At 70.5% G+C, this 54,901-nt stretch carries 63 protein-coding genes and 1 tRNA gene (2 of these 64 cut by a window edge); 6 read left to right on the forward strand and 58 right to left on the reverse strand.

The window, feature by feature from the left end; genetic code table 11:
• On the reverse strand, window positions 1-575 hold the 5' portion of the coding sequence (locus LEP48_RS04555) for a bifunctional ADP-dependent NAD(P)H-hydrate dehydratase/NAD(P)H-hydrate epimerase (protein WP_225564394.1). Its footprint begins 1,030 nt before the window's first position; only the first 575 of its 1,605 coding nucleotides appear in the window; it begins with the start codon at window positions 573-575; its stop codon lies beyond the left edge, outside the window.
• A 67-nt stretch (window positions 576-642) separates the two neighbouring features.
• On the opposite strand from LEP48_RS04555, the gene LEP48_RS04560 reads away from it, so the two are divergent.
• Entirely contained in the window at window positions 643-1,692 is a 1,050-nt protein-coding gene (locus LEP48_RS04560) for an LLM class F420-dependent oxidoreductase (RefSeq protein WP_225564395.1), read from the forward strand.
• A 49-nt stretch (window positions 1,693-1,741) separates the two neighbouring features.
• Here LEP48_RS04560 and LEP48_RS04565 read toward each other — a convergent pair whose 3' ends face one another.
• Complete coding sequence (locus LEP48_RS04565) at window positions 1,742-2,092, reverse strand: holo-ACP synthase (protein ID WP_225564396.1); 351 nt, start codon at window positions 2,090-2,092, stop codon at window positions 1,742-1,744.
• A 61-nt stretch (window positions 2,093-2,153) separates the two neighbouring features.
• Here LEP48_RS04565 and LEP48_RS04570 point away from each other — a divergent pair, with 61 nt between their 5' ends.
• Window positions 2,154-2,978, forward strand: coding sequence for an alpha/beta fold hydrolase (locus tag LEP48_RS04570; RefSeq protein WP_225564397.1), 825 nt, complete (start codon window positions 2,154-2,156; stop codon window positions 2,976-2,978).
• Window positions 2,979-2,982: 4 nt separating this feature from the next.
• On the opposite strand, the gene LEP48_RS04575 is transcribed toward LEP48_RS04570, so the two are convergent.
• The gene (locus LEP48_RS04575) at window positions 2,983-3,336 is read right to left on the reverse strand and encodes a nucleoside triphosphate pyrophosphohydrolase family protein (protein ID WP_225564398.1); all 354 of its coding nucleotides are present in this window, start codon (window positions 3,334-3,336) and stop codon (window positions 2,983-2,985) included.
• Window positions 3,337-3,388: 52 nt separating this feature from the next.
• Window positions 3,389-5,254: a glutamine--fructose-6-phosphate transaminase (isomerizing) gene (glmS, locus tag LEP48_RS04580; protein WP_225564399.1), complete on the reverse strand. Its 1,866-nt coding sequence runs from the start codon at window positions 5,252-5,254 to the stop codon at window positions 3,389-3,391.
• A 102-nt stretch (window positions 5,255-5,356) separates the two neighbouring features.
• Here glmS and coaA point away from each other — a divergent pair, with 102 nt between their 5' ends.
• A complete protein-coding gene (gene coaA, locus LEP48_RS04585; protein WP_422723795.1) occupies window positions 5,357-6,430 on the forward strand; it encodes a type I pantothenate kinase in 1,074 nt (357 codons plus the stop codon).
• 8 nt (window positions 6,431-6,438) lie between these two features.
• On the opposite strand, the gene LEP48_RS04590 is transcribed toward coaA, so the two are convergent.
• The 5 genes from LEP48_RS04590 to rplM form a co-directional block, all read right to left on the reverse strand.
• Window positions 6,439-7,158 (reverse strand): DedA family protein, encoded by a 720-nt coding sequence (locus tag LEP48_RS04590; protein ID WP_225564400.1) that lies wholly within the window; start codon window positions 7,156-7,158, stop codon window positions 6,439-6,441.
• Between the two features lie 158 nt (window positions 7,159-7,316).
• Complete coding sequence (locus tag LEP48_RS04595) at window positions 7,317-8,033, reverse strand: peptide deformylase (RefSeq protein WP_308009965.1); 717 nt, start codon at window positions 8,031-8,033, stop codon at window positions 7,317-7,319.
• Window positions 8,030-9,394 carry a phosphoglucosamine mutase gene (gene glmM / locus LEP48_RS04600; RefSeq protein WP_225564497.1) on the reverse strand — a complete coding sequence of 455 codons (1,365 nt, stop codon included), beginning with the start codon at window positions 9,392-9,394 and terminating at the stop codon, window positions 8,030-8,032. Before glmM ends, LEP48_RS04595 begins: the two co-directional genes overlap by 4 nt.
• A 158-nt stretch (window positions 9,395-9,552) precedes the next feature.
• Complete coding sequence (rpsI, locus tag LEP48_RS04605; protein WP_225564401.1) at window positions 9,553-10,041, reverse strand: 30S ribosomal protein S9; 489 nt, start codon at window positions 10,039-10,041, stop codon at window positions 9,553-9,555.
• A gap of 32 nt (window positions 10,042-10,073) precedes the next feature.
• Window positions 10,074-10,523 (reverse strand): 50S ribosomal protein L13, encoded by a 450-nt coding sequence (rplM, locus tag LEP48_RS04610; protein ID WP_225564402.1) that lies wholly within the window; start codon window positions 10,521-10,523, stop codon window positions 10,074-10,076.
• 271 nt (window positions 10,524-10,794) lie between these two features.
• On the opposite strand from rplM, the gene LEP48_RS04615 reads away from it, so the two are divergent.
• On the forward strand, window positions 10,795-11,211 hold the full coding sequence (locus LEP48_RS04615; protein ID WP_225564403.1) for a DUF5709 domain-containing protein: 417 nt from the start codon (window positions 10,795-10,797) through the stop codon (window positions 11,209-11,211).
• Window positions 11,212-11,260: 49 nt separating this feature from the next.
• Here LEP48_RS04615 and truA read toward each other — a convergent pair whose 3' ends face one another.
• Window positions 11,261-12,169: a tRNA pseudouridine(38-40) synthase TruA gene (truA, locus tag LEP48_RS04620; RefSeq protein ID WP_225564404.1), complete on the reverse strand. Its 909-nt coding sequence runs from the start codon at window positions 12,167-12,169 to the stop codon at window positions 11,261-11,263.
• A 28-nt stretch (window positions 12,170-12,197) separates the two neighbouring features.
• Between truA and LEP48_RS04625 the strand changes: the two genes are divergently transcribed.
• Complete coding sequence (locus LEP48_RS04625; protein ID WP_225564405.1) at window positions 12,198-12,986, forward strand: ROK family protein; 789 nt, start codon at window positions 12,198-12,200, stop codon at window positions 12,984-12,986.
• A 9-nt stretch (window positions 12,987-12,995) separates the two neighbouring features.
• Here LEP48_RS04625 and LEP48_RS04630 read toward each other — a convergent pair whose 3' ends face one another.
• From LEP48_RS04630 to LEP48_RS04865, 48 genes are all read right to left on the reverse strand, one after another.
• On the reverse strand, window positions 12,996-13,745 hold the full coding sequence (locus tag LEP48_RS04630; RefSeq protein WP_225564406.1) for an alpha/beta fold hydrolase: 750 nt from the start codon (window positions 13,743-13,745) through the stop codon (window positions 12,996-12,998).
• Between the two features lie 92 nt (window positions 13,746-13,837).
• Entirely contained in the window at window positions 13,838-14,341 is a 504-nt protein-coding gene (gene rplQ, locus LEP48_RS04635) for a 50S ribosomal protein L17 (RefSeq protein WP_225564407.1), read from the reverse strand.
• Window positions 14,342-14,418: 77 nt separating this feature from the next.
• The gene (locus tag LEP48_RS04640; protein WP_225564408.1) at window positions 14,419-15,435 is read right to left on the reverse strand and encodes a DNA-directed RNA polymerase subunit alpha; all 1,017 of its coding nucleotides are present in this window, start codon (window positions 15,433-15,435) and stop codon (window positions 14,419-14,421) included.
• A 286-nt stretch (window positions 15,436-15,721) separates the two neighbouring features.
• A complete protein-coding gene (gene rpsK, locus LEP48_RS04645; protein ID WP_225564409.1) occupies window positions 15,722-16,126 on the reverse strand; it encodes a 30S ribosomal protein S11 in 405 nt (134 codons plus the stop codon).
• Window positions 16,127-16,197: 71 nt separating this feature from the next.
• On the reverse strand, window positions 16,198-16,572 hold the full coding sequence (rpsM, locus tag LEP48_RS04650; protein WP_225564410.1) for a 30S ribosomal protein S13: 375 nt from the start codon (window positions 16,570-16,572) through the stop codon (window positions 16,198-16,200).
• A gap of 195 nt (window positions 16,573-16,767) precedes the next feature.
• Window positions 16,768-16,881 carry a 50S ribosomal protein L36 gene (gene rpmJ, locus LEP48_RS04655; protein ID WP_009740505.1) on the reverse strand — a complete coding sequence of 38 codons (114 nt, stop codon included), beginning with the start codon at window positions 16,879-16,881 and terminating at the stop codon, window positions 16,768-16,770.
• Window positions 16,882-16,952: 71 nt separating this feature from the next.
• Complete coding sequence (gene infA, locus LEP48_RS04660; protein ID WP_012867920.1) at window positions 16,953-17,174, reverse strand: translation initiation factor IF-1; 222 nt, start codon at window positions 17,172-17,174, stop codon at window positions 16,953-16,955.
• 266 nt (window positions 17,175-17,440) lie between these two features.
• On the reverse strand, window positions 17,441-18,331 hold the full coding sequence (gene map / locus LEP48_RS04665) for a type I methionyl aminopeptidase (protein ID WP_225564411.1): 891 nt from the start codon (window positions 18,329-18,331) through the stop codon (window positions 17,441-17,443).
• Window position 18,332: 1 nt separating this feature from the next.
• Window positions 18,333-18,890: an adenylate kinase gene (locus tag LEP48_RS04670; RefSeq protein WP_225564498.1), complete on the reverse strand. Its 558-nt coding sequence runs from the start codon at window positions 18,888-18,890 to the stop codon at window positions 18,333-18,335.
• Window positions 18,891-18,982: 92 nt separating this feature from the next.
• On the reverse strand, window positions 18,983-20,281 hold the full coding sequence (secY, locus tag LEP48_RS04675) for a preprotein translocase subunit SecY (protein WP_225564412.1): 1,299 nt from the start codon (window positions 20,279-20,281) through the stop codon (window positions 18,983-18,985).
• A gap of 295 nt (window positions 20,282-20,576) precedes the next feature.
• A complete protein-coding gene (rplO, locus tag LEP48_RS04680) occupies window positions 20,577-21,044 on the reverse strand; it encodes a 50S ribosomal protein L15 (RefSeq protein WP_225564413.1) in 468 nt (155 codons plus the stop codon).
• Between the two features lie 2 nt (window positions 21,045-21,046).
• Window positions 21,047-21,229, reverse strand: coding sequence for a 50S ribosomal protein L30 (rpmD, locus tag LEP48_RS04685; protein ID WP_106267288.1), 183 nt, complete (start codon window positions 21,227-21,229; stop codon window positions 21,047-21,049).
• Complete coding sequence (gene rpsE / locus LEP48_RS04690; RefSeq protein WP_225564414.1) at window positions 21,229-21,900, reverse strand: 30S ribosomal protein S5; 672 nt, start codon at window positions 21,898-21,900, stop codon at window positions 21,229-21,231. The genes rpmD and rpsE overlap by 1 nt, the downstream gene beginning before the upstream one ends.
• Window positions 21,901-21,943: 43 nt before the next feature.
• Window positions 21,944-22,315, reverse strand: coding sequence for a 50S ribosomal protein L18 (rplR, locus tag LEP48_RS04695; RefSeq protein ID WP_225564415.1), 372 nt, complete (start codon window positions 22,313-22,315; stop codon window positions 21,944-21,946).
• On the reverse strand, window positions 22,315-22,851 hold the full coding sequence (gene rplF / locus LEP48_RS04700; protein ID WP_225564416.1) for a 50S ribosomal protein L6: 537 nt from the start codon (window positions 22,849-22,851) through the stop codon (window positions 22,315-22,317). The genes rplR and rplF overlap by 1 nt, the downstream gene beginning before the upstream one ends.
• A 20-nt stretch (window positions 22,852-22,871) precedes the next feature.
• Window positions 22,872-23,270: a 30S ribosomal protein S8 gene (rpsH, locus tag LEP48_RS04705; RefSeq protein ID WP_225564417.1), complete on the reverse strand. Its 399-nt coding sequence runs from the start codon at window positions 23,268-23,270 to the stop codon at window positions 22,872-22,874.
• A 73-nt stretch (window positions 23,271-23,343) separates the two neighbouring features.
• The gene (locus LEP48_RS04710; RefSeq protein WP_069386379.1) at window positions 23,344-23,529 is read right to left on the reverse strand and encodes a type Z 30S ribosomal protein S14; all 186 of its coding nucleotides are present in this window, start codon (window positions 23,527-23,529) and stop codon (window positions 23,344-23,346) included.
• A 1-nt stretch (window position 23,530) separates the two neighbouring features.
• Window positions 23,531-24,103 (reverse strand): 50S ribosomal protein L5, encoded by a 573-nt coding sequence (rplE, locus tag LEP48_RS04715; RefSeq protein WP_225564418.1) that lies wholly within the window; start codon window positions 24,101-24,103, stop codon window positions 23,531-23,533.
• Window positions 24,103-24,444 (reverse strand): 50S ribosomal protein L24, encoded by a 342-nt coding sequence (gene rplX, locus LEP48_RS04720; protein ID WP_225564419.1) that lies wholly within the window; start codon window positions 24,442-24,444, stop codon window positions 24,103-24,105. The genes rplE and rplX overlap by 1 nt, the downstream gene beginning before the upstream one ends.
• Window positions 24,445-24,446: 2 nt before the next feature.
• Window positions 24,447-24,815 (reverse strand): 50S ribosomal protein L14, encoded by a 369-nt coding sequence (gene rplN, locus LEP48_RS04725; protein WP_013837848.1) that lies wholly within the window; start codon window positions 24,813-24,815, stop codon window positions 24,447-24,449.
• Between the two features lie 148 nt (window positions 24,816-24,963).
• Window positions 24,964-25,257, reverse strand: a complete 294-nt coding sequence (gene rpsQ / locus LEP48_RS04730; RefSeq protein WP_225564420.1) for a 30S ribosomal protein S17 — start codon at window positions 25,255-25,257, stop codon at window positions 24,964-24,966.
• A 7-nt stretch (window positions 25,258-25,264) separates the two neighbouring features.
• Window positions 25,265-25,504, reverse strand: coding sequence for a 50S ribosomal protein L29 (rpmC, locus tag LEP48_RS04735; RefSeq protein ID WP_166845655.1), 240 nt, complete (start codon window positions 25,502-25,504; stop codon window positions 25,265-25,267).
• Complete coding sequence (gene rplP, locus LEP48_RS04740) at window positions 25,504-25,923, reverse strand: 50S ribosomal protein L16 (RefSeq protein WP_225564421.1); 420 nt, start codon at window positions 25,921-25,923, stop codon at window positions 25,504-25,506. Before rplP ends, rpmC begins: the two co-directional genes overlap by 1 nt.
• Before the next feature lie 3 nt (window positions 25,924-25,926).
• Complete coding sequence (gene rpsC, locus LEP48_RS04745; protein WP_225564422.1) at window positions 25,927-26,760, reverse strand: 30S ribosomal protein S3; 834 nt, start codon at window positions 26,758-26,760, stop codon at window positions 25,927-25,929.
• Window positions 26,760-27,128, reverse strand: coding sequence for a 50S ribosomal protein L22 (gene rplV, locus LEP48_RS04750; protein ID WP_225564423.1), 369 nt, complete (start codon window positions 27,126-27,128; stop codon window positions 26,760-26,762). The genes rpsC and rplV overlap by 1 nt, the downstream gene beginning before the upstream one ends.
• A gap of 58 nt (window positions 27,129-27,186) precedes the next feature.
• On the reverse strand, window positions 27,187-27,468 hold the full coding sequence (gene rpsS, locus LEP48_RS04755) for a 30S ribosomal protein S19 (RefSeq protein ID WP_188524504.1): 282 nt from the start codon (window positions 27,466-27,468) through the stop codon (window positions 27,187-27,189).
• Window positions 27,469-27,482: 14 nt separating this feature from the next.
• A complete protein-coding gene (gene rplB / locus LEP48_RS04760; RefSeq protein ID WP_225564424.1) occupies window positions 27,483-28,319 on the reverse strand; it encodes a 50S ribosomal protein L2 in 837 nt (278 codons plus the stop codon).
• A gap of 31 nt (window positions 28,320-28,350) precedes the next feature.
• Window positions 28,351-28,653: a 50S ribosomal protein L23 gene (gene rplW / locus LEP48_RS04765; protein WP_225564425.1), complete on the reverse strand. Its 303-nt coding sequence runs from the start codon at window positions 28,651-28,653 to the stop codon at window positions 28,351-28,353.
• Window positions 28,650-29,351, reverse strand: a complete 702-nt coding sequence (rplD, locus tag LEP48_RS04770; protein ID WP_225564426.1) for a 50S ribosomal protein L4 — start codon at window positions 29,349-29,351, stop codon at window positions 28,650-28,652. The genes rplW and rplD overlap by 4 nt, the downstream gene beginning before the upstream one ends.
• A gap of 5 nt (window positions 29,352-29,356) precedes the next feature.
• A complete protein-coding gene (gene rplC / locus LEP48_RS04775; RefSeq protein ID WP_225564427.1) occupies window positions 29,357-30,010 on the reverse strand; it encodes a 50S ribosomal protein L3 in 654 nt (217 codons plus the stop codon).
• Window positions 30,011-30,024: 14 nt separating this feature from the next.
• Window positions 30,025-30,333, reverse strand: coding sequence for a 30S ribosomal protein S10 (gene rpsJ, locus LEP48_RS04780; protein ID WP_013837837.1), 309 nt, complete (start codon window positions 30,331-30,333; stop codon window positions 30,025-30,027).
• Window positions 30,334-30,822: 489 nt separating this feature from the next.
• Window positions 30,823-32,019 (reverse strand): elongation factor Tu, encoded by a 1,197-nt coding sequence (gene tuf, locus LEP48_RS04785; protein WP_225564428.1) that lies wholly within the window; start codon window positions 32,017-32,019, stop codon window positions 30,823-30,825.
• A gap of 127 nt (window positions 32,020-32,146) precedes the next feature.
• On the reverse strand, window positions 32,147-34,249 hold the full coding sequence (gene fusA, locus LEP48_RS04790; protein WP_225564429.1) for an elongation factor G: 2,103 nt from the start codon (window positions 34,247-34,249) through the stop codon (window positions 32,147-32,149).
• Between the two features lie 113 nt (window positions 34,250-34,362).
• Window positions 34,363-34,833 carry a 30S ribosomal protein S7 gene (gene rpsG / locus LEP48_RS04795; RefSeq protein WP_225564430.1) on the reverse strand — a complete coding sequence of 157 codons (471 nt, stop codon included), beginning with the start codon at window positions 34,831-34,833 and terminating at the stop codon, window positions 34,363-34,365.
• Window positions 34,833-35,207 carry a 30S ribosomal protein S12 gene (gene rpsL / locus LEP48_RS04800; protein ID WP_225564431.1) on the reverse strand — a complete coding sequence of 125 codons (375 nt, stop codon included), beginning with the start codon at window positions 35,205-35,207 and terminating at the stop codon, window positions 34,833-34,835. Before rpsL ends, rpsG begins: the two co-directional genes overlap by 1 nt.
• 448 nt (window positions 35,208-35,655) lie before the next feature.
• Window positions 35,656-39,537, reverse strand: a complete 3,882-nt coding sequence (locus tag LEP48_RS04805; protein ID WP_225564432.1) for a DNA-directed RNA polymerase subunit beta' — start codon at window positions 39,535-39,537, stop codon at window positions 35,656-35,658.
• A 48-nt stretch (window positions 39,538-39,585) separates the two neighbouring features.
• Window positions 39,586-43,098: a DNA-directed RNA polymerase subunit beta gene (gene rpoB, locus LEP48_RS04810; RefSeq protein ID WP_225564433.1), complete on the reverse strand. Its 3,513-nt coding sequence runs from the start codon at window positions 43,096-43,098 to the stop codon at window positions 39,586-39,588.
• 531 nt (window positions 43,099-43,629) lie between these two features.
• Window positions 43,630-44,019, reverse strand: coding sequence for a 50S ribosomal protein L7/L12 (gene rplL / locus LEP48_RS04815; RefSeq protein ID WP_225564434.1), 390 nt, complete (start codon window positions 44,017-44,019; stop codon window positions 43,630-43,632).
• Between the two features lie 123 nt (window positions 44,020-44,142).
• The gene (gene rplJ / locus LEP48_RS04820) at window positions 44,143-44,673 is read right to left on the reverse strand and encodes a 50S ribosomal protein L10 (protein WP_225564435.1); all 531 of its coding nucleotides are present in this window, start codon (window positions 44,671-44,673) and stop codon (window positions 44,143-44,145) included.
• Between the two features lie 502 nt (window positions 44,674-45,175).
• Window positions 45,176-47,755: a CHAT domain-containing protein gene (locus LEP48_RS18700; protein WP_225564436.1), complete on the reverse strand. Its 2,580-nt coding sequence runs from the start codon at window positions 47,753-47,755 to the stop codon at window positions 45,176-45,178.
• A gap of 50 nt (window positions 47,756-47,805) precedes the next feature.
• On the reverse strand, window positions 47,806-49,746 hold the full coding sequence (locus LEP48_RS18705) for a S8/S53 family peptidase (protein ID WP_225564437.1): 1,941 nt from the start codon (window positions 49,744-49,746) through the stop codon (window positions 47,806-47,808).
• Window positions 49,743-50,249 carry a carboxypeptidase-like regulatory domain-containing protein gene (locus LEP48_RS04835; protein WP_225564438.1) on the reverse strand — a complete coding sequence of 169 codons (507 nt, stop codon included), beginning with the start codon at window positions 50,247-50,249 and terminating at the stop codon, window positions 49,743-49,745. Before LEP48_RS04835 ends, LEP48_RS18705 begins: the two co-directional genes overlap by 4 nt.
• The gene (locus tag LEP48_RS04840; RefSeq protein ID WP_225564439.1) at window positions 50,246-50,881 is read right to left on the reverse strand and encodes an RNA polymerase sigma factor; all 636 of its coding nucleotides are present in this window, start codon (window positions 50,879-50,881) and stop codon (window positions 50,246-50,248) included. Before LEP48_RS04840 ends, LEP48_RS04835 begins: the two co-directional genes overlap by 4 nt.
• A gap of 308 nt (window positions 50,882-51,189) precedes the next feature.
• Window positions 51,190-51,900 carry a 50S ribosomal protein L1 gene (gene rplA, locus LEP48_RS04845; RefSeq protein ID WP_225564440.1) on the reverse strand — a complete coding sequence of 237 codons (711 nt, stop codon included), beginning with the start codon at window positions 51,898-51,900 and terminating at the stop codon, window positions 51,190-51,192.
• 116 nt (window positions 51,901-52,016) lie between these two features.
• Window positions 52,017-52,448, reverse strand: a complete 432-nt coding sequence (gene rplK, locus LEP48_RS04850) for a 50S ribosomal protein L11 (protein WP_225564441.1) — start codon at window positions 52,446-52,448, stop codon at window positions 52,017-52,019.
• A gap of 99 nt (window positions 52,449-52,547) precedes the next feature.
• Window positions 52,548-53,372, reverse strand: coding sequence for a transcription termination/antitermination protein NusG (nusG, locus tag LEP48_RS04855; RefSeq protein ID WP_225564442.1), 825 nt, complete (start codon window positions 53,370-53,372; stop codon window positions 52,548-52,550).
• A 68-nt stretch (window positions 53,373-53,440) separates the two neighbouring features.
• Window positions 53,441-53,695, reverse strand: coding sequence for a preprotein translocase subunit SecE (secE, locus tag LEP48_RS04860; RefSeq protein ID WP_225564443.1), 255 nt, complete (start codon window positions 53,693-53,695; stop codon window positions 53,441-53,443).
• 133 nt (window positions 53,696-53,828) lie between these two features.
• Window positions 53,829-53,904: transfer RNA gene (locus LEP48_RS04865), tRNA-Trp, on the reverse strand.
• Window positions 53,905-54,139: 235 nt separating this feature from the next.
• Between LEP48_RS04865 and LEP48_RS04870 the strand changes: the two genes are divergently transcribed.
• Window positions 54,140-54,901, forward strand: partial view of an ABC transporter ATP-binding protein gene (locus LEP48_RS04870; RefSeq protein ID WP_225564444.1) — the 5' portion only. 207 nt of this gene lie beyond the right edge of the window; only the first 762 of its 969 coding nucleotides appear in the window; the start codon lies at window positions 54,140-54,142; the stop codon falls past the right edge of the window.

Genomic DNA, 54,901 nt, shown 5'->3' on the forward strand with positions numbered 1-54,901 from the left:
TCGTCCACGCCGGTCCCGGACGGGATGTCGACCGCCACCACCCACGCCCCTTGCGCCCTGAGCGGGCGATCGTCCCCCTCGGGGGTCCCTGACAGGGCCGAGAGCCCGCTCACGACGTCGGCGGGGAGGTCGCGGAGGGGGCCGCGGGCGCCGATGCCCACCAGGCCGTCGAGCACCACGTCGGACGCCGCGACGTCCTGCACCACGGCCTGCACCACGGCCTGCACCACGGACGCCGGCTGCTGGGGCGAGGCGCACAGGTCGACGACGCGGCCGCCGGCCCGGACCAGCGCCGCCAGGCCACCGGCGTGGCTCCGCCCCGACGTGAGCACCGCCGTCACTGCCGCCCCTCGGCGGGCGAGGACCGCGCCGGCGTGCAGCGCGTCGCCGCCGTTGTTCCCCGCGCCCACGAGCAGTGCGACTCGCGCGCCGCGGACAGAGGTCCTTCGCGCACGCAGGTCGCGCACCACCTGCGTGGCGAGCGTGAACGACGCCCGCTCCATGAGCGGCACGCGGGCGGCGAGCAGCGGCTCCTCGGCGGCGCGGACGTCGGCGGCGGACCAGGCACGGATCATGGGGGCATCCTGCCGTGCGCCGTCGAGCCCCGCAGCGTCGCCGCAGGTCGGGGAATAGGCTCGGACCATGCGATTCGGACTCTTCATCCCTCAGGGCTGGCGCCACGACCTCACCGACGTCCCGCCCGAGAAGCAGTGGGAGACGATGCTGTCCCTGCTGCACTACGCCGACAACGCCGCCGCCGGCGAGCCGGTCCCGGGCGGCCCGTGGGCCTGGGACAGCGCCTGGGTCTTCGACCACTTCCACACCGTCCCCGTGCCGAGCACGCAGGCCACGCACGAGGCCTGGTCGCTCATGGCCGCGTTCGCCGCCAGCTCGCAGCGCGTGAAGCTCGGCCAGATGTGCACGTGCATGTCGTACCGGAACCCGGCCTACCTCGCGAAGGTCGCCTCGACGGTCGACGCGATCTCGGGCGGGCGCGTGCAGATGGGCATCGGCGCCGGCTGGTACGAGCACGAGTGGCGCGCGTACGGCTACGGCTTCCCGCGCGCCGGGGAGCGCCTCCGGGCCCTCGACGAGGGCGTGCAGATCATGACCCGGATGTGGCGCACGGGGTCGTCCGGAAGGTTCGACGGCGAGACCTACCAGGTCGACGGCGCCCTGTGCTACCCGCAGCCGCTGCAGACGCTGCCCGTGGGCGACGGCGGCGCCGAGGTCCCGAGCATCCCGCTGTGGATCGCCGGCGGCGGGGAGAAGAAGACCCTGCGGATCGCGGCGCGGTTCGCGCAGCACACGAACTTCGACGGTTCCCCCGAGGGCTTCAGCCACAAGTCGTCCGTGCTGGAGCAGCACTGCCGCGACGTCGGCCGCGACTTCGGCGAGATCACCCGCTCGGCCGACTACAACGTCGTCATCGGCGAGAACCAGGCGGAGGTGGACGACAAGCTGGCGTGGATCTCCTCGCACTACCGCAGGTACGCGGGCGAGCGCGGCGAGGACACGATCAACACCTGGCGGACGGGGCCGCTCGTCGGCACCACGGAGCAGGTCGTCGAGGCGCTCACCGACCTCAAGGCCCGCGGCATGACGTACGCCATTGTGAACTTCGCGAACGCCGTCGGTGACCGGGACCAGATCGAGCTCTTCCAGCGTCAGGTCGTCCCGGCGCTCCAGTAGCGTCCCGGCCGGCGGCGACGCCGGCCAGCGACCCGGGCGCCGCCCGGCGTCAGCCCTCCGCCACCACCATGGCCGAGGCGATGCCGGCGTCGTGCGAGATCGACAGGTGCCACGTCCGCACGCCGAGCGCGTCGGCGCGGGCGAGCACGGTGCCGCGCAGCTCGACCTCGGGCGGGCCGCCCACCGTCCGGTGCACGGTCGCGTCGTGCCAGTGCATGTTGCCGGGCGCGCCGAGCGCCTTGGCGATGGCCTCCTTGGCCGCGAACCGTGCGGCCAGGGAGGACGCCGGCAGGTCGCGCTCGACGTCGGTGAACAGCTTCTCCCGCAGCCGGGGCGTGCGCTCGAGGGTCGCCGTGAACCGGTCCACGTCGACGACGTCGATGCCCACCCCGATGATCATGGCCCCCAGCCTAGATCCCGGCCGGGGCGACGTGTCGGTGCCGCCCTCTAGTCTCCCGCGCATGTTCGTCGACGCCGCAGGCTCCCCCGTCCACCACGTCGAGCGGGGTGCTGCGCCCGGTCCCGACGTCCCCACCGTCGTGCTGCTGCACGGATTTCCGGTGGACCACCGGCTGATGCTCACGGCGTTCGAGAACGCCTTCGCGTCGCGGCCGGGGTGGCGGCGCGTCTATCTCGACCTGCCGGGCATGGGCGCGAGCCCTGCCTCCGGGGTGTCGAGCACCGACGACGTGCTCGCGGTCGTGCAGGCCGCCGTCGACGCCCTGGTGCCGGGGCCGTACGTGCTGGTGGGCGAGTCCTTCGGCGGGTACCTCGCCCGCGGCCTGCTGGCCGCCCACCCCGAGCGGGTGCAGGGGCTCGGCCTGCTCTGCCCGATGATCGTGCCCGAGCCGGCGGACCGGGACGTCCCCGCGCACCGGGTGCTGGTCCGCGACGCGGGGCTGCTCCGGGAGGTGGGCGCGGCCGCCCTGGACGCCGACGACGTCGCGGTCGTGCAGACGCCTGCGACGTGGCGCCGTACCGAGGCCGAGGTGGCGCCCGGGCTCGCCGCCGCCGACGTCGATGCCGTGGCCCGCGTCCGGGCCCGCTACGCCGGGACGTTCCCGCTCGAGCCCCGGGCGTTCGAGCGGCCCACGCTCTTCCTGGTCGGCCGGCAGGACTCCTCCACCGGGTACCGCGACGCCTGGCGGCTCCTCGAGGACTATCCCCGCGCCACGTTCGCCGTCCTCGACCGTGCCGGGCACAACCTGCAGATCGAACAGCCCGCGCTGTTCGACGCCCTCGTGGGCGAGTGGCTCGACCGCGTCGAGGAGTCCCTCGCCGGGTAGGCGGTCAGGGGGCGGGACGTGCCCGCACCCCGGCCTCGTCCTGCGGCTCCACCAGGTGGCGCCACCGGAACCACTTGCGCTCGATCTCCGCCTCCAGGTCGACGTCGAAGCGCCGGGCGACCAGCAGCAGCTGGGCGAGCACGTCGGCCAGCTCCGCGCGGAACGCGGCGTCCACCGCCCCCTCGCCCTCGCCGCGGTCCCGCGACCGCCCGGAGCGGGCGAGGTACGCCTGCGTCAGCTCCCCGACCTCCTCGTGCAGCTTGAGCACGAGCCAGTCGTCGGTGCGCTCGACGCCGTAGCGCCGCTCGTAGACCCGGGAGATGACCTCGACCTCGTCCGTCAGTGCCGCCAGCTCCATGGCGGCACCCTACGCGCCGCGACTACTCGACGGTGGACTACTCGACGGTGGACTACTCGACGGTGACCGACTTCGCGAGGTTGCGCGGCTGGTCGACGTCGAGCCCCTTCGCACCGGCGAGCGCCATGGCGAAGATCTGCAGCGGCACGACGGCGAGCAGCGGCTGGAGCAGGCTCGGCGACTGCGGGATCCAGAAGATCTCGTCGGCGTACCTGCGCACCTCGTCGTCGCCGTCCTCCGCGATGACGAGGGTCCGGGCACCGCGCGCCCGGATCTCCTGGATGTTGGACACGATCTTCGAGTGGAGCTGGTCGCGACCGTGCGGCGACGGCACCACGACGAACACCGGCTGCCCGGCGTCGATCAGCGCGATCGGTCCGTGCTTGAGCTCGCCGGCGGCGAAGCCCTCGGCATGGATGTAGGCGAGCTCCTTGAGCTTGAGCGCTCCCTCGAGCGCGACCGGGAAGCCCACGTGGCGGCCGAGGAACAGCACCTTGTCGGCGTCCGCCATCGACCGGGCCGTGGCGCGCACGTACTCGCTGCGCTCGATGACGGTGCGCACCTTGCGGGGCATGTCCCGCAGCTCGTCCAGCAGGGTCGCGATCTCGTCGGGGTACTTGTTGCCCCGCAGCTGCGCCAGGTAGAGGCCCAGCAGGTACGCGGCGGTGATCTGGGACAGGAACGCCTTCGTGGAGGCGACGGCGATCTCCGGCCCTGCGTGCGTGTAGAGGACGGCGTCGGACTCGCGCGGGATGGTCGAGCCGTGGGTGTTGACGATCGACAGCACGGTGGCGCCCTGCTCACGGGCGTGCCGCACCGCCATCAGGGTGTCCATGGTCTCGCCCGACTGCGAGATCGCGACGACGAGGGTCCGCGCGTCGACGATCGGGTCGCGGTAGCGGAACTCGTGCGCGAGCTCCACCTCGACGGGGATGCGGCACCAGTGCTCGATCGCGTACTTGGCCACGTGGCCTGCGTAGGCGGCGGTGCCGCAGGCGATCACGATGATCTTGTCGACGGAGCGCAGCACGGACTCGTCGATGCGCAGGTCGTCCAGCACGAGCCGGCCCTGGGCGTCGGAGCGGCCCAGCAGGGTGTCGGCCACGGCCTGCGGCTGGTCGTGGATCTCCTTGTCCATGAAGGAGTCGAAGCCGCCCTTCTCGGCGGCGGCGGCGTCCCAGTCGACCGTGAACCGCTTGCCCTCGGCGGGAGCGCCGTCGAAGTCGCTCACCTCGACGGACGTGGCGGTGATCGTCACGACCTGGTCCTGCGCGAGCTCGAGCGCCTCGTGGGTGGAGGCGACGAAGGCTGCCACGTCGGAGCCGAGGAAGTTCTCGCCGTCGCCGAGCCCGACCACCAGGGGCGAGTCGTGCCGGGCGCCGACCACGGTGCCGGGCGCGTCCGCGTGGACCGCGAGCAGCGTGAAGGTGCCCTCGAGCTGCCGGGCGGTGGCCGCCATGGCGGAGGTGAGGTCGCCCGTGGCCCGGTACTCGCGCGCCAGCAGGTGCGCGGTGACCTCCGTGTCGGTCTCCGAGAGCAGCACCGCGCCGTCCGCGACGAGGCCCGCCCGCAGCGACGCGAAGTTCTCGACGATCCCGTTGTGGATGACGGCGAGGCGGCCGCCGTCGGCGAGGTGCGGGTGGGCGTTGACGTCGGTGGGCCCGCCGTGGGTGGCCCACCGGGTGTGGCCGATCGACGCGGTGGCACCGGGCAGGGGCCGGGCGTCGAGCTCCTCGACGAGGTTGGCCAGCTTGCCGGACTTCTTCGCCACCGCCACGTCGTCACGGCCCGGCGCGACGAGCGCGACGCCCGCCGAGTCGTAGCCGCGGTACTCCAGCCGGCGAAGGCCGTCGAGCGCGACGTCCAGCGGCCGCGACGATGCCTCGGCCGGGCCTACGTATCCCACGATTCCACACATGGGCACCGAGTGTATCCGCGCGCCGACGGCTCGTGAGCCGCGAGATCTCGCGGTTTTGCGAGCCCTCCTGCCTATTTGTCCCGACGGCGGCAGCGCCTCCCGATGTCGGGCCCCGGTCGGGCATCGGGCAGAATCGGGCCCGTGGTACCCCTGCCCCCCGACCCGGAAGCCGGCCCCCCGACCGGTGCACCGGCACGCACCCACACCCCGCAGTCCCTCGGCGACCACCTCACGCGCCTGGCCCCGGCGTCGCCGTACGTGGACCTGGACCGGGCGGCATGGAGCCGGCTGTCGGCGTCGACACCCCTGCCGCTGACGGACGCCGACGTGGAACGCCTGCGCGGGCTGGGCGACCCCATCGACCTCGCCGAGGTCGACGCCGTGTACCGGCCGCTCTCACGCCTGCTCAACCTCTACGTGTCCGCGACCGCGGGCCTGCACCGTGCGACGTCGACGTTCCTGCACGAGGAGCCCCCGCGCACCCCGTACGTCATCGGCGTCGCAGGTTCCGTCGCCGTCGGCAAGTCGACCACGGCGCGCGTGCTGCGCGAGATGCTGGCGCGCTGGCCGGACACCCCGCGGGTCGAGCTCATCACCACGGACGGCTTCCTCTACCCCAACGCCGAGCTGCAGCGCCGCGGGATGATGGACCGCAAAGGATTCCCCGAGTCCTACGACCGGCGGGCGCTCATCCGGTTCCTCTCCCGGGTCAAGGCGGGTCAGTCGGAGGTCCGCGCGCCCGTCTACTCGCACGTCACCTACGACATCGTGCCGGGCGAGGAGGTCGTGGTCCGCCGTCCCGACGTGCTCATCGTCGAAGGGCTCAACGTGCTGCAGCCCGCCCGACCGTCGTCCGTCGACGAGTCCACGGTCGCCGTCAGCGACTTCTTCGATTTCTCCATCTACGTCGACGCTCGCACGCGCAACGTGCGGCAGTGGTACGTGGAGCGGTTCCTCCAGCTCCGCCGGACGGCGTTCAACAGGCCGGAGTCGTACTTCCGGCGCTACGCCGACCTCTCCGACGCCGAGGCGACGGCACGGGCGCTGTCCATCTGGGAATCCATCAACGCCCCGAACCTCGAGCAGAACGTGCTGCCCACCCGCGGGCGGGCCACCCTCGTGCTGACGAAGGGGTCGGACCACAGCGTCCAGCGCGTGCGCCTGCGCAAGCTCTGACGGCGGCCTCAGGCGGCGCGGTGCACCGAGGCGCTGTCCTCAGGCGCGCCGTCCGGGACGTCCTCGTCGGGAACCGACCCGCCCAGCAGCGCCTGGGCCCGCCCGCCCCGGCCCGTGCGCAGCAGCCGCTGCACGACCTGGTCCACGACCAGGCCCAGCAGCACCCCCGTGACCACGCCGACCGCCATCGCGAGCAGCGGGTTGTGGCCCAGCCACGCCCCCGCCGCGAGCCCGATGAGCATGGAGTAGATCGACCAGGTGACGGCGGCGATCGCCGAGTAGAGCATGAACCGTGCCCGCGGGTATCCCACCGCACCGGCGGTCATGTTCACCGCGACCCGGCCGATCGGGATGTAGCGGGCACCGATGATGAACGACGCACCCCGCCGGGACAGCGCCTGCCGAGCCCACTCCACCGCCTTGCGGCCCCGTCGCGACCGCAGGAACCGCACACGCTCCGTGCCGACCGTGCGCCCGATCTGGTAGGCGATCTGGTCCCCCGTCCAGGCGCCGAGCGCGGCGAGCAGCAGGATGCCGGGCAGCCACGGGTTCCCGCTGGCATGAGCGAGGACGGTGAGCGTGATGATCACGGACTCGCTGGGGATCGGCGGGAAGAACCCGTCGATGGTCGCCGACACGTACATGGCCGGGTAGATCCACGCGGACGCGGCCAGCTCGAGGATCGACTCCTCCACCTGGCTCAGCATCGTCGAGAGTGTCTCGAGCACGGTCCCTCGGTTCGTCGGCCGGGTCGTTCCGGCACTCCGATGCCGCCGGACGACGCCACCGGGAACCAGCCTAGGCAGATGCCTGCCCAGCCGTGCATCGGGAGATCCCCCGGTTCCACCCTGACCCCGGAAGATTCACCCCGGGTTCACGAATCGCGTCAGGCGAGGGGAAAGCGCAGCACGCGGGCGGCGTCGGACGGGTCGGTGCTCGCGGCCCAGTACCGCACGAGGTTCTCGTTCGAGGTCAGCGAGCGCACCTGGGCATGGTCGAGGTAGAGCTCGCCGGCCAGGTGGTCCGTCTCGTGCTGGACGATCCGCGCGGGCCACCCGACCAGGACCTCGTCGACCGCCGCCCCCGAGAGGTCCTCGGCACGCAGCCGGACCCGCCGGTGCCGGGCCACGACCGCCGACCACCCCGACACCGACAGGCAGCCCTCGAAGAACGCGGCCCGCTCGGAGCCGCCACCCGGCTCGTCGAGCGGCTCGTACGAGGGGTTGAGCAGCACGCGGAACGGGAGCGCCGCCCGCTCGCGCGGGTCGTCGTCGGCGGCGGCGCCGGCGTCCTCGACGACGGCGACGGCCAGCCCGATCCCCACCTGCGGCGCGGCGAGCCCCACGCCGGGCGCGGCGTGCATGGTCCGCCGCATGGCGTCGACGAGCCGTGGCAGCAGGTCGCCGAGCTGCCCCACGTAGCGGGCGGCGGGCGTGCGCAGCACCGGCGCACCGGCCTGGACGATCGGCAGCACGCCGTCGTTCGCCGCGTCCGCGCGGTCGAGCAGGTCGGCGACGGCGGCCTGCAGCGCCTCGTCGGCGCCGCCGACCGCGGCGTGAGCGCTGCCGCGGTCCGGTGCGCTCGTCGGGTCCGCCGCGCTCACAGCGACAGTCGGTCGCGCACCACGGCGGCGAGCCGGTCGGCGACGCCGTCCGCCTGCGTCTGGGTGGCCGCCTCGACCATGACCCGGACCAAAGGCTCGGTGCCCGAGGGGCGCAGCAGCACCCGGCCCGTGTCGCCCAGGGTGGCTTCGGCCCGCGAGACCGCCTCGAGGACGCCCTCGTCGTGGCTCGCCCGTGCCTTGTCGACGCCCTTGACGTTGACGAGCGTCTGCGGCAGCCGCGGCACGTCCCCCGCCAGGTCCGCGAGCCGGCGACCGGTGGACTTGATCCGCGCGGCCAGGTGCAGGGCCGTGAGCACGCCGTCACCCGTCGTGGCGTAGTCGGACAGGATGATGTGGCCCGACTGCTCCCCCCCGAGCCCGTAACCGTGGGCGCGCATCTCCTCGAGCACGTAGCGGTCACCCACCCCGGTCTGGACCGTCGAGATGCCCGCCTCGCGCATGGCGAGGATGAGGCCGAGGTTGCTCATCACGGTCACCACGAGCGTGTCGCCCGGCAGGCGTCCCTCGTCCTTGAGGCTGCGCGCGAGGATCCCGAGGATCTGGTCGCCGTCGACGAGCACGCCCCCGTGGTCGACGGCGAGGCAGCGGTCGGCGTCGCCGTCGAACGCCACCCCGAAGTCGGCTTCCGCGGCCACGACCACGGCCTGCAGCTGCTCAGGGTGGGTGGATCCGGCCTTCTCGTTGATGTTGAGCCCGTCGGGGCTGGCGTTGATGACGACGACGTCGGCGCCGGCCCGGCGCAGCGCGTCGGGGCCCACCTGGCTGGCTGCACCGTTGGCGGCGTCGACGGCGATCCGCAGGCCCGACAACGGCCGCACGTCGGCGGTGGTGCCGATGGTCGCCACGAGGTGCTCCACGTACTGCTCGGCGGCGGAACCCACGTCGGAGCGGATCCGGCCGACCCCGGCCCCGGTCGGGCGGTCCCACGTCTCACCGAGACGCTGCTCGATGGCGTCCTCGACCATGTCCGGGAGCTTGTAGCCCCCGCGGGCGAAGAACTTGATCCCGTTGTCCGGCATCGCGTTGTGCGACGCGGAGATCATGACGCCGAGGTCGACGTCCAGGGCACCGACGAGGTGGGCCAGCGCCGGGGTGGGCAGCACCCCGAGGTTGATGACGTCGACCCCCGAGCTCGCGAGCCCGGCGCCGACCGCAGCCTCGAGGAACTCGCCAGAGGCACGCGGGTCCCGGCCGACGACGGCGCGGGGGCGGTGCCCGGTGAACTCCCCGGAAGTGCCGAGCACGTGGGCGGCGGCGCTCCCCAGCCCGAGGGCCAGCTCCACGCTCACGTCCCGGTTGGCGAGCCCACGGACTCCGTCGGTGCCGAACAGTCGCACGATATTTCCTCCTCTGGGCGCGCGGCATCCGTGCCTTCGCGCCACCACGGCCACCCGGACGGGCGCCGCCACGATCGTAGCCGGACATGCGGGCGGCCCCGCCGGAGTGTTCCGACGGGGCCGTCCTGACGCTGAACGCTCCTGTCGACAGGAGCGTCGGATCAGCGCTTCGAGTACTGCGGTGCCTTGCGGGCCTTCTTGAGACCGGCCTTCTTGCTCTCGACGGCACGCGGGTCACGGGTGAGGTAACCGGCCTTCTTGAGCGCCGGACGGTTGGCCTCGGTGTCGATCCCGTTGAGCGCGCGCGAGATGCCCAGGCGCAGCGCACCGGCCTGACCCGAGGGGCCACCGCCGCTGATGCGGGCGATCACGTCGAACCGGCCCTCGACCTCGACCAGCTTGAGGGGGGAGTTCACGAGCTGCTGGTGCACCTTGTTCGGGAAGTAGTCCTCGAGGGTGCGACCGTTGATCTTCCACTGCCCGGTGCCGGGGACGAGGCGCACGCGCGCCACGGCCTCCTTACGGCGGCCCACGGCCTGGCCGGGCGCGGTGATGGACTGTCCGCCGTTCGCGACGGGCGCGGCAGTCTCGGTGGTGTAGGTGCTGGGAGTGTTCTCCTCCAGCACGGCGTCTGCGGTGGTCTCGGCCACTGTCAATCCTTCGCTTTGCATCCGGCAGCGGCTCAGGCCTGCTGCGAAACCTGGGTGATCTCGAACGGCTTGGGCTGCTGCGCCGCGTGCGGGTGCTCCGCGCCGCGGTAGACCTTCAGCTTGCCGAGCTGGTCACGCCCGAGCGAGGTCTTGGGGATCATGCCGCGCACGGCCTTCTCCACCGCCCGCTCCGGGTTCTTCTCGAGGAGCTCGCCGTAGGTGACCGAACGGAGACCGCCCGGGTAACCCGAGTGGCGGTAGGCCAGCTTGGTCTCCCGCTTGTTGCCGCTCAGGGCGACCTTGTCCGCGTTGATGACGATGACGAAGTCACCACCGTCGACGTGCGGGGCGAAGGTCGGCTTGTGCTTCCCGCGCAGGAGCGTGGCGACCTGGGTCGCCAGGCGGCCCAGGACGACGTCGGTAGCGTCGACGACGTACCAGTCGCGCTGGACCTCGCCGGGCTTGGGGGTGTAAGTACGCACGGTTGCGTCACCTTTTCGTGTTCGTGGTCGTCGGGCGAGAAGCGGCGCCCGAAGAGTCAGTGCGTTGTGCGCGGGACTCCATGAGTGGCGGCCTGGCCGGGGCGTCGTCGAGGCGAGTGGGAGCGCTGACGACGCGGGACGCCGGAGATATAGCACAACGGCTCGCTAGTCTAGCCGACCTCGTCCCTCAGGGGCAAAGCGACGTCGGTCACCGCCCCGAGCCACCGTCGTCCCAGGTGCGTGGGCCGCGGCCGTGTCGCACCGTGGACCCATGACGGACGAGACACCTGCCACCCGACCGGACACCCTCACCGGCGCCGAGGGCGACGTGAACCAGCTGCCCGACTCCGACACCCTCATGGACCGTGGCGTCGAGGACCAGCTCGACGAAGGCTACTCGCCGCTGGAGCGCCCGCGCGCCAACCACTGGGGCGAGACCGCCTGGGAGGAGTCGGCCGGCGAGCCCCTCGACCGCCGGCTCAGCGAGGAGGAGCCCGACGTCTGGGAGCGCGACCCGCTGTCACGACCCGACACCACCCGGTCCGGGCGGCTCGTCGCCGACGCGGACGCGGACCCCGACGACGCGGGCGGCCGGCGCGAGAACGACGTCTACGGCGAGGACGAGGGCGTCGACGGCGCGGGCGCCAGCGCCGAGGAGGCCGCCGTGCACTGGGTCGACGAGCCCTGAGACGAGCCCTGAGACGACCCCGGAGGGTCCTTGAGGGGCCCTGAAGGGCTCAACCGGCGGGGTCGACCTCGTCCGTGCTGCGCTTGGCGCGGATCCGCTCGGCCCGCGCCGCGAGCTGGTCGTCGTCCGGGTAGGCGACCTCCTCCAGCACGAGCCCGCGCGCGGCGACGACGCTCGCCGCCTCGGCCCGCGAGCGCCCCGCCAGCACGGCGGCGGGCGCGTCGACGTCCCGGCGCCCCTCCCCCACGGCGATCGCCATGCCGACGAGCGACCGCACCATCGAGTGGCAGAACGCGTCGGCCTGGACCGTCGCGACGACGAGCCCGGCGTCCGGTCCGGCGGCGGGCCGCTCCCACGACAGGTGCGTGAGCTCGCGGATCGTGGTGGCTCCCTCCCGCGGGCGGCAGAACGCGGCGAAGTCGTGCAGGCCGACGAGGGGCCGCATCGCGGCGTCCATCGCGTCCACGTCCAGCGGACGCCGGTGCCACAGCACCCAGTCGCGACGCAGGGGGTCGCGCAGCCCGGGCCGGTCCGCGATCCGGTAGGCGTAGCGCCGGTGCAGGGCCGAGAACCGGGCGTCGAACCCGCCCGGAGCCTCGCTCGCCCGGTGCACGACGACGTCGGGCGGCAGCACGCCGGCGAGGCGGTCCGCGAGCGCCGTTCCCGGCGTCCGGTCGGAACGTCCCGGCATGGCGTCCCAGCGGTCGCGGGGGACGTCGACGTGCGCCACCTGACCGCGGGCGTGGACCCCGGCGTCGGTGCGGCCCGCGACCGTGAGCCGAGGTCGGCCCAGGCCGAGCGGACCGGTGCGCAACACCGTGGCGAGAGCGTCCTCGAGCAGGCCCTGGACGGTGCGCAGCCGCGGCTGGGTGGCCCAGCCCGCGAACCCCGTGCCGTCGTAGGCGAGGTCGAGCCGGACCCGCAGGGTGTCGTGCGGCGAGGGTGTCGTCGTGCTCACTGACCCATTGTGGCCGGATGATGGACCGGTGCCCGACCCGACGACGACGCCCTCGACCGCACGGACCCCCCTGACGCTGGCCGTCGACTGCGGCGGCGGGGGCATCAAGGCGAACGTGCTGGACGCCGCCGGGACGGCCCACGCGGCCCCCGTGCGCGTGCCGACGCCCTATCCGCTGCCCCCGTCGCTGCTGGTTGAGACGGTCGCGGGCATCGCCGCGTCCCTGCCGCCCGCGCACCGGGTGACGCTCGGCATGCCGGGCATGATCCGCCACGGGGTGGTCGTGCACACCCCGCACTACGTGACACGGTCCGGCCCGCGCTCCCGGGTGGTGCCCGAGCTGGTCGAGGCCTGGTCCAGCTTCGACGTGCGGCACGCGCTGACCGCCCGCCTCTCGATGCCGGCGCTGGTCCTCAACGACGCGGAGGTGCACGGTGCGGGCGTGATCGCCGGGTCGGGCGTCGAGCTCGTGCTCACGCTGGGGACCGGGCTCGGGTCGGCCCTGTTCGACGGCGGCAGGCTCGCACCGCACCTCGAGTGGTCGCACGCGCCGGTGCGCCGCGGCACCACGTACGACCAGTACGTCGGCGAGCCGGAGCGCCGCCGCCTGGGCGACGGGTTGTGGTCGCGCCGCGTCGTCACGACGATCGACGGGCTGCGCCCCGTCTTCCGGTGGGACCGCCTCTACCTGGGCGGCGGCAACTCACGCAGGGTCACGCCCGCGGCCCTGGCACGGCTCGGGGACGACGTCGTCGTCGTGCCGAACTCCGCGGCCCTGGTGGGCGGGGCCCGCGCCTGGGACCTGCCGCTGGAGTGACGTGCGCCGCTACCCCGCCCGAGAGGGTACTCCTCGCCCGCGCACCGTCGCCGCGGCGGACTCCAGCAGCACACGGTCGAACGCCACGGGGGCGTCGAGGCTCACGAGGTGCCGTGCGTGCGGTACGACGACGAGACGCGCGGGGGCGCCCGAGCGCCGCGCCGCCGCGAGCATCGCGCGCTCGGTGCCCCGGAAGTGGTCGTAGCGGCCGTTGACGATCCACACGGGACTGTCGGCGGCGGCGAGCGCGCCGAACGTGTCCAGGTCGCCGGACGCCTGCAGGATCGCGGCCATCGACGTCAGGGCGTACCCGCCCGCGCCGAGGTCGTCGGCCGCCTCCGCAGCGAGCGCGAGGCGCACGAACCTCTCGTTGAGCCGTGCACCGTGGTCCGGCCAGGTCTCGATCCACCGCGCCAGGCGCAGCCAGGCGGGCCGCAGCGCCGACGACGTCGGGGTGCTGCACGACGCCGCCACGAGGCCGGCGCTCTCCTGCGGCCACCGTGCCCGGTGCTCGACCGCCAGGTAGCCCCCGAGGGAGAGCCCGGCCACCACGGCTCGTCCGCCCACCGCGTGGACCCCGTCCCGGATCGAGCCCAGCGCCCCGTCCAGCGTGAACGGCTCGTCGCGCCGGGCACCGTGCCCGGGCAGGTCGATCGCGACGGCGTCGACGCCGGCCGCCGCCAGCGCCCCGAGCTGATGGCGCCACATCGTCCTCGACGTCCGGGAGCCGTGGACGAGCACCACCGGGTTCGCGCGCATGCCACCACCCTACGAAGACCCCTGCGGCAACGCACGAGCCCCGCACCACCAGAAGGCGGTACGGGGCTCGCGGGCGCTTCAGAGCAGGGAGGTCAGGCCTCCTTGGTCTCCTCGGCGGGGGCCTCGGTGGTCTCCTCGGCGGCGGGCGCCTCGGTGGTCTCCTTGGCCTTCGGCTCCGACTTGGCCGACTTCTCGGTGGCCTTCGTGGCCTCCTTGACGACGGCCTGCTTCGGGCTGACCGGCTCGGTCACGAGCTCGATGACCGCCATGGGGGCGTTGTCGCCCTTGCGGTTGCCGACCTTGGTGATGCGCGTGTAGCCACCGTTGCGCTCGGCCATGGCCGGGGCGATCTCGGTGAACAGCGTGTGCACCACGGACTTGTCGCGCACGACCGTCAGGACGCGACGACGGGCGTGCAGGTCACCGCGCTTGGCGAAGGTGATGAGACGCTCGGCCAGCGGACGCAGGCGCTTGGCCTTCGTCTCGGTGGTCGTGATGCGGCCGTGCTCGAACAGCGCCGTCGACAGGTTCGCGAGGATCAGTCGCTCGTGCGCCGGGCCGCCGCCGAGCCGCGGACCCTTGGTGGGGGTAGGCATTTCTGGTTCTCCTTGAGGGTGGTTCCGCGTCGCGCGGCCCGGTCAGGTCGAGCGGGCTGCTGCGGGCGCGAAAGACGTCAGTACGACTGCTCGTCCGGGTAGGCCGACTCGTCGTCGGAACCGCTGAAGTACGCGGCACCGGACGGGTCGAAGTCGAGCGGCGAGTCCTTGAGGGCCAGGCCGAGCTCGGCCAGCTTCTCCTTGACCTCGTTGATCGACTTCGCACCGAAGTTGCGGATGTCGAGCAGGTCCGCCTCGCTGCGCGCCACGAGCTCACCCACCTGGTGGATGCCCTCGCGCTTGAGGCAGTTGTACGACCGGATCGTGAGGTTGAGCTCCTCGATCGGCAGCGCCAGGTCCGCGGCCAGCGCGGTGTCCGTGGGCGACGGGCCGATCTCGATGCCCTCGGCCTCGACGTTCAGCTCGCGGGCGAGACCGAACAGCTCGACGAGCGTCTTGCCGGCGGAGGCGAGAGCGTCGCGCGGCGCGATGGCCGCCTTCGTCTCGACGTCGACGATCAGCTTGTCGAAGTCCGTGCGCTGCTCCACACGGGTGGCCTCGACCTTGTAGGTGACCTTGAGGACCGGCGAGTAGATCGAGTCGACCGGGATACGGCCGATCTCGGTGTCGTCGCTCTTGTTCTGCGCCGCGGAGACGTAGCCACGGCCTCGCTCGACGGTCAGCTCGATCTCGAGCTTGCCCTTGTCGTTGAGGGTGGCGACGTGGAGGTCGGGGTTGTGCACCTCGACGCCCGCCGGCGGGACGATGTCCGCGGCGGTGACCGCGCCCGCGCCCGTCTTGCGCAGGTACATCACGACCGGCTCGTCGTTCTCCGAGGAGACCACGAGGTTCTTGATGTTCAGGATGATCTCGGTGACGTCTTCCTTGACACCCGGCACGGTGGAGAACTCGTGGAGCACACCGTCGATGCGGATGGAGGTGACGGCCGCGCCCGGGATGGACGACAGCAGGGTCCGACGCAGCGAGTTGCCGAGCGTGTAGCCGAAGCCAGGCTCGAGCGGCTCGATGGAGAAGCGCGAACGGTACTCCGAGATGACCTCTTCGGTCAGGGAGGGGCGCTGTGCGATCAGCACTGTGATGGTCCTTTCAGTGTGCGTCCGCCATATGACGCATCACGAATCCGCGATCACTACTCGCGGCCCGGGGCAGGACTCGGTCCACCCGCCCGGGCATGCTGCGGCGGGGGGGGGGGGGGGGGGGGGGGGGGGGGGGGGGGGGGGGGGGGGGGGGGGGGCGCCGCGGGGGGGGGGCGGGGGGGGGGGGGGGGGCACCGGGCGGCCGGGGCCGGGCCGGGGCCCCCCCGCCGGGGCTGGGGGGGGGGGGGGGGGCCCGGGGGCGGGGCCCCACGACGTCGTGAGATCAGACGCGGCGACGCTTGGGGGGGCGGCAGCCGTTGTGCGCCTGGGGCGTCACGTCCTGGATCGAGCCGACCTCGAGGCCGGTCGCCTGCAGGGAGCGGATCGCGGTCTCACGACCGGAGCCCGGGCCCTTGACGAAGACGTCGACCTTCTTGACGCCGTGCTCCTGGGCACGACGCGCGGCCGACTCCGCCGCGAGCTGCGCCGCGTACGGGGTCGACTTGCGCGAACCCTTGAAGCCGACGTGGCCGGCGGACGCCCACGAGATCACGGCGCCCGAAGGGTCCGTGATCGAGACGATGGTGTTGTTGAAGGTGCTCTTGATGTGCGCCTGGCCGAGCGGGACGTTCTTCTTGTCCTTGCGGCGCGGCTTGCGCCCGGCCGTGGCGCGGGTCTTGGGAGGCATGTGCTCGTTCTCTCCTGGTCTGAGGTCGTCGGACCGGGGCGGGTGCTAGCCCGCCTGCCGGACTGCTGGCGTCAGCGGGCCTTCTTCTTGCCCGCAACGGTGCGCTTCGGGCCCTTGCGGGTGCGCGCGTTGGTCTTGGTGCGCTGACCGCGCACCGGAAGGCCGCGGCGGTGACGCAGCCCCTGGTAGGTCCCGATCTCGACCTTGCGGCGGATGTCCGCGGCGACCTCACGTCGCAGGTCGCCCTCGAGCTTGTAGTTGCCCTCGAGGTAGTCACGCAGCGACACGAGCTCGGCGTCGCCGAGGTCCTTGACGCGCAGGTCCGGGCTGATCCCGGTAGCGGCCAGCGTCTGCTGGGCGCGGGTACGGCCGACGCCGTAGATGTAGGTGAGCGCCACCTCGAGCCGCTTGTCGCGGGGGAGGTCGACGCCGATAAGACGTGCCATGTGCCTTCCGGCTCCTGTACTTCGTCCAGAGGTCTCCCGCACCATCTCCCCGCGAGGACCGCAGGCCCCGGCCCCTGGACCGAGGGTTCCCCTCGTCGGTCCCGCGAGGAGCGATGCTCCCGGAAGCGGGCGACGAGGTTCGTGGTGGTGCGCTGTGCGTGACGGCGAGCGCGTGCCGTCAGCGGGTGGCTGCGATCAGCCCTGGCGCTGCTTGTGGCGCAGGTTCTCGCAGATCACCATGACGCGACCGTGCCGGCGGATCACCTTGCACTTGTCGCAGATCTTCTTGACGCTCGGCTTGACCTTCATCAGTGTTCCTCCGCCGCCGTGCGCGCGCCGGCTGGTACCGGCGCCTCGACGGCGATCGATCGGGTGGTGGGTTACTTGTAGCGGTAGACGATGCGGCCGCGGGACAGGTCGTACGGGCTCAGCTCCACCACGACCCGGTCCTCGGGGAGGATCCGGATGTAGTGCTGACGCATCTTGCCCGAGATGTGAGCGAGAACCTTGTGCCCGTTCGCCAGCTCCACGCGGAACATCGCGTTCGGCAGGGCCTCGACCACACTGCCCTCGATCTCGATGACGCCGTCCTTCTTTGCCATGTCCTCCGCTAACTCTCGTCTGGTCCCCGGGCGCCCGTCAGTGACGCGACGGAGCTCGGTGGTCGTGCGTGCCGCCTGCTCACCCTCGGCACGGCCCGCCGGCATGAAGACCGGGCGATGCTGGGCGGCATCACGGGACCGGGAAACTGCTGGACCGAGGAACTGCTGAACGGACTACACCCGACAGACCATCCTACGCCATGGATTGCGCCCGTGCGACAGACGCGCAGTGTGCGCACGGACACGTCGGCCTCGCGACCGGCGCTCTAGTCGAGCACGACCGGGACGACGCCGAACGGGCTGAGACCCGCCCGCCCCGCGTCGGGTGCGGTGAGCACGCTGATCCCGTCGTCCAGGATCGCCACGGAGTGCTCCCAGTGCGCCGCCCGCGTGCCGTCCTGCGTCACGACCGTCCAGTCGTCGTCGAGGACGCGCGTGGCCGCGCTCCCCCGCGTGACCATCGGCTCGATCGCCAAGCACATGCCCGGACGCAGCCTGGGGCCGCGCTCCCGGGTACGGAAGTTCACGACGTCCGGCGGCTGGTGCATGGCCGTGCCGATGCCGTGCCCCACGTACTCCTCGACGATGCCGTACTCCGCGCCGACGATGCCGCCGCCGAGCTCCACCGCGGTCTCGACCGCCGCACCGACGTCGCTGAGCCGGCCACCGCCGGCCAGCGCGGCGATGCCCGCCCACATGGCCGTCCGGGTGGTGCGCACCAGGGCGACGTCCGCCGGGTCAGCCTCGTCGACCGCCGCACCGTCGACCGCCGCACCGTCGACATCCACGGCGCCGTCGGCGCCGAGCACGAGGCTCACCGCCGAGTCGCCGTGCCACCCGTCGACGACCGCGCCGCAGTCGACCGACACCAGGTCGCCCACCGCGAGCACCCGGGGGCCCGGGATCCCGTGGATGACCTCGTCGTTCACCGACACGCAGAGGGTGGCCGGGTAGCCCTCGTAGCCGAGGAACGACGGGGTGGCGCCGGCGTCCGCGATCACGCGCGCCGCGACGGCGTCCAGGTCGGCCGTCGTCATGCCGGGCCGGGCCGCCTCACGGACCTCGTCGAGGGCACGCGCGACGACCAGGCCCGCACGTCGCATGACGCGGACCTGGTCGGGCGTCTTGAGCTCGATCCGCTCGCGAGTACCGAACATGTCAGCCGAGCTCGGCCGCCAGGGCCTGCACGATGCGCTCGGTGACCTCGTCGACCTCACCGATGCCGTCCACCGTCGCCAGGAGGCCACGCTCGGCGTAGGCCGCCGTCAGCGGGGCCGTCTGCTCGTCGTAGATGTCGAGCCGGCGGGCGATCGCCTCGGGGGTGTCGTCCTCACGGCCCTCGATCTCGGCACGCTTGGTGATGCGGGCGAGCAGCTCGTCGCGGTCCGCGGCGAGCTCGATGACGCCGTCCAGCTCCCAGCCCAGGTCGGCGAGGATGCCGTCCAGCGCCGCGACCTGGTGCGCGTTGCGCGGGTAGCCGTCCAGCAGGAACCCGCCTTTGGCGTCGTCCTCGGCGAGACGGTCGCGCACCATCGAGTCGGTGACCTCGTCGGGGACGAGCTCGCCCTTGGCGCTGTACTCCTGGGCGAGCTTGCCCAGGTCGGTGCCGCCCTTGATGTTCGCGCGGAAGATGTCGCCGGTGGAGATCGCCGGGATGGCGAAGAGCTCTGCGAGGCGAGCCGCCTGCGTGCCCTTGCCTGCACCCTGCGGCCCCATGATCACCAGGCGCGTGACGCGCGCCTCTGCTCCGCGCGAGCCGTGCAGCTCGCGGCGCGTGGTGGGGGCGGTGGTGCCGTCGTTCGTGTCGGTCAACGGAGGAACCCTTCGTAATGACGCTGCTGGAGCTGGGAGTCGATCTGCTTCACGGTGTCCAGCCCGACGCCCACGATGATGAGGATCGACACGCCACCGAACGGGATGTTCGTGGTGACCCCCAGCACGATGAGCACGACCGTCGGCAGCAGCGCGACGAGCGCCAGGTAGATCGACCCCGCGGTGGTGATGCGCGAGATGACGTAGTCGAGGTACTCGGCGGTCGGCCGGCCGGCACGGATGCCGGGGATGAAGCCGCCGTACTTCTTCATGTTGTCCGCGACCTCGTCCGGGTTGAACGTGATCGAGGTGTAGAAGAACGCGAAGAAGATGACCATGAGCGTGTACAGCACGATGTACAGCGGGTCGTCCTGCTGCGTCAGGTGGTTCGAGATCCAGATGACCCACTCGGCCTGCTGGTCGCCGAACTGGGCGATCAGGCCGGGGATCGCGAGGATCGACGCCGCGAAGATGACCGGGATGACGCCGGCCATGTTGATCTTGATCGGGATGTAGGTGCTCGTCCCGCCGTACATGCGGCGGCCGACCATGCGCTTGGCGTACTGCACGGGGATGCGGCGCTGCGACTGCTCGACGAAGACGACGAGCCCGACCACGAGCACGATCACGATCAGCATCACGATGAAGTTCAGCGCGCCGTTCGACCCGCCGGCGATGGACCACAGCGCGGAGGGGAAGCTGGCGGCGATCGACGTGAAGATGAGCAGCGACATGCCGTTGCCGACACCGCGCTCGGTGATCATCTCGCCGAGCCACATCACCATGCCGGTACCGGCCGTCATCGTGATGACCATGAGGGCCGCCGTCATGAAGCTGTCGTCGGCGATCACGTCGACGCCACAGCCCGGGAACAGCATTCCGGTGCGGGCCGTCGTGACGATCGTCGTCGACTGCAGGATCGCGAGGGCGATCGTCAGGTAGCGGGTGTACTGGGTGAGCTTCGCCTGCCCCGACTGGCCCTCCTTGTGCAGGACCTCGAACCGGGGGATCACCACCCGCAGGAGCTGCACGATGATGCTCGCGGTGATGTAGGGCATGATCCCGAGCGCGAAGATCGACAGCTGCAGGAGCGCCCCACCGCTGAAGACGTTGACGAGACCCAGCAGCGAGGTGCTGCCCTCGAGCACCGCCACACACTGCTGGACGTTGCCGTAGTCGACGCCCGGGGTCGGCACCAGCGACCCCACACGGAACAGCGCCATGATGGCGATCGTGAACAGCAGCTTGCGCCGCAGGTCCGGTGTCCGGAAAGCCCGGCCGAATGCGCTGAGCACCTATCCTCCTGGCCCGCCGCGGCGGGTTGTCGTGTCGCCGGTCGACCCGGCGAGGTGTGACGCGATTCCCGACGTCGGGGCCCGGGGGCCCGTCGCCGTCGCGCCGAGGTGGTCGTCGGTCCGACCGGTCGCCCGGTGGCCACCGCTCCCCCGGTCACCCGGGGTCGCAGCACGGACCGTCAGGGATTCTACGTGCCGCCGGCGAGTGATCCGGACCACACGCCGCCGACCCTATCCCCCTCGAGAGCACACAGGGCCGGCAGCGCGTGCGCGCCACCGGCCCTGGAGCGGTGTCTCAGTCCTCCGAGACGGAACCGCCGGCCGCGAGGATCTTCTCCCGGGCGGAACCGGACAGCGCGTCGACCGCGACGTCCAGCTTGACGGTGATCTCGCCCGTACCGAGCAGCTTCACCGGCTGACCCTTGCGGACCGCGCCCTTGGCGACGAGGTCCTCGACGGTGACAGAGCCACCCTCGGGGTACAGCGCGGCGAGCTTGTCCAGGTTCACGACCTGGAACTCGACGCGGAACGGGTTCTTGAACCCACGCAGCTTCGGAAGGCGCATGTGCAGAGGCATCTGCCCGCCCTCGAAGCCCGCGCGGACCTGGTAACGAGCCTTCGTACCCTTGGTACCGCGGCCCGCCGTCTTGCCCTTCGACGCCTCGCCTCGACCCACGCGGGTCTTGGCGGTCTTGGCGCCGGGGGCCGGACGCAGGTGGTGAACCTTCAGCGGCTGTGCCGCCTTCTCGGTCTTGTCGGCCATGCTCACTCGACCTCCTCGACGGTGACGAGGTGCGCCACCGTGGTGACCATGCCACGGATCTCCGGGCGGTCCTCCTTCACGGCGGTGTCGCCGATCCGCTTGAGGCCGAGGGTCCGCAGCGTGTCACGCTGGTTCTGCTTGCCGCCGATGGCGGACTTGACCTGGGTGACCTTCAGCCTGGCCATCACGCACCCACCTTCTCGCCGGACTTCTCCGCCTTGGCGGCGAGTCCGGCGGCCTGGGCACGCAGGAGCGCGGCCGGGGCCACGTCCTCGAGCGACAGACCACGGCGGGCGGCCACGGCAGCCGGCTCCTCGAGACCCTTGAGGGCCGCGACGGTCGCGTGCACGATGTTGATCGCGTTCGACGAACCGAGCGACTTGCTCAGCACGTCGTGGATACCGGCGCACTCCAGCACGGCGCGCACCGGACCACCGGCGATCACACCGGTACCCGGCGAGGCCGGACGCAGGAACACGACGCCGGCGGCCTCCTCACCCTGGATGGGGTGCGGGATGGTGCCCTGGATACGAGGGACGCGGAAGAAGTTCTTCTTCGCCTCCTCGACACCCTTGGCGATCGCCGCGGGCACCTCCTTGGCCTTGCCGTAGCCGACACCGACGGTGCCGTCGCCGTCACCGACGACGACCAGCGCGGTGAAGCTGAAGCGACGACCGCCCTTGACGACCTTCGAGACGCGGTTGATCGTCACCACGCGCTCGACGAAGGCGTTCTTGTCGGCCTGGTCGCGGCCACCGCCGCGGCGGTCGTCGCGACGCCCGCCGCCACCGCGGCGACCGTCGTTCTTGGAATCGTTGGCGCCCTGAGGGGCGCCGGTGCGCTGCCCTGCAGCCATCAGAGGATCCTCATCTTCCGTGCGAACTCGCGGATGTCGGCCATCACAGCTCCAACCCCGCTTCCCGGGCACCGTCGGCGACCGCAGCCACTCGACCGTGGTACTTGTTGCCGCCGCGGTCGAAGACCACGGTCTCGACGCCGGCCGCCTTGGCACGCGCAGCGACGAGCTCGCCGACCTTGCGGGCCTTGGCGGTCTTGTCGCCGTCGAACGCGCGCAGGTCCGCCTCGAGCGTGGAGGCGGAGGCCACCGTCTTGCCGACGGTGTCGTCCACGACCTGCGCCACCATGTGGCGCGAGGAACGGGTCACGACGAGGCGCGGACGCGCCGCGCTGCCCTTGATCTTCTTGCGCAGGCGAAGGTGACGGCGCTGACGAGCGACGGACTTGCCCTTGCCCAGAACCTTGAGAGCCATCACTTACCAGCCTTTCCGACCTTGCGGCGGACGACCTCGCCGGCGTAACGCACGCCCTTGCCCTTGTAGGGCTCCGGCTTGCGGATCTTGCGGATGTTCGCTGCGACCTCGCCGACCTGCTGCTTGTCGATGCCGGAGACCGAGAACTTCGTGGGGCTCTCCACCGCGAAGGTGATGCCCGCCGGAGCCTTGACGACGACCGGGTGCGAGAAGCCGAGGGCGAACTCGAGGTCCGATCCCTTGGCGGTCACGCGGTAACCGGTGCCGACGATCTCGAGCTTCTTCTCGTAGCCCTGGGTCACACCGGCGACGATGTTGGCCAGGAGGGTACGGGTGAGGCCGTGCAGCGCACGGGAGTCACGCTCGTCGTTCGGACGGGACACCACGAGGGTGGCCTCCTCCTGCGCGACCGTGATGGGGGCGGGCACCGTGTGCTCCAGGGTCCCCTTCGGGCCCTTGACGGTCACGAGCGCACCGCTGAGGGTGACGTCCACGCCGGCCGGGACCGGAACGGGGAGCTTGCCGATTCGAGACATTGGCGTATCTCCTTTCCGGATTACCAGACGTAGGCGAGGACTTCCCCGCCCACACCCTTGGCCTGTGCCTGACGGTCGGTCAGCAGACCGGAGGACGTGGACAGGATCGCCACGCCGAGGCCGCCGAGCACCTTGGGCAGGTTGGTGGACTTCGCGTAGACGCGGAGGCCAGGCTTGGACACGCGGCGCACGCCGCTCAGCGCACGCTCGCGGCTCGGGCCGTACTTGAGGGTGAGGGTGAGGTTCTTGCCCACCCGTGCGTCCTCGACGGTCCAACCGGAGATGTAACCCTGCGCCTGCAGGATCTCCGCGATGTTCGACTTCAGCTTCGAGTGCGGCATGGTCACCGACTCGTGGTGCGCCGAGTTCGCGTTACGCAGACGCGTCAGCATGTCTGCGATGGGGTCTGTCATGGTCATTGGGCTCCAGCCCTTCCTCGCCGGGGTATCCGGGCGGCACATGCGTACCGCCCGGACCTGCGGCGTAGTGGTTTTACCAGCTGCTCTTGGTGACGCCGGGGAGCTCGCCGCGGTGGGCCATCTCCCGCAGGCAGATCCGGCACAGGCCGAACTTGCGGTAGACGGAGTGCGGACGCCCGCAACGCTGGCACCGGGTGTAGGCGCGGACCGCGAACTTCGGCTTGGCGGCCGCCTTGTTGATCAGGGCCTTCTTCGCCATGTCAGTTCTCCTTGAAGGGGAAGCCGAGACGGCGCAGCAGGGAGCGGCCCTCGTCATCGGTCGTCGCCGTGGTCACGACCGTGATGTCCATGCCGCGGACGCGGTCGATCTTGTCCTGGTCGATCTCGTGGAACATCGACTGCTCCGTGAGACCGAAGGTGTAGTTGCCGTGCCCGTCGAACTGCTTCGGGCTCAGGCCGCGGAAGTCGCGGATACGCGGCAGCGCGATCGACAGCAGACGGTCGAGGAACTCCCACATGCGGTCGCCGCGCAGCGTGACGTGCGCGCCGATCGGCATGCCCTCGCGCAGCTTGAACTGCGCGATGGACTTGCGGGCCCGGTTGATCTGCGGCTTCTGACCGGTGATCGCGGTCAGGTCGCGGATCGCGCCCTCGATGAGCTTGGAGTCCTTCGCAGCGTCCCCGACACCCATGTTGACGACGATCTTGGTCAGACCGGCGACCTGGTGGAGGTTCTGGTGGCCGAACTCCTCGGTCAGCGCCGCGATGATCTCGTTGCGGTACTTCTCCTTGAGGCGCGGCAGGGCCGGGGCCTCGAGAGTGGTCTCGGTCATCAGATGTCCTTCCCGGAACGCTTGGCGACGCGCACGCGGACCGTACGGGTACGGCCGTCGCGCTCGACCTCCTCGGTGCGGAACCCGACCCGGGTGCCCTTCTTGGTCTCCGGGTCGACGATCATCACGTTCGAGACGTGGATCGGCGCCTCGACGGTCTCGATGCCACCCGTACGGGCGCCACGAGCCGACTGGCCGGCCTTGACGTGCTTGGTGACACGCTGCACGCCCTCGACGACCACGCGGTCCGTCTCGGTGAGCACCTCGAGCACGCGGCCCGTCTTGCCCTTGTCGCGACCGGCGATGACGATCACCTGGTCGCCCTTCTTGATCTTCGCCATGGTCAGAGCACCTCCGGCGCCAGCGAGATGATCTTCATGAACCGCTTGTCGCGCAGCTCGCGCCCGACCGGGCCGAAGATGCGGGTGCCACGGGGCTCACCGTCGTTCTTGAGGATCACGGCGGCGTTCTCGTCGAACTTGATGTAGGAACCGTCGGGACGACGGCGCTCCTTGGCGGTCCGGACGACGACCGCCTTGACGACGTCACCCTTCTTCACGTTGCCGCCGGGGATCGCGTCCTTGACGGTGGCGACGATGGTGTCGCCGATACCGGCGTAGCGACGGCCGGATCCACCGAGAACACGGATGCAGAGAATCTCCTTGGCACCCGTGTTGTCGGCGACCCGCAGTCGCGACTCCTGCTGGATCATTGATTGATCTCCTGTCGTCGAGCTGGTTCTCGTCCCGGTGCGAGCCGGGCGAGCCTTGCCGAACGGATAGTTGCTGTGGTGGCCGTGGCGGGTCGCATACGTGTGTCACGTCCCGCCACGGCCGGAGAAGGTCAGCAGACCTTCGAGGTCACTTGGCCTTCTCGAGGATCTCCACCAGGCGCCACCGCTTGGTCGCGGACAGCGGGCGGGTCTCCATGATCTCGACCAGGTCGCCGGTGCCGGCGCTGTTCTGCTCGTCGTGCACCTTCACCTTGGCGGTGGTGCGCAGAACCTTGCCGTACAGCGGGTGCTTCTTGCGGTCCTCGACCTCGACGACGATGGTCTTGTCCATCTTGTCGCTGACGACGTAGCCGCGACGCACCTTGCGGATGCCGCGCTCGGCATCCTGCTCGGCCGTAGCCGCGTTGGTGTTCTCGCTCATCGCTGCCTCACTCACTCACGCTCGGTGCCGTACGGATGCCGAGCTCGCGCTCCCGCAGGATCGTGTAGATCCGCGAGATGTCGCGCTTCACGGCCTTGATACGACCGTGCGACTCCAGCTGGCCGGTGGCCGACTGGAAGCGGAGGTTGAAAAGCTCCTCCTTGGCCTTCTTCAGCTCGGCGACGAGCTTCTCGTCGTCGAAGCCGTCCAGATCGGCGGGCGCCAGGCCCTTCGTTCCGACTGCCATCAGATCGCACCACCCTCGCGCACCACGAAACGGCACTTCATCGGGAGCTTGTGCATCGCGCGGCGCATGGCCTCGCGGGCCAGCTCCTCGTCGACGCCGGCCAGCTCGAAGACGATGCGGCCGGGCTTGACGTTCGCGACCCACCACTCGGGCGAGCCCTTGCCGGAACCCATGCGGGTCTCGGCGGGCTTCTTGGTCAGGGGGCGGTCCGGGTAGATGTTGATCCAGACCTTGCCGCCACGCTTGATGTGGCGGGTCATCGCAATACGAGCAGCCTCGATCTGCCGGTTGGTGACGTAGGCGGGCTCGAGAGCCTGGATGCCGAAGTCGCCGAAGGCGATCGTGGTGCCACCCTTGGCCGCGCCGGAGCGCGAGGGGTGGTGCTGCTTGCGGTGCTTGAGCCTGCGGGGGATCAGCATGACTCAGGCCTCCGTTCCGGACTCGGGGGCCGCAGCCTCCGCAGCCGGAGCCTGCCCTGCGTCGGACGCGGGGGCCTCGGCGGCGGGCTGGGCCGGACGCTCGGTGCGGCGAGGACCACCACGGCGCTCCCCACGCTCCGGGCGACCACCACGACCCCCACGGGGGGCGGCGGTCGCCTGCTGCGCGGCGAACTCCTTCTCGGTCATGTCGCCCTTGTAGATCCACACCTTCACGCCGATGCGGCCGAAGGTCGTGCGGGCCTCGTAGAAGCCGTAGTCGATGTTCGCGCGCAGCGTGTGCAGCGGCACACGACCCTCGCGGTAGAACTCCGACCGGCTCATCTCGGCGCCGCCGAGGCGGCCCGAGACCTGGACGCGGATGCCCTTGGCGCCGGCGCGCTGCGCGGACTGCATGCCCTTGCGCATCGCACGGCGGAACGAGACACGGCTCGCGAGCTGCTCGGCGATACCCTGCGCGACGAGCTGCGAGTCGATCTCCGCGTTCTTGACCTCGAGGATGTTGAGCTGGACCTGCTTGCCCGTGAGCTTCTCGAGCTCACCGCGGATGCGGTCTGCCTCAGCACCCCGACGGCCGATGACGATGCCCGGACGCGCCGTGTGGATGTCCACGCGGACGCGGTCGCGGGTGCGCTCGATCTCGACCTTGGAGATGCCGGCACGCTCGAGACCCGTGCTCATGAGCTTACGGATCTGCACGTCCTCGCGGACGTAGTCGCGGTACCGCTGACCGGGCTTGGTGCTGTCGGCGAACCAGCGCGACCGGTGGTCGGTGGTGATGCCGAGGCGGTACCCGTGCGGGTGAACCTTCTGCCCCACTATCGGGCCCCTTCCTTCTGCTCACGCGGTGCGACGACCACGGTGATGTGGCTGGTGCGCTTGAGGACCTGGCTGGCACGCCCCTGCGCACGCGGCCGGAACCGCTTGAGCGTCGGGCCCTCGTCGACGAACGCGGCGGAGACGAAGAGCTCCGACTCGTCGAAGCGCTCGCTTGCGCGATCGGCCTTCACCCGAGCGTTCGCGACGGCGCTCTCCACAACCTTGCGGATCGGCTCGCTCGCCGCCTGCGGCGCGAACTTCAGCACCGCGACGGCCTCAGCGGCCTGCTTGCCACGGATGAGATCCACGACGCGCCGGGCCTTCTGGGGCGTGACACGGACGAACCGCGCCTGCGCCTTGGCTTCCATTGCTGTCCTGCTTCCTTTTCTCAGACCGTCAGGGTCCGTCGCCAGGCTGACCCGGGGGTCAGCGGCGACGGCCCTTCTTGTCGTCCTTCACGTGGCCGCGGAAGGTTCGCGTGGGAGCGAACTCGCCGAGCTTGTGGCCGACCATCGACTCGGTCACGAAAACCGGAGTGTGCTTCCGGCCGTCGTGCACGGCGAAGGTGTGGCCGAGGAAGTCGGGCGTGATGACCGACCGGCGGGACCAGGTCTTGATGACGTTCTTGGTCCCCTTCTCGTTCTGACCGTCCACCTTCTTCTGCAGGTGGTCGTCGACGAAGGGGCCCTTCTTCAGGCTACGAGGCATCTGTCAGGCTCCTATCAGCGCTTCTTGCCGGTACGGCGACGGCGGACGATCAGCTTGTCGCTCGGCTTGTTCGGGCGGCGGGTCCGGCCCTCGGGCTGGCCCCACGGGCTGACCGGGTGGCGACCACCGGAAGTCTTGCCCTCACCACCACCGTGCGGGTGGTCGACCGGGTTCATGACCACACCACGCACGGTCGGGCGAACGCCCTGCCACCGCTTGCGACCGGCCTTGCCCCAGTTGATGTTCGACTGCTCGGCGTTGCCCACCTCGCCGACCGTGGCGCGGCAGCGCAGGTCGACGTTGCGGATCTCGCCGGACGGCATGCGCAGCTGCGCGTACGGCCCGTCCTTGGCGACGAGCTGCACGGACGCACCGGCCGAACGGGCGATCTTCGCACCGCCACCGGGCCGGAGCTCGACGGCGTGGATGACCGTACCGGTCGGGATGTTGCGCATCGGCAGGTTGTTGCCCGGCTTGATGTCGGCACCGGCACCGGCCTCGACCACGTCACCCTGCGACAGCTTGTTCGGCGCGATGATGTAGCGCTTCGTGCCGTCCGCGTAGTGCAGGAGCGCGATGCGCGCCGTGCGGTTCGGGTCGTACTCGATGTGCGCGACCTTCGCCGGCACGCCGTCCTTGTCGTGACGACGGAAGTCGATCACTCGGTATGCGCGCTTGTGGCCACCGCCCTTGTGGCGGGTGGTGATTCGCCCGGAGTTGTTCCGGCCGCCCGTCTTGGACAGCGGCCGGACCAGAGACTTCTCCGGCTGCGAGCGCGTGATCTCGACGAAGTCGGCGACACTGGCGCCGCGGCGGCCGGGCGTCGTCGGCTTGTACTTACGGATTCCCATGGAAGTTGTCCTCGATCTGCTCTCGTCCGGATCAGCCGACCGGACCACCGAAGATGTCGATCGTGCCCTCACGGAGGGTGACGATCGCGCGCTTCGTGTCCTTACGCTTGCCCAGGCCGTTGCGCGTACGACGCGCCTTGCCCTTGCGGTTGATCGTGTTCACCGAGTCGACCTTCACACCGAAGACCTGCTCGACCGCGATCTTGATCTCGGTCTTGTTGGCCCGCGGGTCCACGACGAAGGTGTACTTGCCCTCGTCGAGGAGGTTGTAGGACTTCTCGGAGACGACCGGCGCGATCAAGATGTCGCGCGGGTCCTTCGTCACGGTGGTCACTTGGTGGCCTCCTCGGTGGTCTCTGCCGCCTCGGACTCCGTCGCGACGGCCTTCACCGACTTGCCGGTCGCCGGGCCCGCGATGAACGCGGCCAGGGCGGCCTCGGTGAAGACGATGTCGTCGGAGACGAGCACGTCGTAGGTGTTGAGCTGGTCCGCCGTGATGAGGTGGACCTGCTCGACGTTGCGCAGCGACTTGATGGTCAGCTCGTCCGAGCGCTCCGTGACCACGAGGACGTGCGTGCGCTCGGTGAGCGTCGCGATCGTCTTGAGCGCGGTCCTGGTCGACGGCACGCCGTCGATCCCGAAGCCGGACACCACGTGCACGCGGCCGGCGCGGGCCCGGTCGGAGAGGGCACCGCGCAGGGCGGCAGCCTTCATCTTCTTCGGGGTGCGCTGGTCGTAGCTGCGCGGCTGCGGGCCGTGGACGGTGCCACCGCCGGCGAACTGCGGGGCGCGGGTCGAACCCTGACGGGCGCGGCCGGTGCCCTTCTGCTTGTAGGGCTTGCGGCCACCGCCGCGGACCTCGCCGCGGGTCTTGGTGGAGTGCGTGCCCTGCCGGGCGGCGGCGCGCTGGGCGACGACCACCTGGTGGATCAGCGGAACGTTGGTGACGACGTCGAACACCTCAGCGGGGAGCTCGGCGGAGCCGGCCTTCTTGCCCTGGGCGTCGAGCACGTCGACAGTCTGGTGAGCCATTGGTGTCACGCACCCTTCGCAGCGGTACGCACGATGACGACGCCACCCTTGGGGCCGGGAACCGCGCCCTTGACGAGCAGCAGACCCTTCTCGGCGTCGACCGCGTGGACGGTCAGGTTCTGGACGGTCTGGCGGGCGTGGCCCATCCGACCGGCCATGCGCAGGCCCTTGAAGACACGCGACGGCGTCGAGGCGCCACCGATCGAGCCGGCCTTGCGGTGGTTACGGTGCGCACCGTGCGAGGCGCCCACGCCGGAGAAGCCGTGACGCTTCATGACACCGGCGGTGCCCTTGCCCTTGGTGGTGCCGACGACGTCGACCACGGCACCGGCCGCGAAGGCCTCGGCGGTGATCTCCTGGCCGAGCGCGAACTCGGCGGCGTCGGAGGTGCGGATCTCGGCCACGTGGCGGCGCGGCGTGACGCCGGCAGCCTCGAAGTGGCCCTTGAGCGGCTTGGTGACCTTGCGCGGGTCGATCTGGCCGGCGGCGAGCTGGACAGCGGCGTAGCCGTCCTTCTCCGCGGACCGGACCTGCGTCACGACATTGGTCGGGACCGCCACGACGGTGACGGGGACCAGGCGGCCGCCCTCGTCCCAGAGCTGGGTCATACCGAGCTTGGTGCCGAGGACCGCGGTCACGTTCATCTGCTGGTTGGTCATGATCTCCCCCAGCCTCAGAGCTTGATCTCGATGTTCACGTCGGCCGGCAGGTCGATACGCATGAGCGAGTCGACAGCCTTGGGCGTGGGATCGATGATGTCGATGAGCCGCTTGTGCGTGCGCATCTCGAAGTGCTCGCGGCTGTCCTTGTACTTGTGAGGCGACCGGATGACGGTGAACACGTTCTTCTCCGTCGGCAGCGGCACCGGACCCACGACCGTCGCACCAGCGCGCGTCACCGTGTCGACGATCTTGCGCGCCGAGCTGTCGATGACCTCGTGGTCGTAGGACTTGAGCCGGATGCGGATCTTCTGTCCCGCCATGGCGTCGTCTGACTCTCTCTCTCGAACCGCTACTGTCCGACCCCCGCGCTCGGGCGTGTCGCGCTGGGCGACATACCCGGGCACACACCGAGACGGTGAGGGGCCGTTGATGTGGTCCGCGAGCTTGCGGACCACGACGTCTGTCGAGCCTGCCGAGACGGTGTCTCACCGAGACCTCGGTCTCGTGGGGCGTCCTGCGCGTCGACAGCTGGCAACCCCGCGAACCCCTCCCTGGAGGAGGGGGACCGATTCAGCCCTGCGCACGAACCTGAGGCTCGAGGGGGCTGCGGTGCTACACACTGTTCGACACGAGAAAGAACGCGCCCGTGACAGGCAACCTGAACATCATGCCACACGGCTCCACACAGACCAAGTCGTGGAGCCGTCGATCCGGTGTGACGCCGGACGCACCGGAGGCCCGGGCCCTCGAAGGGCCCGGGCCTCCGTGCTCGACGGAGCTCGGAGGAGCTCCTGTCGGGAAACGTCAGATCACTTGACGATCTTGGTGACGCGGCCCGAACCGACCGTGCGGCCACCCTCACGGATGGCGAAGCCGAGGCCCTCTTCCATGGCGATCGGCTGGATCAGCTCGACCGACATCTCGGTGTTGTCGCCGGGCATGACCATCTCGGTGCCCTCGGGCAGCGTGATGACGCCGGTGACGTCCGTGGTGCGGAAGTAGAACTGCGGACGGTAGTTCGAGTAGAACGGGTTGTGACGCCCACCCTCGTCCTTGCCCAGGATGTAGACCTGAGCCTCGAAGTCGGTGTGCGGGGTGATCGAACCCGGCTTCACGACGACCTGGCCGCGCTCGACGTCCTCGCGCTTGATGCCACGCAGGAGCAGACCGGTGTTGTCGCCGGCCTGGGCCTGGTCCATCTGCTTGTGGAACGTCTCGATACCGGTGACCGTGGTCTTCTGCGGCTCGCGGATACCCACGATCTCGACCTCGGAGTTGACGTCGAGCGTGCCACGCTCCACCTTGCCGGTGACGACGGTGCCGCGGCCGGTGATGGTGAAGACGTCCTCGACGGGCATGAGGAACGGCTTGTCCAGCTCACGCTGGGGCTCGGGGACGTTCTCGTCCACGGCCTCCATGAGCTCGATGACCTTCGCGGTCCACTCGGGGTCGCCCTCGAGGGCCTTGAGGCCGGACACGCGCACGACCGGAGCGTTGTCGCCGTCGAAGTCCTGCGACGACAGCAGCTCGCGGACCTCCATCTCGACGAGCTCGAGGATCTCCTCGTCGTCGACCATGTCGGACTTGTTCAGCGCCACGAGCAGGTAGGGGACGCCCACCTGGCGGGCGAGCAGAACGTGCTCGCGGGTCTGGGCCATCGGGCCGTCGGTCGCCGCGACCACGAGGATCGCGCCGTCCATCTGGGCCGCACCGGTGATCATGTTCTTGATGTAGTCGGCGTGACCGGGAGCGTCGACGTGCGCGTAGTGGCGCTTCGGCGTCTCGTACTCGATGTGCGCGATGTTGATCGTGATACCGCGCTGCTTCTCCTCCGGCGCGGCGTCGATCTCGTCGAAGTTGCGCAGCGTGTTCGCCGGCAGGTCCGGGTACTTCTCCGCAAGCGTCTTCGAGATCGCGGCAGTCAGGGTCGTCTTACCGTGGTCGACGTGCCCGATCGTGCCGATGTTGACGTGCGGCTTGGTCCGCTCGAACTTGGCCTTAGCCACTGGGGTCCTCCTGGGACTTGGGTAGATGTTCCGAACGTTGCGGGTGTTGGCCGATCAAGCCTAGACCCGCGGGGCGTTGCGGCTTCCTACAGGTTGATGGTTCTGCTGGTCGTCGACCTGTGGGGGCTCACTCGCCCCGGGTCTTCTTGATGATCTCGTCAGCAACGTTACGAGGAACCTCGGCGTAGCTGTCGAACTGCATCGAGTACACCGCACGGCCCTGCGTCTTGGAACGCAGGTCACCGATGTACCCGAACATCTCGCTCAACGGTACCTGGGCGCGAACGACCTTGACACCGGTCGCGTCCTCCATGGACTGGATCATCCCACGACGCGAGTTGATGTCGCCGATCACGTCGCCCATGTACTCCTCGGGCGTGCGGACCTCGACGGCCATCACGGGCTCGAGGATGACCGGGTCGGCCCGCTTGATGCCCTCCTTGAAGACCATCGAGCCGGCGATCTTGAACGCCATCTCCGAGGAGTCGACGTCGTGGTAGGCACCGTCGAGCAGCGTGGCCTTGACGCCCACCACGGGGAACCCGGCCAGCACGCCCTGCTGCATCGCCGACTGGATGCCGGCGTCCACGGACGGGATGTACTCACGCGGGATGCGTCCACCGGTGACGGCGTTGGCGAACTCGTAGAGCTCGCCGTCGGTCGTCTCGAGCGGCTCGAAGGTCACCTGGACCTTCGCGAACTGGCCCGAGCCACCGGTCTGCTTCTTGTGCGTGTAGTCGATCTTCTCCGCGGCGCGGCGGATCGTCTCGCGGTACGCCACCTGCGGCTTGCCGACGTTCGCCTCGACGCGGAACTCGCGACGCATGCGGTCGACGAGGATGTCGAGGTGGAGCTCGCCCATGCCACCGATGACGGTCTGGCCGGTCTCCTCGTCCAGGCGCACCCGGAAGGTGGGGTCCTCCTGCGCGAGCTTCTGGATCGCCGTCGAGAGCTTCTCCTGGTCGGCCTTCGTCTTGGGCTCGATGGCCACGTCGATGACCGGCTCGGGGAAGGTCATCGACTCGAGGATGACCGGGTTCGCCGGGTCGCACAGGGTGTCACCGGTGGTGACGTCCTTGAGCCCGATGAACGCGTAGATGTGGCCGGCGTGGGCCTCCTCGACCGGGTTCTCCTTGTTGGAGTGCATCTGGAAGAGCTTCCCGATGCGCTCCTTCTTGCCCTTGGTCGAGTTCTGGACCTGCGCGCCCTGCGCGACCTTGCCCGAGTAGACGCGGACGTAGGTCAGCTTGCCGAAGAACGGGTGCGTGGCGACCTTGAACGCCAGTGCCGAGAACGGCTCCGACTCGTCGGGGCGGCGCTCGATGATCTTCTCGGCGTCCTTGACGTCGTGACCCTGCACGGCAGGCACGTCGAGCGGCGTCGGCAGGTAGTCGATGACGGCGTCGAGCATGGGCTGGACGCCCTTGTTCTTGAACGCCGAGCCGCACAGGACCGGGAAGGCCTCCGAGCGGATGACGAGCTTGCGGATGCCGGACTTGATCTCGGCGACCGTGAGCTCCTCGCCACCCAGGAACTTCTCGAGCAGGTCGTCGTCGGCCTCGGCGACGGCCTCGACGAGCTCGGCCCGGTACTGCTCGGCCTTCTCGACGAGGTCGGCGGGGATCTCCTCGACCTCGTACTCCTCGCCCATCTTGGTGTCGCCGCGCCACGTGAGCGCCTTCATCTCGAGGAGGTCGACGACACCCTCGAAGTCGTTCTCCGCACCGATCGGGAGCTGGATGACCAGCGGCTTCGCCTTGAGGCGGTTGATGATGGTGTCGACCGTGAAGTAGAAGTCGGCGCCGAGCTTGTCCATCTTGTTGACGAAGCAGATGCGCGGGACGTCGTACTTGTCGGCCTGGCGCCACACGGTCTCCGACTGGGGCTCCACGCCCTCCTTGCCGTCGAACACGGCGACCGCACCGTCGAGGACACGCAGCGAGCGCTCCACCTCGACCGTGAAGTCGACGTGGCCCGGGGTGTCGATGATGTTGATCTGGTTGTTCTTCCAGTAGCAGGTCGTCGCGGCGGACGTGATCGTGATGCCGCGCTCCTGCTCCTGCTCCATCCAGTCCATCGTCGACGCGCCGTCGTGCGTCTCACCGATCTTGTAGTTCACACCGGTGTAGAACAGGATGCGCTCGGTGGTGGTCGTCTTGCCAGCATCGATGTGGGCCATGATGCCGATGTTGCGGACCTTGTTCAGGTCGGTCAGCACGTCGAGTGCCACGGTGTCTTACCCCTTGTCGGTGGAAGGTCGGAAGCCGGGCCGGAAGGCCGGCTGCCGGCCGGTTCCGGATCCGCGGACGGCCCCGGGGGTCGCCCGGGGCCGTCCTGAGCGCATCACCAGCGGTAGTGCGCGAAGGCCTTGTTCGAGTCGGCCATCTTGTGCATGTCCTCGCGGCGCTTGACCGCGGCACCGAGGCCGTTCGAGGCGTCGAGGATCTCGTTCATGAGGCGCTCGGTCATCGTCTTCTCGCGGCGAGCGCGCGAGAAGTCGGTGAGCCAGCGCAGCGCGAGCGTCGTGGAGCGCGTGGGGCGCACCTCGACCGGCACCTGGTAGGTGGCGCCACCGACACGGCGGGAGCGGACCTCGAGGGCGGGGCGGACGTTCTCGAGCGCGCGCTTGAGCACGACGACCGGGTCCTGGTCCGTCTTGGCACGGACACCCTCGAGGGCGCCGTAGACGATCGACTCGGCGGTGGACTTCTTGCCGTCGAGCAGGACCTTGTTGATCAGCTGCGTGACGACGGGCGACCCGTAGACGGGATCGACGATGAGCGGCCGCTTCGGGGCCGGACCCTTGCGAGGCATCAGGCCTTCTCCTTCTTCGCGCCGTACTTGCTGCGGGCCTGCTTGCGGTTCTTCACGCCCTGCGTGTCGAGCGCGCCGCGCACGATCTTGTAGCGGACACCGGGGAGGTCCTTCACACGGCCGCCGCGCACGAGCACGATGGAGTGCTCCTGCAGGTTGTGGCCGACGCCGGGGATGTACGCCGTGACCTCGGTACCGGAGGACAGCTTGACACGCGCGACCTTGCGGAGCGCGGAGTTCGGCTTCTTGGGGGTGGTGGTGTACACGCGCGTGCACACGCCGCGCCGCTGGGGGGAGGCCTTGAGGGCGGGCGTCTTCGACGCCACAGCCTTCGTGCTCCGGCCCTTGCGGACGAGCTGCTGGATCGTAGGCACTACGTCTCCGTCGTCTTCTCGAGCTCTCGAGGGCCGGCCGGCCCTCGACGGTGGTCTGTCTGGCTTGTGCGTGCCGATCGCATGCGGCACCCGCGACCCTTACGGATCGCAACGCCACTTACCACCGGCTCGATGGCCCGGGCCTCTCCCCCGCCCGTGAGGGCGGTCGGGACTGACCGCGGGATGCTCGTGACCAGGTTCGGCGGCGCGTCCGGCAGTCGACCCGAGCCGAGAGCTCAGGGGTGACAGCGGGATGCGCGCACGACAGCACGGGCACGGCTTCCAAGATTACCCGCCGAATCAAGTCGGGTCAAAGGAGGCCGACTGTGACGTACGCCGCCCCGCCGAGATAGAGAAGGCTGACGCCGAGATAGAGAGGGTGCGGACCGCAACACTTGCGGTCCGCACCCTCTCTATCTCGGCGTCAGCCTTCTCTATCTCGGCATGATCAGCGGAAGTCGCCGAAGTCGAGGTCCTCCAGCGGGATCGCCTCGCCCGAGCCCATGCCGAGCGTCGGGAAGTCGATCTCGTCGTAGCCGAAGCTCGGGTAGAGCTCGGCCTTGGCCTGCTCGGTGGGCTCGACCTCGATGTTCCGGTAGCGGGGCAGGCCCGTGCCGGCGGGGATGAGCTTACCGATGATGACGTTCTCCTTGAGGCCCAGCAGCGGGTCCCGACGGCCGCTCATCGACGCCTCGGTGAGCACGCGGGTCGTCTCCTGGAACGAGGCGGCCGACAGCCACGAGTCGGTCGCGAGCGACGCCTTCGTGATGCCCATGAGCTCGGGACGGCCGGAGGCCGGCTGCCCGTTCTCCGCCACGGCACGCCGGTTGGCGTCCTCGAAGCGGGTACGCTCCGCGAGCTCACCCGGCAGCAGGTGCGAGTCACCCGAGTCGAGCACGGTCACGCGACGCAGCATCTGCCGCACGATGACCTCGATGTGCTTGTCGTGGATGTCCACACCCTGCGAGCGGTAGGTCTCCTGGACCTCGTCCACCAGGTGCTTCTGGGTGGCACGCGGCCCGAGGATGCGCAGCACCTTCTTCGGGTCGACGGCGCCCTGGACGAGCTGGGTGCCCACCTGGACCTGGTCGCCGTCCGCCACCAGCAGGCGCGCACGCTTGGTGACCGGGTACCGGATCTCCTCGCCGCCGTCGGCCGGCGTGAGGACGAGGTGCCGCGTACGGTCCGAGTCCTCGATGGTGACCGTGCCGGTGTACTCCGCGATCGGCGCCTCACCCTTGGGGGTGCGGGCCTCGAAGAGCTCGGTGACACGCGGGAGACCCTGCGTGATGTCCTCCGCGGACGCCACACCACCGGTGTGGAAGGTACGCATCGTGAGCTGGGTGCCCGGCTCGCCGATCGACTGCGCCGCGATGATGCCGACGGCCTCGCCGATGTCCACGAGCTTGCCCGTGGCGAGCGACCGGCCGTAGCACTTGGCGCACGTGCCGACGCGCGACTCGCAGGTCAGCACCGAGCGCACCTTGACGCTCTCGATGCCGGCGGCGATGACGTGGTCGATCACCACGTCGCCCGCGTCGGACCCGGCGGTCGCGACGACGTTGCCGTCGCCGTCCACCACGTCCGTCGCGAACGTGCGCGAGTAGATGCTCGTCTCGACCCGCGGGTGCGGGACCAGGACGTCACCGATGCGCTCCGCGACCGGGAGGTTCAGGCCCCGCTCGGTGCCGCAGTCCTCCTCGCGGATGATGACGTCCTGCGAGACGTCCACGAGACGACGGGTCAGGTACCCGGAGTCCGCGGTACGCAGCGCCGTGTCCGCCAGGCCCTTGCGGGCACCGTGGGAGGCGATGAAGTACTCGAGGACGGACAGGCCCTCGCGGTAGTTGGACTTGATCGGGCGCGGGATGATCTCGCCCTTCGGGTTCGCCACGAGGCCGCGCATACCGGCGATCTGACGGACCTGCATCCAGTTACCACGGGCGCCCGAGGACACCATGCGGTACAGCGTGTTCCGCGAGTTGTTCTCGAGGTTCTCGCGCATGACCGACGCGATCTTGTCGGTGGCCTGCGTCCAGATCTCGATGAGCTCCTGGCGACGCTCGTCGTCGGTGATCAGACCCTTGTCGAACTGGTCCTGCACCTTGAGCGCACGCTGCTCGTGCTGGTCGAGGATCTCGTTCTTGGAGTCCGGCATCGCGACGTCGGAGATCGCGATCGTGACACCCGAACGGGTCGCCCACTTGTAACCGGCGTCCTTGAGCGCGTCGAGCGACGTCGCGACGTCGACCTTGGGGTAGCGCTCCGCGAGGTCGTTGACGATCGTCGAGAGCTCCTTCTTGCCGATCACGCCGTTCTGGAACGGGTAGTCGACGGGGAGCGCCTCGTTGAAGATCGTGCGGCCGAGCGTGGTCTCGAACAGCAGCTGCTGCCCGGGCTCCCAGCCCTCGGGCGCCTCGAAGCCCTTCAGCGGGGGCACGAGGTCCGACATGCGCACCTTGATGATCGCGTTGATGTCGAGCTCGCCGCGGTCCATGGCCATGATGGCCTCGGCCTGCGACGCGAACACGCGACCCTCGCCCGCGGCACCCGCACGGTCGGACGTGAGGTGGTGCAGACCGATGATCATGTCCTGCGAGGGCATGGTCACCGGACGGCCGTCCGACGGCTTGAGGATGTTGTTGCTCGAGAGCATGAGGATGCGGGCCTCGGCCTGCGCCTCGGCGCTCAGGGGCAGGTGGACCGCCATCTGGTCACCGTCGAAGTCCGCGTTGAACGCGGCGCACACGAGCGGGTGCAGGTGGATGGCCTTGCCCTCGACGAGCTGCGGCTCGAACGCCTGGATGCCCAGGCGGTGCAGCGTCGGTGCACGGTTGAGCAGCACCGGGTGCTCCTGGATGACCTCTTCGAGGACGTCCCACACCTCGGCGCGGGTGCGCTCGACCATGCGCTTGGCGCTCTTGATGTTCTGCGCGTGGTTGAGCTCCACGAGCCGCTTCATGACGAACGGCTTGAACAGCTCGAGCGCCATCTGCTTGGGCAGACCGCACTGGTGCAGCTTGAGCTGCGGGCCGACCACGATGACCGAACGGCCCGAGTAGTCGACGCGCTTGCCGAGCAGGTTCTGGCGGAACCGGCCCTGCTTGCCCTTGAGCATGTCGGAGATCGACTTCAGCGGACGGTTGCCCGGCCCCGTGACGGGGCGACCGCGGCGGCCGTTGTCGAACAGCGAGTCCACGGCCTCCTGGAGCATCCGCTTCTCGTTGTTGACGATGATCTCCGGCGCGCCCAGGTCGAGCAGGCGCTTGAGCCGGTTGTTGCGGTTGATCACGCGGCGGTACAGGTCGTTCAGGTCGCTCGTGGCGAAGCGGCCACCGTCGAGCTGCACCATCGGGCGCAGGTCCGGCGGGATGACCGGGACGGCGTCGAGCACCATCGCGGTGGGCGAGTTCGTCGTCGTGAGGAACGCGTTGACGACCTTGAGCCGCTTGAGGGCGCGGGTCTTGCGCTGGCCCTTGCCGGTGCGGATGGTCTCGCGCAGCGACTCGGCCTCGGCCACCAGGTCGAAGCTCTCGAGGCGCTTCTGGATCGCCGCGGCGCCCATCGAGCCCTCGAAGTAGGTGCCGTACCGGTCCTGCAGGGTGCGGTACAGCATCTCGTCGCCCTCGAGGTCGGCGACCTTGAGGTTCTTGAACCGGTCCCAGACCGCCTCGAGGCGGTCGAGCTCCGCGTCGGCACGCTTGCGCAGCTGCGCCATCTCGCGCTCGGCGGAGTCGCGCACCTTGCGGCGCGCGTCGGCCTTGGCGCCCTCGGCCTCGAGCTCGGCCAGGTCGGCCTCGAGCTTGGAGGCGCGGGTGTTGATGTCGTTGTCGCGGCGGTCCGAGATCTCCTTCTTCTCCAGGTCGATCTCGTTCTGGAGGTTCGGGAGGTCCTCGGTGCGCGCCTCCTCGTCGACCCACGTGATCATGTAGGCCGCGAAGTAGATGACCTTCTCGAGGTCCTTGGGCGCGAGGTCGAGCAGGTAGCCCAGGCGGGACGGCACACCCTTGAAGAACCAGATGTGCGTCACCGGGGCGGCGAGCTCGATGTGGCCCATGCGCTCACGGCGCACCTTCGAGCGCGTCACCTCGACGCCGCAGCGCTCGCAGATGATGCCCTTGAAGCGCACGCGCTTGTACTTGCCGCAGTAGCACTCCCAGTCCCGGGTGGGGCCGAAGATCTTCTCGCAGAAGAGCCCGTCCTTCTCCGGCTTCAGGGTGCGGTAGTTGATGGTCTCGGGCTTCTTGACCTCCCCGTGCGACCAGGCACGGATGTCGTCGGCCGTAGCCAGGCCGATGCGCAGCTCGTCGAAGACGTTGACGTCGAGCAAGATGTCCTACTTCCTAAAGCAGATGGTCGTGGCAGCAGGTCGCTGGGGTCAGATCTCGTCGACGGTGGCGGCTGAGTTGGGGCGGCGGGACAGATCGATCCCGAGCTCCTCTGCGGCGCGGTACACCTCGTCGTCCGACTCCTTCATCTCGATGGAGGAGCCGTCGCTCGAGAGGACCTCGACGTTCAGGCAGAGCGACTGCATCTCCTTGAGGAGCACCTTGAAGGACTCCGGGATACCCGAGTCGGGGATGTTCTCCCCCTTGACGATCGCCTCGTAGACCTTGACGCGACCGGGGACGTCGTCCGACTTGATGGTGAGCAGCTCCTGGAGCGTGTAGGCCGCGCCGTACGCCTCCAGGGCCCACACCTCCATCTCACCGAAGCGCTGGCCACCGAACTGCGCCTTACCACCCAGCGGCTGCTGCGTGATCATCGAGTACGGGCCGGTCGAGCGCGCGTGGATCTTGTCGTCGACCAGGTGGTGGAGCTTGAGGATGTACATGTAGCCCACCGCGATCGGGTCGCCGAACGGCTCGCCCGAACGCCCGTCGAACAGGTGTGCCTTGCCGTCGACGCCGACCATGCGCTCGCCGTCACGGTTCGGCAGGGTCGTCGTGAGCAGACCGCGCAGGGCGACCTCCTCCAGACCGTCGAACACCGGCGTCGCCACCGGGGTGCCCGGCTCCGACTTGGACGCGACCTCGGGAAGGTGGTCCTTCCACGTCAGGTCGTCGCCCTCGGCCAGCTCGATGTCCCAGCCGCGGCTGGCGACCCAGCCGAGGTGGGTCTCCAGCGCCTGGCCCACGTTCATGCGGCCCGGCACGCCCAGCGGGTTGAGGATGACGTCCACGGGGGTCCCGTCCGGGAGGAACGGCATGTCCTCCTGCGGCAGGATCTTCGAGATGACGCCCTTGTTGCCGTGGCGGCCGGCCAGCTTGTCGCCGACGGTGATCTTGCGGCGCTGCGCGATGTAGACGCGCACCAGCTGGTTCACGCCGGCAGGCAGCTCGTCGCCGTCCTCCCGGTTGAACTCCCGCACGCCGATGACGGTGCCGGACTCGCCGTGGGGCACCTTGAGCGACGTGTCGCGGACCTCGCGGGCCTTCTCGCCGAAGATCGCGCGCAGGAGGCGCTCCTCCGGGGTCAGCTCGGTCTCGCCCTTCGGGGTGACCTTGCCGACCAGCACGTCACCGGCGCCGACCTCGGCACCGATGCGGATGACGCCACGCTCGTCGAGGTCCGCCAGGACGTCCTCGGAGACGTTCGGGATGTCCCGCGTGATCTCCTCGGGCCCGAGCTTCGTGTCGCGGGCGTCGACCTCGTGCTCCTCGATGTGGATCGAGGACAGGACGTCGTCCTCCACGAGGCGCTGCGACAGGATGATCGCGTCCTCGTAGTTGTGGCCCTCCCACGACATGAACGCGACGAGCAGGTTGCGGCCGAGCGCGAGGTCGCCCTCGTCGGTCGCCGGGCCGTCGGCCAGCACGGAGCCGACCTCGACCCGCTGGCCCTCGTCCACGAGCACCCGCTGGTTGTAGCTGGTGCCCTGGTTCGAGCGGCGGAACTTCGCGGCGCGGTACGAACCGGTGGTGCCGTCGTCGTTGGCCACGAGGACGAGGTCCGCGGAGACCTCCTGCACCACACCCGGCTTCGTGGCGACGATGACGTCGCCCGCGTCGATGGCGGCGCGGCGCTCCATGCCGGTGCCGACCAGCGGCGCCTCGGAGCGGACCAGAGGCACGGCCTGACGCTGCATGTTCGCGCCCATGAGCGCGCGGTTCGCGTCGTCGTGCTCGAGGAACGGGATGAGCGCCGTCGCGACCGACACCATCTGGCGCGGCGAGACGTCCATGTAGTCCACCTCGGTGGGCGGCAGGTCGTCGGTCTCGCCACCCTTGATGCGGACCAGGACGCGCTCGTTGAGGAACGTGCCGTCGTCGGCGAGCTCGGTGTTCGCCTGCGCGATGATGTAGCGGTCCTCGTCGTCGGCGGTGAGGAACTCCACCTCGTCGGTGACCTTGCCGTTCACGACCTTGCGGTACGGCGTCTCGATGAAGCCGAACGCGTTGATGCGGCCGTACGAAGCGAGCGAGCCGATGAGGCCGATGTTCGGGCCTTCCGGCGTCTCGATCGGGCACATGCGGCCGTAGTGCGACGGGTGGACGTCACGGACCTCCATGCCGGCGCGGTCACGGGACAGGCCGCCCGGACCCAGCGCGTTGAGACGACGCTTGTGCGTCAGCCCCGCGAGCGGGTTGTTCTGGTCCATGAACTGCGACAGCTGCGAGGTGCCGAAGAACTCGCGGATCGACGCCACCACGGGGCGGATGTTGATCAGCGTCTGCGGCGTGATCGCCTCGACGTCCTGCGTCGTCATGCGCTCGCGCACGACGCGCTCCATCCGGGACAGGCCGGTGCGGACCTGGTTCTGGATGAGCTCGCCCACGGCGCGGATGCGGCGGTTGCCGAAGTGGTCGATGTCGTCCGTCTCGACGCGGACCTCGATCTCCTCGCCGTCGCGCGTGCCGGAGATGGCGGCGTGGTCGGCGTGCAGCGCGGCGAGGTACTTGATCGTCGCCACGATGTCGGACACCGCGAGCGTCGAGTCGGCGAGCTCGGCGTCGACGCCGAGCTTCTTGTTCACCTTGTAGCGGCCGACCTTCGCGAGGTCGTAGCGCTTCGGGTTGAAGTAGAAGTTCTCGAGCAGCGCGCGACCGGCCTCGACCGTGGGCGGCTCGCCCGGACGGATCTTGCGGTACAGGTCGACCAGGGCCTCGTCCTGCGTGTGGACGTGGTCCTTCTCGAGGGTGTCGAGGATGGACCCGAAGTCCGCGAACTCCTCGCGGATCTCCGCCTCGGTCATGCCGAGCGCCTTGAGCAGCACCGTGACGGGCTGCTTGCGCTTGCGGTCGACGCGGACGCCGACGGCGTCGCGCTTGTCGATCTCGAACTCGAGCCAGGCGCCGCGCGACGGGATGACCTTCGCGGAGAAGACGTCCTTGTCGCTCGTCTTGTCCGGCGTGCGCTCGAAGTACACGCCCGGAGAGCGCACGAGCTGGCTGACGACGACGCGCTCGGTGCCGTTGATGATGAATGTGCCACGCTCGGTCATGAGCGGGAAGTCACCCATGAAGACCGTCTGGCTCTTGATCTCACCGGTGGTGTAGTTCACGAACTCGGCCGTCACGAAGAGCGGCGCGGCGTACGTGAAGTCCTTCTCCTTGCACTCCTCGGCCGTGTACTTCGGCGGCTCGAAGCGGTGGTTGGAGAACGAGAGGGACATCGACTGGCCGAAGTCCTCGATCGGCGAGATCTCCTCGAAGATCTCCTCGAGGCCCGACGTCGCGGGGACGCCGACGCGACCGGAGGAGTTCGCCGCCTCGACCCGGGCCTGCCAGGACGAGTTGCCGAGCAGCCAGTCGAAGCTCTCGACCTGCAGCCCGAGGAGGTCGGGGACCTCGAGCGGCTCGTAGATCTTGGCGAAGGAGACGCGGCGGGAAGCGGTGCGGTTCGCGATGGCGTCGGCGGACGGAGCAGAAGGGGTGCGCGAGGCAGCCAAGAGGGGTCCTTCCCTGCAGTTCGGTGGCACGCTGTACGCTCAGCGAGGCTGCAGGCGCCGGCCGCGGGTCGGAGGACCGTCCGAGGGGTCACGAAGGGGTGACAGACCGAGGGGCGGACTTCGTCGGCGAGGGGGCGTCGGGGCACACGCGAGCGCAAAGCGCTAGCATAGCCAGAACTCCGAAGAAAGTCCACTCGCGCGGGCACACCAGCGGACGCCCTCGGTTCTGGGGTGATGAGGACGTTGTCTCGGTGGCCGCCATATGCCGCCCAAGAAACGGTTGTCGTCCCACGATACTCGCGTCGCGGCACCGATGCCAGACGCACCGGGGCGACGTGCGTCACCCCGACGATGTCCGACGCACCGACGCACCGACGCACCGACGCACCGACGCACCGACGCACCGACGCACCGACGCCCGTCAGCGCGCCCGCTCCCCCGCCGCTCGCCCGGCCGGGGACGCCACGAGGCCCGCACCCCCGGAAGGGTACGGGCCTCGTGAGAAGCGACGCGCGGCTCAGGCCGCACGGATCACTTGAGGGTGACGGTCGCGCCAGCGCCCTCGAGAGCGGCCTTGGCCTTCTCGGCGGCGTCCTTGTCGGCAGCCTCGAGAACCGGCTTGGGGGCGCCGTCGACCAGGTCCTTGGCCTCCTTGAGACCGAGGGACGTGAGCGCGCGCACCTCCTTGATGACCTGGATCTTCTTGTCGCCGGCGGCCTCGAGGATGACGTCGAACTCCGTCTTCTCCTCAGCAGCGGCAGCCTCGCCACCGCCGGCGGCGGGGGCGGCGACCGCGACGGCGGCCGGAGCAGCGGCGGTGACCTCGAAGGTCTCCTCGAAGGCCTTCACGAACTCGTTGAGCTCGATGAGGGTGAGCTCCTTGAAAGCGTCGAGGAGCTCGTCGGTGGTGAGCTTCGCCATGATGGCGTTCCTTTCGATCGATGACCCGTGGTGCCGCTCGGGCGTCCACGCGATCCGTTGTGGTGCGTCCTGGGGCCTGGGGCCCGGCAGAAGCAGAGGGGGGTTGTGCTTGCCGTACCGCCGTCAGGCGGCGACGGCCTCCGATTCCTGCTTCTGACGCAGGGCATCGATGACGCGAGCGGCCTCGGCGGGCTTCGCGGTGAAGGCGTAGGCAGCCTGGTAGAGCTTGGCCTTCATCGCGCCGGCCGCCTTGGCCAGCAGGACCTCGCGGGACTCGAGGTCCGCGAGCTTGGTGACCTCTGCCGCGGTCAGGGCGTTCCCGTCAAGGACACCGCCCTTGATGACCAGAGCAGGGTTCGCCTTGGCGAAGTCACGCAGACCCTTGGCGGCCTCGACCGGGTCACCGGTCACGAACGCGATCGCGGAAGGACCCTTGAGGTCGGCGTCGAGCGACTCGATGCCGGCCTCCTTGGCCGCGATAGCAGTCAGCGTGTTCTTCACCACGGCGTAGGTTGCGTTGCCGCTGAGCGACCGACGCAGCTCCTTGAGCTGCGCGACGGTGAGCCCGCGGTACTCGGTCAGCACGGCCGCGTTCGACTCGCGGAACTTGCCCGCGACCTCTGCGACTGCGGCTGCCTTGTCCGGCCTCGCCATGGCAATCCTTCCGATGGTGGTGCCACCGGTCCCCGGAACGAGAAAAGAGCCCCGGCGCAGGCGCACGGGGCTCGGAGTCGCGGTGTTCGCCGCGGATCGTCGTCGTGTCTCCTGCGCAGGCCCCCGCGCGTTCAGCGGGACTTCGGTCTTCGTCTGCGATGGATGGATCCAGGCAGCGTCGGACGACCGGCGGTCTTGGGTTACCCGAGAGACCATACACGACCCGAGGCGGTGGGCCGGCATCGCCCGTCGAGCTCCGGCTGCGGGCCGGTGCTGCCGTCAGTGGCCGGTGGCCGGGAGCGGCCTGTCCGGGCCGAGGCAGGAGCAATGGCCCGGGAACTCTCGTCGTGAGGGTGGCACGCCGCGGACCTGCAGCGATGCGCCGGCAACAAGTCGTCTGCGGCGACCTCGCGTCGCACGTGCAGCCCGCTCGGCGACGAGGTGCGGGCGGGGGCGCGGGCCCGGTCCCGTCGCACCTCGTCCGCGCACGATGTCGTCCACGTCACAGATCGAGGGCGCCGAAGCAGACGAGCGGGACCGCCTCGGCCTCGTCGGCGGTCGCCCGCGCCAGTGCCTCGCCCGGCCGCATCCCGTCGCGCAGGGCAGCATGCAGCACCGGCATGACCCGGACGGCGACGTCGTCGCGGAGCGGGGCGACCGCGGCGATCACCGAGCGCGCTCCGTGCCGCAGCAGAACGCTCGCGAACCCCAGCGCCTCTCCCCCGACGTCCGACGTCGACAGACCGAGCTCGCATGCCGAGAGCACCACGGTCGCACCCGCGAGGTCCACCCCGTCGAGCTCGTGGGCGAAGAGCGGCCCGTCCGCCAGGCGCAGCGACGAGAACATCGCGTTGTCCTGCACGTGCGTGCCGTGTGCCGCCAGGTGCACCACCCTCGCCCGCGCGAGCGCGTCGACGGCACCTGCCGTGGTGGCGTCGTCGCCGACCAGCGCCCGGGCTCCGGGCCAGATAGACGCCACCGCCTCCGCCTCGTGCAGGCCGCCCTCGGTCTCCGGGCCGGCGAGCACCACGACCCCGGACCGCGCGTCCGGGCCCGCGCCGCCAGGGGCCGCCAGCTCCACCCGCTCGCTCACCCAGGTCCGGCGTCCGAGACGCGAGGGCAACGCCGACCACGGCAGGGTGAGCAGCTGGCCCCGGGCCACCACGTGCAGGTCGCCGTCCACACCCAGGGGCACGACGAGCAGGTCGTCGAGCTGCGCCAGCGACTGCGCCAGCGACCTGGCTGCCAGGTCCCTCAGCGGCTGCGGGATGAGGACGTTGGCGACGACCGAGAGGTCGGCCCGTGCCCTGCGCGCCTGCTCGAGCAGTGCCGGGCGCAGACCGAGCCGGTGCAGCGTGCGCCCGCGGGTGTCGATCCGGACGGCCAGGATCTCGTCGTCGACCGTCGTGTACGAGACCACGACGAGGCCGTCGCCATCCGTCCCGTGGCGCCGCAGGGCGGCGCGGACCTCCCTTGCCGTGACCGGCTCGACGGGGCGACGCTCTCCCTCGACCTGCCACGAGAGCTCTCGGGCCCGGTCCTGCAGCCGTCGCGCCTCTACCAGGTGCTCACGCTTCCTGCGGATCAGGTCCGCCGTGGCGGCGGACCCGAGCGCCAGTGCCGACTGGTGCTCGGCCCGGGCGCGCCCGAGCAGGTCGGCCAGCCGCGGGTCGTCCGGGGGGACGAGCCGGGCCGCGCCCGCGGCCGCGGCGCGACCGCGCTCGAGCGCGTCGAAGACCGCTCCGGCGTCGCCGGTACCGAGCGCGGCGCGGACGTCCACCAGGTTGAGCCGCAGCGCGTGCACCCCGGTGGCGGCGACGGCCTCGACGGACCCCAGTCCCCGGTGCGCCGCGAGCGTGCGCTGGCCGTGCCGCACGGCACGCACCCCGGCGCTACGCACCCCCCGCGCGAACGCCACCTGGGCCGTCATCGCGGACCGCTCCAGCCGCAGGGACAACGGAGCGGTGCCGAGGTCGGCGGGAACCTGCGCCAGCAGCGCGCGCGCCTCGTCCAGGTCACCGGCCAACGCCGCCCACTCGGCGGCCATGAGGAGCGCCGGATATGTCACCGTGATCCGCCCGGCGATACCGGCGCGCTCGCCCCGCCGGGCGAGCTCGCGGGCGCGCTTCGCTCGGCCTCGCAGCCCGGCGCGCGGGCGTCCCTGCACCGCCCAGCGGTCGGCACCGAGCTGCGCCTGCAGCTCCGCCGCCTCAGCGCGCGTCCGCCAGGGCGTGTTTCCCGCCCGGGCGAACCCGCGGGCCGCGGACCGAGCGGCCTCCTGAGCACGGTCGAAACGGCGCAGGTCCATGAGGCACGTGGCGAGGGCCAGCTCGACCTCCGCGAGCACTACCGCCGACCCCCCGTCGAGCAGGGCGGCAGCCTGCTCCAGCGCCTCCACCGCGTCGGAGACGAGCCCTGCCTCTGCCAGCACCCGCGCCCGGTCCAGGAGCGCGACCGGCTCGGGGCGATCGCCCAGCTCCTCGGACTCCGCCATCTCGCGCAGCGCGGACGGAAGGTCGCCGCCGAGGAACGCGGCATAGCCGAGGTTGTGGCGCGCCGCCGCCTCGAGCGCCGAGTTCTCGATGCGTCGCGCGATCTCGGCGGCGGCGCGCAGGTCACGCGCCGCCGCCGAGGGCTCCCCGGCCTCGAGGTGCAGCGCGCCACGATTGAGAAGGACGATCCCGAGGTCGTACGTCGGCTCGGCGCCCGGGCCGGGGGCGATGCGGTCCAGCGCCTCGCGGGCTCCTTCGAGGTCGCCCGAGCGCAGGAGCAGCAGACCCCGCTGGCCCCAGACCGCGAGCCTCTCCTCGTCCAGGTCCGCGGCCACGCAGCTTCGCTCGGCGGCGTCGAGCATGCCGAGGGCGTCGTCGAGATCGCCCGACGTCTCGTAGCCGCCCCGGGCGATGCCGAGGTGGGCGCGCACCCTCAGCGCGGCGCCCTCCTGACCGTCGCCCGGCGTCTCCGCCTCGAGCAGTGCGACGAGCTGCCGGTACAGCGCGAGCGCACGGACGAAGCGCCCGACGTCCTCCGCCGCATGAGCGTCCGCGTACAGCGCTCGAGCGCGCTCCAGTGCTCCGGCCACCCGGTGAGGGTACGTCCTCGGGCAGCCGTCGCGGGAGGACCGTGCCCCCGTCAGTCGTTCCGGGCGGACGCAGACCCCTCCTGCGGCCGGAGCCCGGTGCTCAAGGTGATCGCGTCCCAGACCTGCGCGCACCGTGCGGCATCACCCGCCGCACCGTCCGGAACCCGCGGCTCCACGATCCCTCCGTCCAGCAGGTGCCGGGCCAGCTCGCCCGCGAGCACCGGCGCCGCGAACGAGGTACCGCTCCAGATCGCGAACCCGCCCTCGAAGCCCTCCGGGTCGATCGTGGCACGGTGCCCGTCCGAGAACAGCTCGCGCATGAATCGGGAGGGCGCGATGACGCCGTCCATGCTCACCGGCGCCGTGCTGACCAGGGCCGACCCGGGTCGCAGGCACGTCACCCAGTCCCCGTCGTTGCTGAACAAGGCGGTGGTGCCGTCCGGGTTGCGCGCACCGACCGCGACGAGCGGGGGCTCCTCGACCGACAACGGCTCGAGAGGTGTCGGGGGCTCCGCACGCCGGTCCAGCCGGGGGGCGAACGCCGCCGGGAACGTCTCGCGCACCTGCCCGTCGTTCCCGCTGGAGCAGACGACCGCGACCCCCCAGCGGCGCAGCTCACGCAGCACGGTGCCCAACGGAAGGTCGAAGTCCCTGTCCTGCGGCCGCTCGTGGTAGTAGCCGAGCGACAGGACCGCCACGTCCACGGGCGCGTAGCCGTCGACGCCGGCCAGGCCGAGGAGATGCCACAGGAGCAGCCGCCGCAGCGAACGGAGCAGGTCGCGCTCCGAGATGACACCGGACCCACCGTAGACGCGCGGGGCCAGGATCACGGCGTCCGGGCACTGCTGGTGGACGAGCCCCGCCATGAAGGTGCCGTGCCCAGCCACCGGGTCGAGCGGGCCCACGAGGGGCTCGATCGAGACGCCACCGATCTCCGGGTCCTGGTAGTCGTGCGCAGGCTCGGGGCTGAGCCCCACCGGCCTGCCCACGACCCGCGGGTCCCGGATCACGACGTCGGGCCGCGACCGGTCGTCCTCCGTCCAGCCCACGCCGACCGGGCGTTGGGCACCGTCGAGCCCGAACCAGGGGTGAGGTCCGACGCCCGTGTCCATGAGCGCCACCACCGGACGCCGTCGCCCGTCGTCACCGACGTACGGGTCGTCGCCCGCCGGGATCTCGCTCCGCGGCACGGCGCCGACCCAGGCCACCGGCTGGCGACCGCCCGATCCGGCCGCGGTGTACTCGGCCAGCCCGCCGATCGGGTGACCCATCGTGATCGGGTGACCCATCGTGATCGGATGACCCATCGTGATCGGATGACCCATCGTGATCGGGTGACCCATCGTGATCGGGTTCCCGGTGATGAACGGCTGGGTGGCCGTGAAGCTCTGCGGCTGGCTCGCGGCCCCGCCGCCGATACCACCGGGGACGATGACGTGGTCGAGGGCGAGCGAGATCTCGTCGGGGCCGGCGGCGGCCTGGACGGACACGCTCCCGGCCGGCCAGGGCAGCGTGTAGCCCAGGACCTCATCGCTGGGACGTGCGTCGTGTCTGGCCCACGATCCGCGCACCGCGGTGAGCAGGTTCCAGCCGTCCGGCAAGCCGCCCTCGTCGAGCCGTACCAGCACGGCGGAGGTGCCGAAGACCTGACGCAACCGTGCGCGCAGCGCGTCGTCGAAGCCCCCGAGGTCGGCGGCCTCGGTGAGGAGGTCCAGGTCGTCGTACGTCTCGGGCTCGATCTCGACGTTGACGCCGTGCCGCCACGCCGCGTGCCGCAGGCGCCGCAGCCAGCGCGGGGCCCGCCCTTCCCGCGGCGGTGCCTCGACGTCGAGCAGCAGCCGGTCCCCGACGTACCAGGTGGGCTGCGGGGAGGCCTGCGAGCCGGACCGCCGGGCGGCCGTCGGGTCGAGGGTGCGGGTGCGCCACTGCAGACGCTGCGGCGTGTCGGACGACCTCTGCTGCGGCGCGTCCGAGGATCCTGGCGCGCTCACAGCTCGACCACCGGCGTCGTCACCGGGGTGCCTCCGGGCAGCCGCACGAGGAAGCTCGCCGAGCCGGGCTCGACGGCCTCGAACACGAACCGGCCGTCGTCGTCGGCCGTCGTCTCGAGCGTGGTGCCGGGCTGCCGCAGCTCGACGGCGCGCGGCCCTGCCGGGGCGATCCACCCGTCGACGCGCACGGAGACGCCGTCGTCGGCGGCGGACAGCGCGATCATCACCGTGAGGCGCTCGTGGGTGAACGTCACGGTGCGTGCCTCGAGCGGCTGCCCGCTCCGCACGGCACCCACCGGCACGTCGATGCGCTGCAGCTCCATGACCTCCGCCTCGAGCCCAGCGAGCGTCATCGCGAACAGCGACCGCTCGACCAGGCCGTCGGGCACCGGGTCGCGCTCCTCGACGACGCGGGCCAGCCGCCCGAGCACCGCCATGTCCCACGCGTCCAAGGGTTCGGCCTCACCCGGCACGCTCGTCGTGCCGTCCTGTGCTGAGTTCATGTCCATGAGACCTTTCCCTGGTCGGTGAGGACGGCGCGCAGCTTGGCCAGGCACCGTCCCCGAGTTGCACCGATGCTGCCCACGGGCATGCCGAGGGCCGCCGAGATCGCCTTGTAGTCGGGGCGGTCCGCGAGCGAGATGAGCTTCAAGAGCTGCTGGCAGCGTTCCGGTACCTCACGCAGCGCGGACCACAGGATCTGGTCGCGCTCGTCGTCGAGGACCGTCGCCTCGGGACCCGGGCCGAGATCCGGGAGCGCGGCGCCGCTCTCCAGGACGTCGTCGGGGAGCTCGGTGCGCCGGCGGGCGTCGTCGCGGGTCTTGCGGACCGCCTCCCACGCCGCGCGCTTGGCCGTCACGAGCAGCCATTTCAGGACGGCCTTGGGCTCGGCGATCGTGTCGACGTGCCGGACCAGGGCCGCCCACGTGGACTGCACGACGTCGTCCGCGGCGTCCCGGTCCACGCCCTGCGCCCGCACCGTGTGCCACAACAGTGGCGTGGCCTCCCGCACCAGCGAGGTCAGCGCGCCGGAGCGTCCGTCGCGGTACTCGAGCAAGGCCCGGGCCGCCCGGTCCCCCAGGCTCTCCTCGGCGTCGCCCACGTCGACGGTTCCTTCCTGCATCGCTCCTGACATGGCAGTTCGCACCTCACGCGGGCTCGTCGACGAGACCCGACCGCTGTGGCCGGGGTCTCCTGAGCCTAGGTCGCTCGTTCTGCGCTCGGCAGGGACGCGAGGGGGTGCCATCGGTGAATTCACCCCCTGGAGCGGGTCGTGGACTGTCATCACCTCCGAAGGAGGGCCGCGGCGGGTGCCTGATACATGGCTCGAACCCGCCGCACGTCCGGACGGGCTCCCTCGGACGCACGAAGGCCCGGCACCCCTGGGGGTGCCGGGCCTTCGTCGAGAAACCGATCAGCGGGGACCTGCAGGTCCCGGCCGGATCACGCCTCGTCGAGCAGCTTCGTGGTGCGCGACTGGTCGAGCGGGATGCCCGGGCCCATCGTCGTCGCCATCGTGGCCTTGGTGATGTAACGGCCCTTCGAGGACGACGGCTTGAGGCGCAGGACCTCGTCGAGCGCCGCCGCGTAGTTCTCCACCAGCGCGGTCTCGCTGAACGAGGCCTTGCCGATGATGAAGTGCAGGTTCGAGTGCTTGTCGACGCGGAACTCGATCTTGCCGCCCTTGATGTCGGTGACGGCCTTGGTCACGTCCATCGTCACCGTGCCGGTCTTCGGGTTCGGCATGAGACCACGGGGGCCCAGCACCTTGCCCAGTCGACCGACCTTGCCCATGAGGTCCGGCGTCGCCACGGCGGCGTCGAAGTCGGTGTACCCGGCGGCCACCTTCGCGATGAGCTCGTCGCCACCGACCTCGTCGGCGCCGGCCGCACGGGCCTCCTCCGCCTTGGCGGCGTTCGCGAAGACGAGCACGCGGGCCGTCTTGCCGGTGCCGTGCGGGAGGTTGACCGTGCCGCGGACCATCTGGTCCGCCTTGCGGGGGTCGACACCCAGGCGGAAGGCGACCTCGACGGTCGCGTCGTACTTGACCGTCGCGGTCTCCTTGGCGAGGCGGACCGCCTCGAGGGGCGCGTAGAGCGCGTCGCGGTCGATCTTCTCCGCGGCGGCGCGGTATGCCTTGCTGCGCGTTGCCATCTGCGTTCTCCTTCTGCAGTCGTGGTGAACGGGTCCGCGCGGACCCTGCCACTGGCCCGACGACGTTCGCCGGGCGGTTCGTGCCGGCCCGGAGCGATCCGGCCGGCACGGGGACATCACTCGGAAACGGTGATGCCCATCGAGCGGGCGGTGCCCGCGACGATCTTCATCGCGGCGTCGATGTCGTTCGCGTTGAGGTCGGTCAGCTTCGTCTGGGCGATCTCACGGACCTGGTCCGACGTCAGCGAGGCGACCTTGACGGTGTGCGGGGTCGCGGAGCCCTTGGCCACACCGGCGGCCTTCTTGATGAGCTCGGCGGCCGGCGGCGTCTTCGTGATGAACGTGAACGAGCGGTCCTCGTACACGGTGATCTCGACGGGGACGACGTTGCCGCGCTGCGACTCGGTCGCCGCGTTGTAGGCCTTGCAGAACTCCATGATGTTCACGCCGTGCTGACCGAGCGCGGGGCCGATCGGCGGGGCGGGGGTGGCCGCGCCGGCCTTGATCTGGAGCTTGATGAGGCCGGAGACCTTCTTCTTGGGAGGCATTGCTCTTCCCTGTCCTTCTGAGTTCGTGGACCGACGCCGTGGGCGATGACCCGGTTGCAGTACTGCGTTCGGCGAGCGAGCGGCAGGTGCCGCCCGTCGTCAGATCTTGGCGACCTGGTTGAACGACAGCTCGACCGGGGTCTCCCGGCCGAAGATGGAGACGAGGACCTTGAGCTTGGCGGCCTCGACGTTGATCTCGGAGATCGTGGCGGGCAGCGTGTCGAACGGGCCGTCCGTGACGGTCACCGACTCGCCGACCTCGAAGTCGACCTCGACGGCGGCGGCCTGGCCGCCCGCGGAGGACGCGGCGGCAGCCTGCTTGACGGCCTCGGGCTGCGTCGCGAGGAACGTCGGCGCGAGCATCGAGTAGACCTCGTCGAGCGTCAGCGGGACCGGCTGGTGGGTGTGGCCCACGAAGCCGGTGACGCCCGGGGTGTGGCGCACGGCGCCCCACGACTCGTCCGTGAGGTCCATGCGCACGAGGACGTAACCGGGGATGCGGACGCGGCGGACGATCTTCTTCTGCGCGTTCTTGATCTCGGTCACCTCCTCCATGGGGACCTCGATCTGGAAGATGTAGTCCTCCATGTTCAGGCTCTGGATGCGGTTCTCCAGGTTGGCCTTCACACGGTTCTCGTACCCGGCGTAGGAGTGGATGACGTACCAGTCGCCGAACTGCGCGCGCAGGGTACGGCGGAACTCCTCGGCGGGGTCCTCGACGGCCTCGTCGGCGTCGGCGGCGGCCTCGGCCGGCTCGTCGTCAGCCTCATCGGCGGGCTGGTCGGCCACCGCGTCGCCGGCAGCGTCGTCGGCCGCGGTGTCCGTGGTCTCGTCCGTGGGCGCGTCGACGTCAGCCACGTCGCCGTCGGCGACGGGCTGCGTGGGGTCGACGTTCTCCGTCTGGTCCAGCGGATCCTGGGACACGAACGAACCTGCTTTCTGACTTCTGCTGTGGAGGACGGGCGTCCTGGCGGACGGCCTGCGGGGAAGGGTCAGTCGCCGAAGATGGCGAGGACACCCAGCCCGATGACGTAGTCGAGCGCCGTCACGAAGAGCATGACCACCGTCACGAACACCAGGACGACGATCGTGTAGCTGATCAGCTCCGACCGCGTCGGCGTGACCACCTTGCGCAGCTCGCCCACGACCTGGCGGACGAAGAACGCGATGCGGGCGAACACGTTGCGACGCTGGCCCTCGCGGGCGCCCGCGTCGTCGTGCACGGCCTCAGCCGGCGACTCGCTCACTTGCTGTACCCCGTTTCGCGTTCGAACCGCAGCCGCACCGCCTCCCGGCGACGCGCCCACGGCACAGACTCCTGGCGTTCCGAGGTCACGCGACGTGCGACCCCGCTGCGCGCGGCCCCGCGGGGGAACACGCTGGCAGGGTAGACAGGACTCGAACCTGCAACCTGCGGTTTTGGAGACCGCTGCGCTACCAATTGCGCCACTACCCTTCGTGCTCGATGCTCCGACCGCCGCGCTGCAGGGCGCGTTCGATCATGGCGGGCATCAACCACCGAGGGACAACTGTACGCGACGCGAGGGCGTGGGTCGAACCACGGTCACGGGACGCCGTGCCGGACGCCGCGGACCATCGCCGGACCGCCGCCAGCGTCCACCGACCGGTGGACACGAGGTCCCCCCGACCGGACCTCGCGGGCGTCCTGCCCTCCCCGCCAGGCTGGTCGCATGGAGATCACGAGCACCACGGCCACTCCCCAGCCGGCCACGAGACCCCGCCCCGGCGGCGCACCCGGGGGCACCGCCGTCCACGTCCGCGGGCTGCGCAAGCGGTACGGGACCAAGCAGGCCGTCGACGGCCTGGACCTCGACATCGACGAGGGCGAGATCGTGGCGGTGCTCGGCCCGAACGGCGCCGGCAAGACCACGACGGTCGAGATCCTCGAGGGCTTCCGCTCCCGCGACGGCGGCGAGGTCCGCGTGCTGGGCGAAGACCCGGTGACCGGCGGCCACGCGTGGCGGGCCAGGATCGGCGTCGTCGCCCAGGACTCGCGCGACCAGGCGGAGCTCACCGTCGCCGAGTCCGTCCGCCACACGGCGCGCTACTACCCCCGGCCCGCCGACCCGGACGCCGTCGTCGACGCCGTCGGGCTCACGCCGAAGGCTCGCGTGCGGGTGCGGTCCCTGTCCGGCGGGCAGCGCCGCCGGCTCGACGTCGCCCTCGGTATCGTCGGGCGCCCCGAGCTCCTCTTCCTCGACGAGCCCACGACCGGGTTCGACCCGCACGCGCGGCGCGACTTCTGGGACCTCGTGCACGCCCTGCGGGCGAGCGGCACCACGATCCTGCTCACCACGCACGACCTCGCCGAGGCCGCATACCTCGCCGACCGGGTCGCGGTGGTGCGCGACGGCGTCGTCGTCGCCGAGGGGCCGCCCGGCTCGCTCGGCGGGCCCGAGGCCCGCGTCCCCCTCGTCTCGTGGACGCAGGAC

The sequence above is a fragment of the Isoptericola luteus genome (genome assembly GCF_020297055.1).
GTDB lineage: Bacteria > Actinomycetota > Actinomycetes > Actinomycetales > Cellulomonadaceae > Isoptericola > Isoptericola luteus.

Excerpts from the sequence above, each read along its gene's own strand:
- LEP48_RS04570 (WP_225564397.1), top strand. The coding sequence starts at position 2,154 with ATGTTCGTCGACGCCGCAGGCTCCCCCGTCCACCACGTCGAGCGGGGT.
- rpsS (WP_188524504.1), bottom strand. The coding sequence starts at position 27,468 with ATGCCTCGTAGCCTGAAGAAGGGCCCCTTCGTCGACGACCACCTGCAG.
- rplX (WP_225564419.1), bottom strand. The coding sequence starts at position 24,444 with ATGGCGAAGATCAAGAAGGGCGACCAGGTGATCGTCATCGCCGGTCGC.
- LEP48_RS04575 (WP_225564398.1), bottom strand. The coding sequence starts at position 3,336 with ATGGAGCTGGCGGCACTGACGGACGAGGTCGAGGTCATCTCCCGGGTC.
- rplV (WP_225564423.1), bottom strand. The coding sequence starts at position 27,128 with ATGGAAGCCAAGGCGCAGGCGCGGTTCGTCCGTGTCACGCCCCAGAAG.
- rplO (WP_225564413.1), bottom strand. The coding sequence starts at position 21,044 with ATGGCCGACAAGACCGAGAAGGCGGCACAGCCGCTGAAGGTTCACCAC.
- rpsE (WP_225564414.1), bottom strand. The coding sequence starts at position 21,900 with ATGGCTGCAGGGCAGCGCACCGGCGCCCCTCAGGGCGCCAACGATTCC.
- rpsK (WP_225564409.1), bottom strand. The coding sequence starts at position 16,126 with ATGCCTCCCAAGACCCGCGCCACGGCCGGGCGCAAGCCGCGCCGCAAG.
- LEP48_RS04565 (WP_225564396.1), bottom strand. The coding sequence starts at position 2,092 with ATGATCATCGGGGTGGGCATCGACGTCGTCGACGTGGACCGGTTCACG.
- rplB (WP_225564424.1), bottom strand. The coding sequence starts at position 28,319 with ATGGGAATCCGTAAGTACAAGCCGACGACGCCCGGCCGCCGCGGCGCC.
- rplR (WP_225564415.1), bottom strand. The coding sequence starts at position 22,315 with ATGGCTCTCAAGGTTCTGGGCAAGGGCAAGTCCGTCGCTCGTCAGCGC.
- rpmJ (WP_009740505.1), bottom strand. The coding sequence starts at position 16,881 with ATGAAGGTCAAGCCGAGCGTCAAGAAGATCTGCGACAAGTGCAAGGTG.
- rplA (WP_225564440.1), bottom strand. The coding sequence starts at position 51,900 with ATGGCAACGCGCAGCAAGGCATACCGCGCCGCCGCGGAGAAGATCGAC.
- rplF (WP_225564416.1), bottom strand. The coding sequence starts at position 22,851 with ATGTCTCGAATCGGCAAGCTCCCCGTTCCGGTCCCGGCCGGCGTGGAC.
- rpsH (WP_225564417.1), bottom strand. The coding sequence starts at position 23,270 with ATGACCATGACAGACCCCATCGCAGACATGCTGACGCGTCTGCGTAAC.
- glmS (WP_225564399.1), bottom strand. The coding sequence starts at position 5,254 with ATGTGTGGAATCGTGGGATACGTAGGCCCGGCCGAGGCATCGTCGCGG.
- rpmC (WP_166845655.1), bottom strand. The coding sequence starts at position 25,504 with ATGGCAGTCGGAACGAAGGGCCTGGCGCCCGCCGATCTGGACGGCTTC.
- rplJ (WP_225564435.1), bottom strand. The coding sequence starts at position 44,673 with ATGGCGAGGCCGGACAAGGCAGCCGCAGTCGCAGAGGTCGCGGGCAAG.
- LEP48_RS04615 (WP_225564403.1), top strand. The coding sequence starts at position 10,795 with ATGACGGACGAGACACCTGCCACCCGACCGGACACCCTCACCGGCGCC.
- LEP48_RS04840 (WP_225564439.1), bottom strand. The coding sequence starts at position 50,881 with ATGTCAGGAGCGATGCAGGAAGGAACCGTCGACGTGGGCGACGCCGAG.
- rplD (WP_225564426.1), bottom strand. The coding sequence starts at position 29,351 with ATGGCTCACCAGACTGTCGACGTGCTCGACGCCCAGGGCAAGAAGGCC.
- infA (WP_012867920.1), bottom strand. The coding sequence starts at position 17,174 with ATGGCAAAGAAGGACGGCGTCATCGAGATCGAGGGCAGTGTGGTCGAG.
- rplL (WP_225564434.1), bottom strand. The coding sequence starts at position 44,019 with ATGGCGAAGCTCACCACCGACGAGCTCCTCGACGCTTTCAAGGAGCTC.
- rplN (WP_013837848.1), bottom strand. The coding sequence starts at position 24,815 with ATGATCCAGCAGGAGTCGCGACTGCGGGTCGCCGACAACACGGGTGCC.
- rplQ (WP_225564407.1), bottom strand. The coding sequence starts at position 14,341 with ATGCCTACCCCCACCAAGGGTCCGCGGCTCGGCGGCGGCCCGGCGCAC.
- LEP48_RS04630 (WP_225564406.1), bottom strand. The coding sequence starts at position 13,745 with ATGCGCGCGAACCCGGTGGTGCTCGTCCACGGCTCCCGGACGTCGAGG.
- LEP48_RS04560 (WP_225564395.1), top strand. The coding sequence starts at position 643 with ATGCGATTCGGACTCTTCATCCCTCAGGGCTGGCGCCACGACCTCACC.
- coaA (WP_422723795.1), top strand. The coding sequence starts at position 5,357 with ATGTCGGGCCCCGGTCGGGCATCGGGCAGAATCGGGCCCGTGGTACCC.
- rplK (WP_225564441.1), bottom strand. The coding sequence starts at position 52,448 with ATGCCTCCCAAGAAGAAGGTCTCCGGCCTCATCAAGCTCCAGATCAAG.
- LEP48_RS04710 (WP_069386379.1), bottom strand. The coding sequence starts at position 23,529 with ATGGCGAAGAAGGCCCTGATCAACAAGGCGGCCGCCAAGCCGAAGTTC.
- LEP48_RS04835 (WP_225564438.1), bottom strand. The coding sequence starts at position 50,249 with ATGAACTCAGCACAGGACGGCACGACGAGCGTGCCGGGTGAGGCCGAA.
- rplC (WP_225564427.1), bottom strand. The coding sequence starts at position 30,010 with ATGACCAACCAGCAGATGAACGTGACCGCGGTCCTCGGCACCAAGCTC.
- rplP (WP_225564421.1), bottom strand. The coding sequence starts at position 25,923 with ATGCTGATCCCCCGCAGGCTCAAGCACCGCAAGCAGCACCACCCCTCG.
- LEP48_RS04670 (WP_225564498.1), bottom strand. The coding sequence starts at position 18,890 with ATGGGGCCGCAGGGTGCAGGCAAGGGCACGCAGGCGGCTCGCCTCGCA.
- map (WP_225564411.1), bottom strand. The coding sequence starts at position 18,331 with ATGTTCGGTACTCGCGAGCGGATCGAGCTCAAGACGCCCGACCAGGTC.
- rplE (WP_225564418.1), bottom strand. The coding sequence starts at position 24,103 with ATGACCGAGACCACTCTCGAGGCCCCGGCCCTGCCGCGCCTCAAGGAG.
- rpsG (WP_225564430.1), bottom strand. The coding sequence starts at position 34,833 with ATGCCTCGCAAGGGTCCGGCCCCGAAGCGGCCGCTCATCGTCGATCCC.
- rpsM (WP_225564410.1), bottom strand. The coding sequence starts at position 16,572 with ATGGCACGTCTTATCGGCGTCGACCTCCCCCGCGACAAGCGGCTCGAG.
- rpmD (WP_106267288.1), bottom strand. The coding sequence starts at position 21,229 with ATGGCCAGGCTGAAGGTCACCCAGGTCAAGTCCGCCATCGGCGGCAAG.
- rpsQ (WP_225564420.1), bottom strand. The coding sequence starts at position 25,257 with ATGAGCGAGAACACCAACGCGGCTACGGCCGAGCAGGATGCCGAGCGC.
- rpsJ (WP_013837837.1), bottom strand. The coding sequence starts at position 30,333 with ATGGCGGGACAGAAGATCCGCATCCGGCTCAAGTCCTACGACCACGAG.